Here is a 57,671-nt window from a genome sequence, read left to right on the forward strand (position 1 = left end):
ACCGACTCCTGGCGCGCCTCCGGCACCCCCCTGCTCTTCGACGGCTCCGGCAACAAGAAAGCCGCCTACACCTCGGTCCTCAACGCCCTCAACGCCGCGAGCCCGACCGGCCCCACCACGACCACGACGACCAACCCGACCGGTCCGACCACGACCACCCCGCAGAACCCCGGCGGCTGCACCGCGACCTACTCCGAGGGCCAGAAGTGGAGCGACCGCTTCAACGGCCAGGTCACCGTCTCGGGCACCGACAACTGGGTCGTCACGGTCACCGTGAGCTCGCCCCAGCGGATCATCGCCACCTGGAACACCAGTCCCACCTGGGAAACGGCCAACGTCATGACCGCGCGCCCCAACGGCAACGGCAACACGTTCGGCTTCACCATCCAGCACGGCGGCAACTGGAGCTGGCCCAGCCTCACCTGCCGGGTCGGCTGACCCGCCGCGGGAGGGCCTGATCACCACAGGCCCTCCCGCACCCACCCTCACGACACCAAGCCGCCGCCCCGCAGTGGAAGGAGCAATGCCTTGCTCAGGAACGATTCCCGTGCGCCGCGGTCAGCCGCGCTGGTGGCCGCCGTGGCGCTCGTCGCGACGACCGGCGGCTTGATCGGAGCGCAGTCCGCGTCGGCCGCCACCGGTTGCCGGGTCGACTACTCGGTCGGCTCGCAGTGGCCGGGTGGCTTCACCGCCACCGTGGCCGTGACGAACCTCGGCGACCCGGTGAACGGGTGGCGGCTGTCGTGGGCGTTCCCCGGTGACGAGCGGATCACGCAGTCGTGGAACGGCACGCACACCCAGTCCGGCGCGCAGGTCACCGCCGCCAACGCGGCGTGGAACGGCGGCATCGCCACCGGCGCGACGGTGTCGTTCGGCTTCAACGCCACGTCCGGCTCCCGGCCGACGTCGCCGGCGGCGTTCACCCTCAACGGCACCGTGTGCACCGGCTCGACCACGACAACCACCACCACGTCTACGACTACGACTACGACCACAACCACGACGCCTCAGCCGAGCCGACCCATGATCGAGAACAACTTCTCCGTCACCAGGGAAGGCGCCTACGGCGACCGCCGCTTCACGGTGTTCCGCCCGTCGAACCCCGAGGCGGTCGGCCGCCCGCTCCCCGTGCTGGCCTTCGGGAACGGCGCGTGCGCGCACACGGACAACAGCGAGGTCACGCGGATCCTGACGTTCGTCGCGTCGAAGGGGTTCGTCGTGGTGGACACCGGCTCGGTCGACGGCTCGCCCAACGGCGTGCCCAGCGGGTCGCCCATCCCCTCCCTGCTGACGGACGCCATCACGTGGGCCGAGCGGGAGCAGGGCCGCTCCGGAGCGCCACTGCGCGGACGGCTCGACCTGACCGGGGTCGCCACGGCCGGCCACTCGTGCGGCGGCCTGGAAGCCATGGTCGCCGCCCAGGACCGCCGCGTGTCCGGTGTCGTGTCGTTGAACAGCGGGTTCTTCGCCGACGGCTCCTTCGGCTACCCGCGCTCCGAGGTCGGCAAGCTGCACACGCCCGCCCTGTTCATGGACGGCGGCTCCTCCGACATCGCCTACGCCAACAACCAGGCCACCTACGACCTGGCCACCGTCCCCGCCGTGCTGGCCCGCCACCCGCAGGCCGGGCACACCGGGTTCATCACCGGCAGCCAGCTGACCGACGGCATGACGACGGTGGTGCAGTTCCTGGACATGGTGCTCAACGACAACGAGACCGCCCGCGCCTACATCCTCAGCCCGTCCGGGCTCGCCGCCAAGGCTCCCTGGGTGGTGACCACGAAGAACTTCTGATCGCCGCACGAGGGGTGCGGTCCGGTCGGCCGCGTCGCAGGTGACGCGGCCGACCGGACCGGCGCGATCAGAAGCCCGCCACCCACGATGGTCACGTCGGCGTCCACGCGCTCTGCCGCACTCGGTGCACGGCGTGCGGCGGGTCGTGGTCAACGCTGGAGCGCGGCAAGGGTGAACTGCTCCGGGTAGGGCGAGAGCTCCACGGCCCGCGCGGCGGTGATCGTCCCGGCCGCCACCGCCCGGCACAGCTCGGCGACCCGGGACAGCTCCGCGCGCTGGGCCCGGACGAAGTCGCGGTCCACCGGGTCGCCGTGACCGGGCACGACGATCGGCGCGTCGAGCGACAGGATGCCGTCCAGCGCGGCCGGCCAGCCCTGGGGGTGTGCGTCGCCGAACTGCGGCGGTGCGCCGTGCTCCACGAGGTCCCCCGCGTACACCACTCCGGCGTCGGGGACGTGCGCCACCAGGTCGTGGTCGGAGTGCGCCGGTCCGAAGTGGACCAACTCGACCCGGCGCCCGCCGAGGTCGACTTCGGCGCGTGCGTCGACCAGCCGGTCCGGCAGCACCAGTCGCACGGCGGCGATGCGATCCGCGACCTCGACCTCGCCCCGTTCCCGGTAGTGCCGCTCCCACTTCTCGCGCTGCCGCGCCCCGGTGGCGACCAGGTCGGCGTGGCACCGCCGGTGCGCCCACACCTCGCACGGGCGGAAGACCTCGGTGCCGAAGCTGTGGTCGAAGTGGGAGTGCGTCAGCACCACGTGCCACGGCAACGGGGTCACCTCGCGGACCGCCCGAGCCAGTTCCGCGCCCTGACCCGCGTCACCCCCGGTGTCGACCACCAGGCACCGCTCGTCACCCACCACGAGCCCGACCGACAGGTCGAGCTCCTCGTACCGCCGCACCAGCACACCGTCGGCGACCTCGATCCACAACGCCACGGGCGGATCCAACCACGCGACCGAGGCTCCGCCGAATTTACAACGTTGGAAACTGCCGCCGGGGCTGCTACGTTCGGCAGTGGTCCGCTGTCGCGCGAACGGTCGGGGGTGAACGCGCCCCGGTCGCCGCACCCGCTCCGCCCTGCCCGGAAGAGGTGGTCATGACCGGCGCCCGTGAGCCCGACGACCTGGTCGGGGAGCTGCACTCGGACGGCATCGTCGCGTTGCGCGGCGCGTTCGCGCCCGACTGGGCCGATCGCCTCCGCGAGGACGTCGAGGTGTTGTTCCGGGAAGCGCTCGAACGCCCGGACGGCGCGATCGGGCGCGGGCCGAACCGCTACTACGTCGAGATCCACCCCGAGCGGATCAGGGGGTTCCTCGACCTGGTGACCCACCCGTGGGTGGTCGGCCTCGCGCGGGCCGTGCTGGGACCGGACTACCAGGTCGTGGAGACCGGTTTCGACGTGCCGCTGCCCGGCGCGGTCGCCCAGCCGTGGCACCGGGACTTCCCCGCCCCCGACGAGACCGTGCGGGACCGTCGCCTCACCTCGCTGGCGGTCAACGTCACGACGGTCGACACGACCCCCGAGATGGGGCCGTTCGAGATCGCGCCCGGCACGCAGTGGGACGACGGCGCCGACTTCGAGCACGGGATGTTCCCGCCGAAGTCGCACTACCCGCGCTACGAGGGTCTGGCCCAGCGGAAGATGCCCCGGCGGGGCGACATCTCCGCCCGTTCCGCGTTGACGATCCACCGCGGCACGCCCAACCGGTCGGCCACGGCACGGCCCGTGCTGGTCCTCGGCCTGGCCGCGGCGGGCGTCGGGAACGACCGCAACGACCTGGTGGTCAGCCGCGCCTTCCACGAGCGGTTGCCCGAAGAGGTCCGCGCGCACCTCGGGTGCCGGGTCGTCGACCGGCTCGAACCGCTGGTGCAGAAGCACACGATCGAGGGCCTCGTGATGGGTGCGGCCGACTAGCCACCGGCTCCCGTGCCCAGGTGGCAGGTCGGCCTCCCCGCGCACCAGCCGCGTCCCCGCGCACCAGTCGCCTCCCCGCGCACCGGCCGCCTCCCTGCACCGCCGGTCCGCGACTGCCTCCTCGGGCGCGATCACGGCGGCCCCAGGCGCCTCACCCCATCCCTGCGACCCGGAGTTGCCACGATGACCGCACTTCCGATCAAGCTCGCCACCACCGCCCTGACCGCGCTGCTCACAGGCGCCCTCACCACGGTCGCACCCGCGGCCGCCGCGGCCCCCGCGCCGGACCACCCGACCGCCGTGGCCGGCAACCCGTTCGCCGACGGCTGGTACGCCGACCCGGACACGATCGTCCACGGCGACACCTACTGGGTGTACCCCACGACGTCGAAGCCCTACGCCGAGCAGACCTACCTCGACGCGTTCTCCTCCACCGACCTCGTGCGCTGGACGAAGCACCGCAACGTGCTGACCACCGCCGACGTCTCCTGGGCCGAGTACGCGCTGTGGGCGCCGGCGCCGATCACCCGCAACGGCCGGTACTACCTGTACTTCGCCGCCAACGACATCCAGGGCGACTCGGCGCTGGGCGGCATCGGGGTGGCCGTCGCCGACCACCCGGCGGGTCCCTACCGCGACGCGATCGGCCGGCCGCTGATCGGGAAGTTCCACCACGGAGCGCAGCCCATCGACCAGGACGTCTTCATCGACGACGACGGTCAGGCCTACCTGTACTACGGGGGTTGGGGTCACGCCAACGTCGTGAAGCTCAACCCCGACATGGTCAGCCTCGGCACGTTCGCCGACGGCAGCACCTACAAGGAGATCACGCCGGCGGGTTACGTCGAGGGTCCGCAGATGTTCAAGCGAGCCGGGAAGTACTACCTGATGTGGTCCGAAGGCGGGTGGACCGGTCCGGACTACTCGGTGTCCTACGCGATCGCCGACTCGCCCACCGGCCCGTTCACCAGGCTGGACAAGGTGCTCGCCCAGGATCCCGCGGTCGCGCGCGGCTCGGGCCACAACTCGGTGGTGAACGTGCCCGGCACCGACATCTGGTACATCGTCTACCACCGCCGACCGCTGAGCGAGACCGACGGCAACCACCGCCAGCTCGCCTACGACCGCATGCACTTCAACGCCGACGGCACGATCCGGCGCGTGACGATGAAGGTCCAGGACAACTTCGCCGACGACAACTCCTACGGCTGGAAGACCTACGGCGGCTCGTGGACCGTCCCGGGTGGACGGTTGCGGGCGGCCGGCTCCGCCGGCGGCAAGGCGTTGCTGGACACGAACTTCGGCGACTTCACCCAGGACACCGACGTGACGATCACGTCCGGCGGTGGTGACGCCGGGCTGGTGTTCCGGGCGAGCAGGCCGGCGGTCGGCGTCGACGGCTACGCCGGCTACTACGCGGGCATCTCCCCCGCCGGGCGGGTCGTGCTGGGCCGGGCCGACAACTCGTGGACCCCGCTGGGCGCCGCGCCGCTGGCGGTGAGCGTCGGCTCCACCCACCGCCTGCGGGTCACCGCGGTCGGCACGTCGATCAAGGTGTACGTCGACGACCTGGCCACGCCGAAGATCAGCGTCACGGACGCGACGTTCGCCTCCGGCGGCAACGGCGTGCGGGTGTTCAACGCGGCGGCCGACTTCGACAACGTCGTGGTCGGCCCGGCCGTGGGCGGGGAGGTCAACCTCGCGCGAGGTCGCCCGGCCACCGGCTCGACCCCGTGCGCGCCGGGCGAAGGGCCGGAGAAGGCGGTCAACGGCACCGTGACGGGCGGGAACAGCGACAAGTTCTGCTCGTCGGTGTCCGGCGCGTGGCTGGGCGTGGACCTCGGCGCCACCCGGTCGATCTCCCGGTTCGAGGTCGCGCACGCCCAGGCGGGCGGTGAGGACGCCGGTCTCAACACCAAGGCGTTCGGCCTCTCGGTGTCCGACGACGGCACGACGTGGCGGAAGGTGGTCGACGTGACGAACAACGGCGCGGCTACCACGGTCCACCGCGTCAGCGGGGTGTCGGGTCGCCACGTCCGGCTCGACGTCGGCGTTCCCACGAACACCGGCGAGATCGCCACCCGCATCTACGAGCTGCGCGTCTTCGGCTGAGCCCGTGCACCCGGCGGCGAGTGGTCCGCCCGCCCGCGAGGATCCGCGGGCGGGCGGACCCGGTCACTCCTGCCTGGTCCGGCGTTTGCGGCTCAGGAACGCGAGCGCCGCGCCCGTGCCGAGGACCAGGACACCGATGAGGACCACCCACGGCAGGCCGGCGGAGACACCGGTGTCGGCCAGCGAACCCCCGGGCGGGGTGGTCGTGGTCGGGGCCGGGGTCGTCGGCGGCACGGTGGTCGTCGGCGGCGTCGTGGTCGGATCGGGCTGGGGGATGTGCACGCCCGCGTCGATGGTGTGGTCGACTTCTCCGGGGTTGGCCGGCGCCGTGACGGGCGCGTAGCCGTTGCACAGCTGCCCGGTGGTCGGCGGCACCACGTTGGAGTCGTGCACCCGGTCGTCACCGGTCAGCCCGGTGGTGAACCGCAGGTCGGTGGCGGGCGGCTGTCCGGGGACCGTGTCGGTGTCCGCGGTGCACACGTTGAACTGCACCGTGTACTCCGCGCCAGGCGTGAGCTCGTAGGCCGCGCCGACACCGCCGAAGTAGTACTCGCCGGCCGCGTCGGTCCTCGTCGTGGCGACCTGCCTGCCGTCGGCGTCGAGCAGGTTGATCGTCGCGTCCGGCAGCCGCACGTCCGCCGGGTCCTGGACGCCGTTGCGGTCGCCGTCGAACCACACCAGGTTGCCGATCTGGATCGGCGCGTTCGCCGCCTGGTAGGCGATGGCGCCGAGCCCTCCGGCCTTGCCGAACCCGTGACTCGGGTTTCGACCGACGAACTCGTAGGCGTTGTCCGTAGGGCTGTTGCCGGGCCCTTCACCGGTCGTGACGTCGTAGTAGCCGGTCCCGGCCGTAGCGACGTTGACCGTCGGGTCCATCTGCGTGCTGATGACCCATTGCTGCTGCGGGATGTAGGCGACCGAGCCCAGCGCGGACTCCTGGTGCGCCGCGGGGCGTCGGAAGTAGTCGCCCGGGAAGTACTCGACCACGTCGCCCGCCTGGCCGGCGGTGTTGTCGCCGGTCGCGTGGTTCGGGCAGGTCCCGGTGCCCTCCCAGGAGTACCCGCCGGCGGGGTTGACGCAGGCCATGTTGATGTCGCCACCGGCGAAGCCGCGTTCCGTGGTGGTCCGGCCCGGACGCGGGTCCAGCGCGTCCCAGCCCACCACGTCCATGAACCGGTCGCGGAAGCCGAGGATCATCGACCCGTCACGCGCGAACGCCAGGCTCGCCAACTGCGGCTGCGGGTCGATCATCGTGCCGCCACCGCCCACGTCGTGCTCGTCCCACGTCGCCAGGTCGCTGCGCCACGGGTTCCAGCGGTCGGTCTGGCCGGGAGCCGACCGGCCGCTGAGGACCTCGCCGCGCTTGAAGCCGAGCGGCTGGGTCAGCACCGCGGTGAACCCCGTGCCGTCGTAGGTGTAGACGACGGCCTTCAGGTCCGCGCGGTTCTGCGTGCTCTGCGCGCTGCACACGCCACCGACGTACAGGGTGGCGTCGTGCGCGGCGACGCTGAACGGGCGCCAGTCGCCGGGCGCCGCGCAGCCCGGGTCCGGGATCGGCACCGTGGCCGCGGGCGCCGAGGCGGTGGCCCCGGTGGCGTCGAAGCCGACCAGGCTGCGGGTCAGCAGGTTCACCGCGTACAGCGTGGAGCCGTCCTCCGACAGGGCCAGGCCGCCGATGCCCTCCTTGCCGGGCACGTCGGTGAACCCACCGTCCTTGATCATGTTCCCGGTGTCGTGGGGCGTCAGCGCGGCGCCCGGCACCTTCGCGAACAGGGTCGGCGCGCCGCCGCCGTCGACCGGCACGGTGTAGATCGCGTCGCCGCCCTCCGGCCCGTACGCGGCGTGCCGCCGGGCGAACGCGCCCTGGAACAGCCGACGCCGGTCCTTGTCGTAGGCGAGTCCGTACGTCGTGCCCACCTGGGCTTGGGTGGCCAGCGTGGTCGGGCAGCCGACGTCCTCGGGGCACGTGCCGCGGGCGTCCCGCCCGAACGCCACCAGGGCCCTGGTGTCCTGGCCGTTGGCACTGGCCTGGATCGGCACGAAGTACCGGGTGTCCGGCAGGGTGAAGTGGGCGGGGTTCCAGACGCCGGTGATCACCGAGTCGTCCTTGCCGCCCGACACGTCCACGAACGTGGTGAAGCTGTCGAAGTGGTTGGTCGCCGTCGAGGCCGGGGCCGCCCTCAGGTACTCCCGGTAGGGCTCGGGAACGGTGACGTCGACGCGGTAGTGGCCGCCGCTCAGCACGTCGGACGGCGGCACCACGACCTTGCCGGTCGCGTCCGTGACACCGTCGACGCGGTGGCCCTCGCGGTCGGAGACGACGACGGCCATGCCTTGCTGCGGCACGTCCATCGTCGTGTTGATCACACCGGTGCCGAAGAAGTCCCTCAACACCTGGACGGTCAGCGTGCCGTCCGCCGGCGACGCGGCAGCCGTCCCGGTGGTCGCCCCCGTGATGCCGCTGCTCGCCAGCAGCAGGCCGGCGAGTCCCACCCGCGCCAGTCCGCCCCCACGCGTCCGGGTTCGCCGGCGCGTCCTCGTCCCTCTGTGTAAGTCGTCATGCACCGTGCACAGCCAACCAGAATCCCGTCTCCCCCTACGCCATACGTTCGGGTGAATCGTCGTGGTGGAGCAACGCACTGTTAGTGTTCCGCCGCGTGCGGAGCATGCGAGCCCAGCAACGCCTTCCGCGGTGGTCGCGGCCGCGTTGGTCGGTCGTCGTCATCGGCGTCGTGGCGGTGGTGGCGGCCGGGGTGACCGCGTTCCTGATCGTCGATCCGGGTTCCGAGCCGACCGGTCCGCGTGCGTTGACCTCGGACGAGGTGAACCGGCTGGCGATCGCGCGGTTCCGCAACTTCGAGGCGGGAGGCCGCGCGGTGACGATCACCGTGCCGACCACCGCCGGCGGGCTGGTCATCACCGGCTCCATCGACTACCGGGCGAAGCTCGGTTACGGCGTGGTGCGCGGCGCCGGGCGCGACACGTCCAGCGACGGGCTCATCCAGTGGAACCCCACCGCGGTGTTCGTCCACCCGATGGCGAACGCCCCGGCGGAGGCGCCGGCCTCGCCGCCCGGGTCGGGCTGGCACCGCCGTCCGCTGCAGACGTCCGGCAGCTCGTTGGACAGCTCGCTGCTCATCGCGCTCAACCTCGGCAGCGACCGGCCGGACAACGCCGCGCTGCTGCCGCAGAACGGCGCGGCCTGGGTTGGTCAGGACCGAGTGGGCGAGCACCAAGTGGACGTCATGTCCGGACCGAGCGCCCGCGCCAAGCCCGACACCGCGGGCAACGTCCGCTACTGGGTCGACCAGGACGGCACCATGCACCGGGTCCAGGCCGACGTGGCGTCCGAACCGCAGCCGGTGGTCATCGACTTCGACACCCGGCCGTACGTCCCGGTCCAGCCCGCGCCCGGCGTCACCGCGACGCCGTAGCCACCCTGCCGGAAACCGCGGGGGTGCCTCGGATTCGCCCACTTCCGCGCGCGGTGCCGACTCGGTGAGCGCGTCGTGCTCCGCACTGCCGATCGGCCCGGCGGTCGGCGTGCCAATGTGTGTCCGATGTGGACACACGGCGGCCGTGCGCGACCTCACGGCCGACTCGGCGGAACGCGTCTCTCAACGCGAGCCGAACCAGTGGCGGGTGGAAGTCGTGGACTCAGGCCGATCCCGGGAACCCGGCCGGTCACCCCGATCCGATCACCCGTCCGCCGGGCGGGGTGACGCGATGGACGAGCGGTCGCGCCTGGGCATGGGGACGCGGTGGACGCCGGGCAGCTGTGAGCGGCGTTCGGTGAGGAGGACCTCGACGGCCTTCGCGCCCAGCTCGTAGCGCGGCAGGGCGACGGTGGTCAGCGTGGGGCGCAGCCAGCCGGCGAGGGGGTGGTCGTCGAAGGAGACGACGGAGACGTCGGCCGGCACGGCGAGACCGGCGTCGGCCAGGGCTTGGTAGGCCCCGAACGCGAGCCGGTCGTCGAAGCAGATCAGGGCGCCGGGACGTGCGCTTGCCAGCAGGTCCCCGGTGGCGGCGAAGCCGTGCTCCGGCAGCCACGACCGGCACGGCCACGCGCCGGCGATCTCCACGCCCGCCGCGTCGAGCACCTCGCGGATGCCGGTGAGGCGCTCGGCCGCGGTGACCGAGCCGGGTGGCACGCCGTCCGGGTCGACGCCCGTGCCGACGAGGTGGATGCCGTCGCGGTGCCCGGCGTCGAGCAGCGCGCGTGCGGCGGTCCGGCCCGCTTCGACCTCGTCGGGCACGACGACGGACAACGGGGACGGCCGGTCGGGCAGGACGTTGAGCAGCACGGCGCGACCGGCCTCGATCCGGTCGGGCACGCAGACCTGCCTGGTCTGCGTCGACGCGTACACGATCCCATCGACCTTGCGGTCGAGCATCGCCCCGATCAGGCCCTGCTCCGCCGTCCGGTCGCCGTCGGTCTCGCCGACGATCAGCAGCGCGCCGTGCTCGCGTGCCGCGTCGAAGGCGCCCCGGATCATGTCCCCGGCCAGCTCGGACGTGGCCACCGCGTCGGAGATGAACCCGATCGTGTGGGTCCAGTCGGTGCGGGGTCCGACGGACGACCTCTTGCGGCGGTAGCCCACGGCGTTCGCGGCCTGCCGCACGCGCAGCTCGGCCTCCGCGGAGATGCGCAGGTCACGACCTCGACCGGACAGCACGAGCGAGACCGTCGTGACCGAGACGCCGGCCGCCTTGGCCACGTCGGCCAGCGTGACCTGTCGTCGGTTCACCGGGTTCTCCCGCAGCCGAGGTCCCGAAGGGCCTGTTCCGACACCGCTGTGCCGTCGAGGCGCGCGTCAGGGGAACCGCGACTGGTGGCGCGGCCCGCGGTGGATGTGCGCTTCCGTCGAAGACGACATGTGCTGCTCCTGGACTGCGTTGTCCCGGCGTGGTGCTCGGCGCTCCTCGCTGGAGTGAATGTTTCGGTTCACTCAACTGAAGTTTCGGGCAATGTAGCGCCGCTGTCGTGCCCGCGTCAACGCGGCGACAGGGTGAGAATGTGAGCGTTCACCGATGCTCAGAGCGCGGTGAGGCGGAACAGCGTTGTGAACGTGCACATGGAGGACGGCGGGATCACCGGCGAGGGGCGGCGGTGCTGGCGCGGACGACGAGCTCGGTGGCGAGGACCAGCCGGTGCTGCGGCAGCGGCCTGCCCTGCGCCAGGTCGATCAGCATGCCGGTGGCGGTGGCGGCCATGTCGCCCAGGGGCTGCCGGATGGTGGTCAGCGCGGGGATCATCCACTGGGCGGGCGGCAGGTCGTCGAAGCCCACCACGCTCAGGTCGTCGGGGATGCGCAGGCCCGCCTCGTAGACGGCCTGGTAGACCCCGTGCGCCTCGCCGTCGTTGCCGGTGACCACCGCGGTCGGCGGATCGGGCAGGCGCAGCAGCTGCCGGGTGTGCTCGAGGCCGTCCTCGATCTGGAAGTGGCCCTCGCGGACCAGCTCCGGGTCCACCGGCACGCCGGCGGAGTCCATGGCCGCGCGGTAGCCGTCGAGCCTCGCCCGACCCGACAGCATCCGGGTGGCGCCGGTGATCACCGCGATGCGCCGGTGCCCCAGCTCCAGCAGGTGCCGGGTCGCCGCCAGGCCGCCGCTCCAGTTGTCCGCGCCCACCGACGGCACGCCGTGCGCGGGTTCGCCGGTCGGGTCGACCAGCACCACCGGGATGTCGCGGCTGCGCAGCTGCTCGTGCTGCGCGGGCGCGGGGCCGGAGAAGACGGCGACGACGCCGGTCGGCCGCCGGGCCAGCACGCTGTCGACCCAGCTCCGGTCGGGGACGTGCCTGCCCTGGAGCTGGCTCAGGGAGATCGTCAGCCCGTGTTCGGCGGCGACGCGGTCGACGCCCTTGACCACCTCGACGGGGTACGTGCCGGCCAGCTCGTGGAACAGCACCTCGACCAGCGGCGCCTTGCTGACCTTCTTCTGCCGCCGGTAGCCCTGCTCGCGGAGCAGGCCCTCCACCAGGGCGCGGGTGTCCGCGGCGACCTCGACGTGCCCGTTGACCACCTTGGACACCGTCGCCGCCGACACACCCGCCAACTCGGCGATCCGCGCGATGGTGACGCCGGCGTTGCCCACGGCGCCGGAGGCCGGGTCACGGGTGGTGGCCATGGCGGGAGTCTAACGGCCGGGCCACTTGTCACCCGGCGCCGCCGCCTGCCGGCGTGGGCCCGGTCGCCCCGAAAGTCCAGGTCTTCGGACCGACTGATCAGGTCGCGGACTGGCCTGGGCACCGCGCGTTCAGAGCGGGTGCGACCACCGCGGCACAGGGCCGGTCCGGATCAGGACTCCCTCTCCAGGCGGATCGACCGCACCTCCGGCAGCAGGAGGATCGCCGCGCTGCTGAAGACCTGCCAGCCCGCGGCGGCGAGCAGCAGGGCGCCCGTGCCCACGACCTCGGACACCGGGCCCACCAGGGCGAGGCCTACGGGACCGAGCGCGTACGCACCGAGCAGCTCGTAAGCGCTGACCCGCGACAACACCCCTTGCGGCACCAGCCGCTGTTCCGTGGTGCGCCACAACGCGTTGAACGCGCTCGCGCTGAAGCCGACGGCGAACGCGGCGGCCACGACCAGCGGCAGCGGGGCGCGCAGGGCGAGCGGGACCAGCAGGCCGACCCAGGCCAGCTGGACGAACGCGATGACCAGGAGGGTGCGGCGGACGTGCAGGCGCAGCAGGAGCACGCTCGCCAGGACGGCTCCCGCACCTTGCGCCGCGGCGATCGCACCCCAGGCCGACGCGCCGCCGAGGTCGCCGCGCGCGATCACGGGCCCCAGCACCAGGAACGGGGACACCACGAACAGGTTCCACAGCGCCAACTGCAGCACGCCGACCCACAGCCAGCGGCGGGAGCGGAACTCCGTCCAGCCCTCGCGCAGGTCGGTGAGCAGCCGCCGGCGCGCGACGCCGGTGCGCGGCGCCACCCGCACGCCGGCCAGGAACAACGCGCTCACCAGGTAGCTCGCCCCGTCGATCACCAGCACGACCCCCGAGCCGCCCACCGCCACCAGCAGGCCCGCGACGGCCGGACCGGCCACGTCCGGGACCGACTTGGCCAGGCCCAGGAACGAGTTGGCGCGCTGGAGCTGGTCCCCGGTCACGAGATCGGCGGGCATGGCGGCGAGCGCGGGCTGGTAGAACGCGGCCGCCCCGCCGCGCACGGCGGCCAGCAGGGCCATCGACCACAGCTGGGCCGTGCCGGTGAAGACCAGCGCCGCGAACACGAACTGCGCGGTGGCGGACACGAGGTCGGCACCCACCATGACCGCCCGGCGCGGCACCCGGTCCGCCAGCACGCCGCCCGCGACCAGGAACACGATCGTCGACACGACGCCCGACGCGAACACCAAGCCGAGGTCGGTCGCCGACGCCCCGCTGTCCAGCACGGCGAACGTCATGGCCACCGGCGCCATCGAGGAGCCGATCAGCGAGGTGGCGTAGCCCAGGAAGAAGCGCCGGAAACGCCGGTCCACCAGCAGGTCGCCCGCGTCGCGCCACTGCCCCCGGCGGCGACCGGTGGCCGTCCGGGGTTCGCCGTCCTGCCCGTCTCCGGCCCGTGCGGAGAGATCTTCCACAGCCACGCGTTCCAACATAGAGCCATCGGGCGACCACGGGTCGCCATCGCACCCGGTCGCTGTCCCGCCGGCGGGCGGCAGCGGTCTGTCCACAATGGACGGAGCACCGGCTAGCGCACCGGCTTGCGCGCCTCGATCAGGAACCGGCGTGAGCGCGCGACGAACGGGCCGTCGGTCCGGATCCGCTCGTGCAGCGCCTCCAGGCGGTCGCGGTACTTCTCGACGGTGAAGTCGGGGACGAACCAGATGACCTTGCGCAGGAAGTAGACCATCGCGCCGACGTCGAAGAACTCCATCACCAGTTCGGCGGTCCGCAGGTCGACCACCTCCAGGCCGGCCTCCTCCGCCGCGGCCCTCGCCAGTTCCGGCTCGCGGTCGCCGCGCCCCAACGGCTGCGGGCCCAGGAAGAAGTCGTAGACCTCGTGGCCGCTGTCCGGGCCGACCTGCTGGGAGAAGTACGTGCCGCCGGGCGTCAGGACGCGGGCGATCTCGCCCCAGTGGACCGTCACCGGGTGTCGGCTGGTGACCAGGTCGAACGTGCCGTCGGCGAACGGCAGCGGCGGCCGGTCCTCGTCGGCGACCACGACGACTCCCTTGTCCCGCAGGTTCTCCTGCGCCCGCGCGATGTTGGGCGGCCAGGACTCGGTCGCGACCATGGCCTTGGCCGCGCGCTGCGGCACCCCGGCCAGCACCTCGCCGCCGCCGGTCTGGACGTCCAGGCTCATCGACGCGCGGCCGACCCGTTCGCCCATCAGCTTCTGGTAACCCCAGGGCGGGCGCTCCTCGGTGGCCCGGCCGTGCAGCCAGGAGAAGTCCCAGCCGGTGACGTCGACCGCCTCGGCCTCGGCGATCAGCGCGTCGAAACCCCTGTCCACAACCGCCTCCCGCACGTGAGGGTACCTCACCACCGCCGTCGTCCCGGCCGGTCGCGGCTGCCTCGCCCGGCCGGTCGGAGTCCTCCTAAGGCGACTCGTCCACCAGGTCGGCGTGGTGGGCGATGATCGCGACCTCGACGCGGTTGCGGACGCCGAGGTGCCTGAACAGGGTGCTCGCGTAGGCCTTGACCGTGCCCTCCACCACGTGCAGCCGCGCGGCGATCTCGGCGTTGGACAGGCCCGCGCCGATGAGGCCCAGCACGGCCCGCTCGCGTTGGGTCAGCCCCGCGATGCGGTTCCTGGCTTCGGCGGCCCTGGTGGCGCGTGAACCCGGGCGGGTGGTGCTGAAGGCGCTGATCACGCGTTTGGTCACGCTCGGGGACAGGTAGGCCCCGCCCGCTCGCACCGCGCGCACCGCGGCCCGCAGCTCACCCGGGTGGCCGGTCTTGAGCAGGAAGCCGCTCGCGCCCGCTTCGAGCGCCTGGGCGATGTAGTGGTCGTCGGAGAACGTGGTCAGCACCAGCACACCGGTGTCGGGCGCGACCGCCGCGATCTCGCGGGTGGCCGAGATCCCGTCCGACCCGGGCATCCGGATGTCCATCAGCACGACGTCCGGCCGCCGCGCGCGGACCACCTCGACCGCTTCCCGGCCGTCGCTCGCCTCGCCGACCACCTCCACGCCCGGGTCGCCGTCCAGGATGGCGCGGACACCGGCCCGGATCAGCGCCTCGTCGTCGACCAGCACGATCCTGATCACCTCGGACCGCCCTCCAGCGCTCACTCGCCCTCCCTCTCCCCCGTGCGCACGAGCACGTCCTTGCCCACCAACAGGTCGTCGCGGAAGCACAGGCGGTACACGTCGAACGCCTCCGGGACGAACCCCGCGTCCGACCGGTAGTACTCGCAGGTGGAGCCCGGTGGTCGTGGCGGTTCGGGACCGAAGCCGCGTTCGGGCACCTGCCGATCCGGGATCACGTCCGCGGTGGTCGACCGCGCGGCGCCCAACACCAGTCGCTGGAACGAGTCCGGCCACAGCACCGAGTTGAACGTGTCGTAGGCGTAGACGCCCATCAGGACGACCACCAGACCCGCACCGAGCGCCACGGGCGTGAGCACCGCCGCCACCAGTCGCCTGCGGACGCCGTCCCGCGCGCGGTCGAACTCGGCGGTCACGGTGGAGTCCTCGTCCGGCGAGGCGTCGAGCGCGCGCTGTGCCCCGGGAAGCCGCACCACCACTCGGTAGCCGCCCCCGTGCGGACCGGCGCGCAACGTGCCGCCGGCGAGCCTGACCCGTTCCCGCAGGCCGGGCAGACCGCGGCCACCACGTGCGGGCGCGGGCGGCACGGGCCCGGCGGGCGGGCCGTTGGTCACCACGACGCGGGTCTCGTCGTCCGACCCGTGCAGCCGCACGGACACCTCGGCGCCCGGCGCGTGCTTGGTCGCGTTCGTGATCGCCTCCTGCACGGTCCGGTACGCGGCCCGGTACCGCAGGGGCTCCAGGTCCTCGACGTCACCGTCCACGGCCAGGTCGACGGCGACGCCCGCCGCCGCGGCACGCGCCACCAGGTCGCCGATGCGCTCGCCGCCGGGGGTCGTCGACGCCGGGTCGTCCTCGTCGCGCAGCAGGTCGATGATGTCGCGCAGCTGCTCGGCGGCCACCGCGATGCTCTCGCGCACCGCGGTGGCCGTGGCCCGGTGCCGCTCGTCCAGGTCGGCGGCGACCTCCAGCGAACCCGCCGTGAGCGCGGCCAGGCTGAGCTGGTGGCCCAACGAGTCGTGCATGTCGTGCGCGATGCGCGCCCGTTCGCGCAACCGCGCCTGCTCGGCCACGAATCGCTGCCGCTCCGCCAACCGCGCCGCCCGCTCCCAGCCCGACTCGACCAGCCGCACCTGCTGCCGCCGGTAGCGGCCGACCAGCCAGGGGAACACGCCGAACACGACCAGCCCGCCGACCCTGACCAACCAGGTGTACACGTCGGCCGACAGGGACAGCACCACCGCCGAGCCGAGCACGGCCACGACGGGGAACACCGCCACGGCCGCCCGCCCGGCGGGCAGCCCGCGCCCGGCCAGGTAACCCGTCACCGCCACGGCGGCCAGGTACCGCCACTCGACCGCCGCCGCCACCGTCGCGACCACCAGCGCCACGAGCGGCAGCCGCCTGGCGAGCGGGACCACCAGCGCGGTGGCCACGGCCCCGATCACCGACGTCGGCCCGTCGAGGTCGACCAGGAACGGGCTCGCCGACACCAGCCACCGGCCGGTGTCGGCCAGGAACCGGCGGACGGTGACGGGAACCGCCGGCAGGGGCGTGACGATCGTCCGCGGCACCGATTCCCTCACGGGCCCCAGGTTACGCACCGGCTCGCCGTCCACAGTCGACCCCGGCGGAGGTCGGGGTCGACCGCGAGGCGATCGGTCAGAGCGGGATGTAGACGCCGAAGTCGCGGCTCGCGGTGCGGAAGTCCTGGAAGCCGATCCGCGCGCCCGCCGCCCTCGTCACGGTGCCCTTGGCGATGACGCCGCCCGACGACGAGGGGCCGTACACGGGTCCGCCGCTGTCGCCGGCCCGCGCGGACGGCTGGCCGTTCATCTGCTCGCCCTCCACCAGGTCCTCGCGGTCGGCGTAGAAGAACAGCACCTTGATGTTGCACACGGGCGCGCCGGTCACGCGCGCGCTGGTGACGCCGGACTGGCACAGGTACTCGCCGGTGTAGACGTCGCCCCAGCCGCGGACGACCTCGGTGGAGTTGCTGTCGCCACCGCCGACGTACTGCTGGTTCACCACGTTGCCGGTGGGGACCAGCATGATGTCGTGGTCGCCGTGCTTCGCCCCCGCCGTGCCGATGTACTCGCCGGTGGGGTCGGTGACGCGCACGCCGGGGTTGCCGCAGTGGCCCGCGGTGAGCAGGAACCGCGCGTTGTCGCCGTTGCGGACGGAGAACCCGGACGTGCACGCGGCGTTGCCGAGCACGATGGTCGCACCGCCCTTCCACGGCGGGGCGTCGTTCTGCCGGGACACCGGCGCCAGCGGCTCCTCGACCACGGTCCGCACCGGCACGTCGACGTCCACGGCGCGGGTCGCGAACTCCGACGTCGCGCCCAGGACGAGGCCGCTGCCGTCGGCGGGTAGCTTGATCGCGTGCACGCCGGGTCCGCGCTGCGCCCGCACGACCTTGGCGGCCTCGCGCAGTTCGGCCTCGGAGTGGCGGGCGGCCTGGAAGGTCACCGGCGCCTCGCCCCGGGACGCGGCGTCGCGCACGGCGGCGGGCACGTCGCCCTTCCACCACAGCGCGACGTGGTCGTCTTCCAGGATCAGCCCGGCGAAGCCGGCGTGCCCGCCGCGCCGCACCTCCGCCTGGATCGTGTCGGCGGTGCGCACCAGCGGCTGCTGGGCGAGCATGCGGTCCCAGTCGGTGACCGGTCCGGCGCTGGCGGGGGTGGTGATCAGCGCGGCGGACGTGACGGCCGCGGCGGCCATGGCGGTGATCGTGCGTGCTGTCCTCACGAGCGGAACTCCTCTGCGTGACAGGGACGGACAGCGGCGGCGTCCGACCAGATTATGGTCTGGACCAAACCGTTGTCACTGACACGATCGGACAAGAACGCACGGAGTCGAACAGGCCGGTCGATCGAGGCGCGAGCCGTCCCGAACGGGTCCGGTAACGTGGTCGGACACTCGCTTCGGCACGTCGGACGGGGAGCTGCGGGGTGCGACAGGACGACCGGCCGGTGACCTCCAACCAGGTAGGCGGGAACGTCCTCGGGCCGAGCGTGCAGGCCGGGGTGATCGCGGGCGACGTCCACATCCACCTGGGCGCGCCCCCGGCCGCGGCGCCGGACGAGCTGCCCGTCGGCGTGCTGTCCCTGATGCGGGCCCAGGTGAGGGCTGCGCACGAGCTGCCGTACCGGCTTCCCGGTGCGCGGCGGCCGTCGTTGGCGACGGTGTACGTGCGGCAGGACTTGAGCACCGGCGCGGAGGAGGCGCACGCCGAGGCGTCCCGGCCCACCCCGATCCTGGACGGCCACGGTCGGCTCGTCGAGGTGCCCCGTCCGCCGACGCCCCGGGTGGCCGTGCGGCCTCCGGCGCGGGGCGTGGCGGAGGCGCTGGACGGTGACGAGCACCTGCTGATCACGGGTGGCGCGGGTCAGGGCAAGTCGACGTTGTCGCTGCGGTTGGCGGCGGACCTGGCGGCCGGGTGGTGCGGCGAGCCCGGTGGTGTGCCGATGAGCGAGCCGGTGGTGCCGCTGCGGCTGACCGCCCGGGAGTTGGCGGCACGGCTGGACCTGCCGTTCTCGCGGGCGTTGGCGGACAGCGCGCAGGCCGAGTACGGGGCGCTGTTACGCGGTCCGATCACGGCGGACGTGCTGGGCGACCGGGTGGCGGGCCGGCGGTGGCTGCTGCTGGTGGACGCGTTGGACGAGGTCGCGGTGGCGGCGGACCGGGACCGGCTGGCGTCGGTGCTGGCGGCGTGGGCGTCCGGTGGGCCGTACCGGATCGTGGTGACCACGCGGCCGGTGGAGGGTGCGGCGTTGGCTCCGCTGCACCGGATCGGGGCGGCGCGCTACGAGCTGCTGCCGTTCGACGGCGAGGCGCTGCGGTCGTTCGCGCACAACTGGTTCGCCGAGGAGGGCGACGAGACCGCGGACCGGTTCCTGCGCCAGATCCGCGAGGCGCACCTGGACGAGCTGGTCCGCGTGCCGCTGCTGGCGACCATCGCCGCGATCGTGTTCGCCCGGCAGGGCGACCGACCGCTGCCCGACAACCAGTACGAGCTGTACGAGGCGTACCTGGCGTTCCTGCGGTCGGCGCGCACGTCGACCGGCCCGTTCGAGCCCTTCCGCGAGGACCTGCTGGAACACCTCGGGCGCACGCGTTCGGAGACCGACACCTCGCTGGTGTCCGCGGCCCGGTCGTGGGTGGTCGACCACGTGCCGCCGACCTCGCTGCCCCTCGACTGGCCCGAGGTGCTCACGACGTTCCTGGTCTCGGTGGGCCCGTTGGTGATCCGGGGCGACGACCTGCGGTTCCTGCACCACAGCTTCGCCGAGCACCTGGCCGCGACCTCGTTGGCCCGCGAGTTCCCCGAGCGGTTCACGCCCGAGCACGACGGGTTCGTGCGGACCGTCCACGCGGCCAGGCCGAAGGAACGCGGCCGGTTCGCCCGTTCGGTGCTCCTGCACTACACCCGCCTGCGGCCGACCGAGGCCGACCCGCTGGTCCGGTGGCTGCACGACGCCGACGCCGAGAACCACCTGCTGGCGGCCCGCCTGCTCGCCAAGCGGGTGCCGGCGAGCCGGGCGGTGGTGGACGCGTTCCTGGGCACGGTGTGGGGCTGGGCGATGACCACCCAGCACCCCGGCTCCGACATCCTCGCCCAGGCCGGCCGTGCCACCCACCACCCCGGCCTGGCGGACTGGCTGGTCGCGCTCATGCGCACCGCCACCGCGCCCGCCGACTCCCGGACCGAGGCGGCGTCCGCGCTGGCGACCCGGCTGCGCGGCGGGCACGAGGCCGAAGCGATCGGCTACCTGACCGCGTTGGTGGACGACCCGTCGGCGGCGGTGTCCGAGCGCCTGGCGGCCGGTGAGGCGTTGGCCGAGTGCGGCTCGGGCGAGCGCGAGGCGTCCGCGCGCGGCCTGCGGGCGGTGCTGGCCAACCCGTTGGCGTCCGGTTACGCATGTCGCACGGCGGCGGTCGTGCTGGCCGCGTTCGGGCCGGACGACCGGGCGTTCGCGGTCGCGGCGCTGACCGGGTTGACGACCGGCGACGAGACCCCGGCGGACGACCTGGTGGAAGCCGCGACGGGTTTGATCGAGATCGACGCGGAGTTCTACGAGCACGGCGCCGAGGTGTTCCGGTCCGTGCTGCGCGACCCGGCCGACAGCGTGACCGGACGCCGTGACGCCGCACTGGGTCTGGCCTCACTCGGCCCGGACCCGGCCGCCGAGGCCGCGGCAGCGCTGACCGCGCTGATCACCGATCGACGCCGTTCACCGGGCGACCGGGCGCGGATGGCTCGGACGCTCGGCGAACTCGGACCACAGCACCGCAGCGCCGCGGCCGGCCACCTGGCGGCGATGCTGGACGAACCCGGTCTCGAACCCGCTTTCCGGACGCAGTGCGCCGCCGGGCTGGGCGAGTTCGGGCCGGAGGCCGCCGGGACCGCGGTCACGCACCTGCGGCGGGTGATCGCGGACGGCCGCGCGACGCCGAACCACGCCCTGTGGGCCGCCAAGGAACTGGCCGATCTCGACCCGGAGCACCGCCCGGAGGCCGCGGGCGAGCTGTGGCGGGTGGCCGACGACCCCGACTGCACCGGTCTGGACCGCGCCATCGCGCTGTCGCACCTCGCGGACCTCGGCGAACCACACCGGGCGAAGGCGGTGGCGCGGCTGCGGGAACGACTCGCCGATCCGAGCCTGGCGCCGCAAGACCGGTGCGCCACCGCCGAACGGCTCGTGCGAGCGGGACCGCAGTTCCACGACGAGACCAAGGTCGCCCTGCTCGCACTCACCCGGACGCGGTCCGACAGAGGGGTGGCGCTGCGGGCGTGGCGCGCCCTGCTCGACCTCGACACGACGTGCCGCGACGAGGCGCTGGACGCCTTGCTCGACGCCGCCCGGTCCGTGGACGACCAAGCGACCGGCCTCTTCGACGGCGCCCAGACGTATGCGACATCGGACGAGGACCACCACCGGATCGCGCGAGCGCTGCTGTCCGTGCTGACCTCCGCGCGGTACGGCTATCGGGCCCGGTTCTCCGCTGTCACGGGCTTGACCCGGCTCGGCCGACCGTTCCACTCCGCCGTTGCCGAGGGCCTGTGCGACCTGGTGCGCTCGACCACCGTCGCGGAGTTCGACTTCCCCTACGCGGCCACGCTATGCGTGGAGCTCGGTCTTCGCCACCGGACCGCGCTGGCCGGCGCGCTGAGGGAGGTGCTGTCCCGGGAAACCCGCTCCGCGGCCGGCGTCCTGCGCGTGGTGCAGGCCCTCGACCGGCTTGGCTTCGGCCCTGAGGACGACGTCGTGACCTCCCTTCGGTCCGTCGTCTTCGGCGGTCCCGTCGAGGGAAAGGTTCGTGACGACGCCGCCGTCATGCTGGGCCGGGTCGCCCCTGACGATCAGGCGCGCATCGTCGCCGAGATGCTGCTGGCGCGAGAGACCGCCCCGAAGCTCGTCCGCGCCGGGTTCGAGATCCTGCCCCGACTCCAGGCGACGACAGGGGACCGCGATGCCGACGGGCACGTGCGCAAAGTCGCCGCGGCCGTGGTGCACGACCTGGTGCCGACCGATCGGACCCTGGCCTTGGACGTGATCAGGCGCCGGGCGGACGACGGGTTCCTAGGTGTCGGCTGGCGCCGTGACGCGTACCTGACACTGGTCGAATGCGCGGCCGAAACGACGGAGAGGGTGGTGGCGTTCCACCTGGACGTGATCTCTTCGGACGAGGAGACGTCCTCTCGACGGCAGTCCGTCGCATGCTGGCTCACCACGCTCGATCGCCGGTTCACCCCACCCGTTCTCGCTTTCCTGCGCAGGTGCGGCGACGACCCGGCCGCGACTGTGGACGAACGCGCCTCGGCCGCGAAGTGGCTGGTACTGATCAAGCCGTCAGCAGGTGAAGAGGTCACCCACCTCGTCGAGTCGCTCATCCGGCGGTCCAGGGTCGGAGACGGGGCGCAGCGCCTGTTGACCCGACTGCCCAGGAAGGAGCGGACCGCGCTGGAACGCGTGCTGCTCGCCGACCGTTCGCTGCCCGTGGCCGAACGCGTGCCCGTCGCCGACTTCTGGGACGACCTGCCGCTGGCCGCCGAGGCTGAGGCCGAGGTGCGCGACGCGCTCACCGCGCCCGAGACGTCGCCCCGGGAGCGGGTCGCGGCGGCGGTGGCGTTGGCCGGGTTGTCGACCGGGTTGGTGCCGGAGGCCGTCCAGGCGTTGGAGGCCATGGCGTCGCCGCGCGCGCGGGAGGCGTTGGCCCGGTTGACGCCCGCATCCTGGCGTCGGGTGCTGGACGAGGCGCTGAGCACGGTGGCCGACGTCGCGCTCTCGACCCGGGAACGCGTGCGGGCGGCTCGCCTCGTCGTCGAGATCACCACGCGGCTGCCGGAACCCGTGGCGGAGTTCCTGCGCTCGGTGATCCGCGACCCGCGCACGTCGGACCGGGACCGGCTGGAGTTCCGGTACGCGTTGCGGCTGCACGACGGCCTCGATCCCGTGCGCGCCATGCGGGACGACACCGGGCTGCCCCACGCGATCCGGCTGCAAGCGGCCGTCGAGCTGATCCCCTTCGACGTGGACGACCGCGCGGCCGCCGCCCGGGTCTGGCACGCGATCGCGACCGATCCGGCAGCACAGCCGGCGCTGCGGCGGCTGGCCGGCTACCGACTGGCGCAACTCGGGACCACAGGACGAGAACGCGCCACCGAGGTGCTGCGGTCGCTCATGGCCGACGAGACCGTGCCGACGACCGTGCGGATCAAGTCGGCGCACACGCTGATCGAGGAAGCACCCGCGGCGAGACGGGCGGCGATGACGACCTTGCGCGGACTGTCCGAAACGCCGAACCCGCTGCTGCGCCGGAGAGCCTTGATGGCGATCGGGCTGCTGGAACCCGTCGAAGCGGCACTGGAGCTGGTCGCCATGGCACGCGACGACGGGGTCACGCCGGTGGCACGAGTGCGGTGCGCGGAAGCGGCGGTCGGGTTGTCGCCGGACGTCCGGGAGAAGGCGGCGGTGGCCGTGCGGGTGGTGGTGTCGGACGAGTCCCTGCCCCGGCACGTGCGCCGGCACGCGGCCGCGAACCTCGCCCGGTGGAGCGAGCTGTGCCGGGAAGAGGCCCGGGCCGTCCTCGCGAGGTAGCCTCGGTGGTCGGCACGGTGAACGGAGTGGGGACGATGAGCGGAGACCAGGAACCGGTGATCGACGCCGAGATCGTGGAGCACGAGGCGGCCCCGGTAGTGGTGCCGCCCGCCGACTACACCGAGGACGGCGTGCCCACCTTCGAGCACGTGCGGGACCGGATCGAGAACCGCGTCGCCACCGGCATCGGCGCGGAGGAACTCGCCGAGGCCACCCCGGAGGCCAAGGCGGTCGAGGACCGGTTCGAGGCGCGGCGGCAGGCCGGTATCGACAAGCTCGAAGAAATCCGCCGTTCGATGCGAGGCGACGCCTAGCTCTGCCGATCGGATATAGAGAACATATAGCGCGACAACCGGTTGCCGGACCGGAATTCCCTAGGGTGCTCAGGGTTCGTTCACGACACTGACGGATCCTGGGGGATCTCCCATGAATCGTGTTCTACGCCGGGCGGCCACCCTCGCCACCGGCGCGGTCCTGGTCACCGCTGCGGTGGTCACCCCTGCCGCGGCCGTGCCGTCGCGGGCCGGGCTCCAAGCGGCGCTGGACGGCGCGGTCGCCGTCGGTTCGCCCGGCGCCCTCGCCGGCGTCCTCGACGAGGGCGGGCAGTGGTACGGCCACAGTGGAGTCGGCAACCTCGCCGACCGCGGCGCGCCCAGGCCGCGCGGGCAGTTCAGGGCGGGCAGCGTCACCAAGACCGTGGTCGCCACCGCCGTGCTGCAGCTGGTCGGCGAAGGTCGGGTCGGGCTCGACGACCGGATCCAGGACCGACTGCCCGGCCTGCTGCCCTACACCGAACCGATCACCGTGCGCCACCTGCTCCAGCACACCAGCGGCATCCCGTTCACCGAGCGGTGGGCCGGTCTGCCGGAGATCGACACGACCCGGTGGCAGCACCAGTCACCGGACGAGACGATCCGGAAGGGGACCGCGGGCAAGCCGTTGTCCTTCCCGCCCGGCCAGGGCGTGGAGTACTCCAACACCAACTACGCGGTGCTGGGCAAGCTCGTGGAGGAGGTCACCGGCCGGTCGCTGCACGCCGAGTTGCAACGGCGCGTGCTGGACCGGGCGGGCATGCGGGACAGCTACCTCCCCTACCGCCACCCCCACGTCGACCGGCCGGCCGCGCGCGGCTACGAGTGGCTGCACGGCCCCGGCGCCGCGCCGACCGACGTCACCGACTACGAGATGTCCCGGTTCTGGGGCTCGGGCAACCTGGTGTCCACGGTCGACGACCTGAACCGGCTCTTCCGCGCCCTGCTCGCCGGCGGGCTCGTGCCGGCGGCGCAGGCGGCCGAGATGCGCGAGACCGTGCCGAGCGGGATCCCGGGGCTGGAGTTCGGGCTCGGCCTGATGCGGATCCCGCTGCCGCCGGGCTGCGCCGCGCCGGAGATCTGGGGCTTCAACGGCTCCGTGCCCGGCTACCACACGTGGACGATGCACTCCCCCGACGCCGGGCGGCAGCTCTCCGTCGTCGTCACCACGAACCTGACCTCGATCCCGGCCCAGGACGCGGCGCTGCAGGCGGTGTTCGCCGAGTTCTGCGGAGCCGGTCAGCAGGTCACGTCGCGCGCGGGCGCGGTGGCGAGCAGGTAGGAGTCCGCGGCGGCCCGGGTGCACGCGTTGGCGTGGTAGACGCCGTGGCCCGGGCCGTCGAACGTGACCAGGTGCGAGCCTCTCGCCTGCCGGTGCACGGCCTGCGCCCACCGGTACGGCGTGGCCACGTCGTAGCGGCTGGTCAGCAGGAGAAGCGGCGGCGCCCGGTCGACGTCGAGGCGGTGCGGCGGGTTGGTCGGGCGGTCGGTGAACCCGACGCACGTGGCCGCTTCCTGGTGGCCGAGGAACGTGCCGCGCAGCGTGGGCGCCGCGCGCAGTTCGGCCTCCCGCAACGCCCGGTACTCGGCGAAGTCCGCGAACCGCAGCGCGAAGTCCTGGCACACCACGGCGTAGCGCAGGGAGTCGTAGTTCGGCTCGAACGACATCCGCGGGCCGCCGACGTCCGCGATGAGCGACGCCAGGCCCTCCCACGCCCCGTCCCGGAGGTCGGAGAACGCGCCCTGGATCAGCCCGGCCCGGCCCCAGCCGATCTCGTCGGCCCGGTCCAGCGCCCGTTCCCAGGCCGCGTGGACGTCCTGGCCGTGCAACGCGCACGTGGCGTTCTCGGCGCACCACGCGACGAACACGCCGAACGCCTCCTCCACGGCCCGCGCCCGGTCCAGCAGCAACCGGGGCAGGTCGGCGCTGTGGTCGATCACGCCGTCCAGCACCATCGAGCGCACCCGCGGGCCGAACAGCTCCGCGTACTGCTGGCCGAGCAGCGTGCCGTAGGAGATGCCGTAGAAGCTGATCCGCCGCTCGCCCAACGCCCTGCGCACCGCGTCGAGGTCCCGCGCCGAACGGGCCGTGTCCACGTGGTCGAACACCGGGTGGCGGGCGCGGCACTCGTCGCGCACCGCGCGGTTGTGCGCGGCCAGCGCGGCGAACGCGGCCTCGTCCGCCGGGTCGTCGCCGGGGTTGCCCGCCATCAGGTCGGCCGAGCAGCGGATGGCCGAGCTGCCGTTCGTGCCGAGCTGGTCGAAGCCCACGACGTCGAACCTGGCCCGCACCTCGGCGCTCAAGTAGGGGGCGCGGGCGAACTCCGCGCCGGACCCGCCGGGACCGCCCGCGTCCACGAACACCACGCCGATCCGGCGGGCCGGGTCGGTGGCGCGGACCCGGGACACGGCCAGGTCCGTGCGCGGGCCGCGCGGGTCGGCCCAGTCCAGCGGAACGGACACCGTGCCGCAGTCGGCCGCGGGCTGGTCCGGGCAGGGCCGCCAGGCGATCGCCGCCGCACCGGCCTCCGGTGCGACCACCAGCAGGCTCGCGGCCAGCGCGGTGACGAGCAACGTCCGCATGAGTCCCCCAACCGTGAACGCAGGCGTGCAGTCTCGCGAGGCCGTCTCGCCGGGCGCAACCCCTGTCCGCGCCGCCCGCGCGTCCGCCCGGAATTCACATCTCTGTCCGTCGATCGCGCAAATGCACGCCGCCGGTTCACGAGTATGACCGACGGGAGCCGATTCTGTTCACAAGCGTGACCGGCCCGCATTTCCGCCGCAGCCCCGTTGACCTGCCGTTGGGAACCTCCTAGCATCCGAGGGAAAGCGATTTCCCGTCCTACGGCGCAATGAAGCACCAGGGGGGCATCGTGTCTTCCACTGCGTCGGAATCGGTATTCCCTACGCCACGGAGACGTATTATGCGCGTGAAACCCATGATTTCCTGCGTCGGCCTGTTAGCCGGCGTGCTGGTCGCGGCGGCGTCGTCCACCGCGCAGGCCGCGCCCACGCGGTACGAGGCGGAGAGCTCACCGGCGGTCTGCTCCGGCTCCATCGACACCGACTGGACCGGGTACACCGGCAGCGGCTTCTGCAACGGCGCCAACTCCACCAGCGGCTACCTCCAGTTCACCGTCACCGCCGCGGCGGCGGGCACGGCGGCGGTGGGCGTCCGGTTCGCCAACGGGACCACCACGGCCCGGCCCGCCACCCTGCTCGTGAACGGGTCGACGGTCCAGTCGCCGTCGTTCGAGGGCACCGGCGCCTGGTCGACGTGGGCCACGAAGACGGTCAGCGTGCCGCTGAACGCGGGCAGCAACACGATCCGGCTGAACCCGACCAGCTCCAGCGGCCTGCCCAACGTCGACCACCTCGACGTCGAGACCGGCGGCGACCCGCAGCCGCAGCCACCCGGCGGGCTCGTCGGCTGGGCCGCGCAGGCCGGCGGCACCACCGGTGGCGCGGGCGGTTCCACGGTCACCGTGAGCACGTTCGCCGACTTCCGCACGCAGGCGCAGTCCTCGGGCGCCAAGACCATCCTGGTCAACGGCATGCTCAGCGGCACGGGCACCGTCGAGATCAGCGCGAACAAGACGATCCGGGGCGTCGGCTCGAGTTCGGGCATCTCCGGGACCACCCTCAACATCGAGGACCTGAGCCCGGCCAACGTGATCATCCAGAACCTGAACATCCGCGGCAAGGTCGGCGGCGACGCGATCCAGATCGAGAGCGCCACGCACATCTGGATCGACCACAACACCATGTCCAGCACCATCGAGGACGACCCCGACTACTACGACGGGATGCTGGACATCACCCACGCCGCGGACTACATCACCGTGTCGTGGAACGTCATCCGCAACCACTGGAAGACCTCGCTCGTCGGCCACTCCGACGGCAACGGCGGCGAGGACCGCGGCCACCTGCGGGTCACCTACCACCACAACTGGTTCGACCGCACCTTCGAGCGCAGCCCGCGGGTGCGGTTCGGCGAGACGGTCCACGTGTTCAACAACTACTACACCAACGTCAACAACAACTCCGCCTCGTACGCCATCGCCTCGCTCATGGACGCCGGCCTCCTCGTGGAGGGCAACGTCTTCGAGAACGTGCAGCAGGCGTGCTGGTCGGCGAGCGGTTACGCGGACTCCGACCCCGGGCGCCTGGTCGCCCGCGACAACTCCCTGACCAACTCCGGCCCGTGCGAGGTCAACGGCACGGTGGCCGCCATCCCGTACCGCTACACCGCCGACGCCGTCGGCACGGTGAAGTCCTCCGTCACGGCGGGCTCCGGCGCGGGCAAGCTCTGACCCCCACGTCCGCTCACGGCGGCGACCGGCACCGACCGGTCGCCGCCGTTCGACGGCCGGCGCGGTCACAGGTGTCACCCTGGACCGCGTGGGGGACGTGCGGAGGTCGATCGCGGTGCGGGCTGGTCGCCTTGGTCGCGGCCGGGTGCGGCGAACGTTCGGAGGCCGACTACTACGCGAGGTACCGGGGCAGGCCCAGGGCTCAACGGCTCTCGATCAGTACTGGTAGCACGTGTCCGTGGCCGGCTTCGGGAACTTCATGCGGTCCCTGGTGTTCGGGCCGTAGATGCCGTCGTCGGCGGTGCCGATGGCCCTCTGGACGGCTTTCAGCGCGGCTTCGGTGCGCGGCCCGAAGCTGCCGTCGTTGGACAGGTCCCCCACCTTCTCGTCCGAGTAGGGCCACGCCAGGTCGAGGTCGGGGTAGCACCGACTCATCATCGACTGGAACCGGGACACCACCGACGTGTTCGCCGCGTAGTCGCGACCGATCGTGCACGTGGTGCTGCCCTTGACCGTCGGCACCATGAGCGTGCGACCCGACCGCACGACCTCGGACGTCGTGGTGCACAGCGCCGCCACCGCCGCGGACGCCGGAGCGGCCGACACGACCACGACCGCACCCAGCGCGGCGGCGACCAGCCCGGCCGCCCCGTAACGCAGACCCCTTGCTCTCATGGCACGAGCGTACGAACGCGGGAGCGGCCGCGGTGTCCGGTGAACACCCGACGCCGCGCCACCGCTCTCCCGGCACGCCCTGGAAGGTCGGTGTCAGGCGATCGGGCGAACGGCAGGTTCATGCCTCCCCGGCCGGGTACACGCCTCGCGGCACGCACTCTGGTGACGCCACCCCCGAGGAGAGGACCCGACGATCATGGCCGCCGACCGAGTGCCCGAGCACCTCGCGGACGCCGTGGAGCTCCGCACCGCGGACCCCGGCCGGGACGCGGCCGCGTGGCGGACCTACCAGCGCGGCCTGTCCGAGGTGTACTCCGGCATCGGCGCGGCCGACCTGGTCCCGGGGCCGGAGGTGCCCGCGGACGTGACGGCGGTCGTGCTGGCCGCCGCGGCCGACGAGGTCGTCGGCGGCATCCTGCTGCGCGCCCGCACGGTGATCCCGGCGGAGACCGGGTCGCCGCACCTCGCCGCCGCCATCGCCGAACGCGGGCCGGAGGGCGTGAACGAGATCGGCGGGTGCTGGATCCGGCCGGGGCACCAGGGCACGGGGGTCGGCACCGCGCTCGCCGGAGCGGCGCTGCGGGCGGCCGGGGCGGGCAGTGGTCGGTGGACGGTCACGTTGGCCAACCAGTTCAGCGTCGGCGTGGGCGTTCGGGTCGGGTTCGTGCCGGACGAGCGGTTCCGCGACCTGCCCTTCCCCGACGGCCGGTTCCGCAGCACGCTCTGCTGGTTCGACCACCGCGGTGCGGGGCGATGACGGCGACGTCGTGGCGCCCCGACGTCTTCGACCCGGCCGACGCCGAGGACCGTCGACGGCTCGACGGGCTCATCGCGTCCGGGCGGGTGTGGGAGACCAGCGACACCCTGCGGGCTCAGCTGCGCGACCTGGCGGAGGCCCGTCGGCCGGGCGACCGCGCCGCCGACGTGGCCGAGGTCCTGGCCGGCACGCCGCTGTCCGAGTACGGCCGGTGGGTCCACTACCCGTGGTCGGGGCGGCTCGTGCGGCTGCTGCCGCCCGCGGAGTTCCGCGAGCTGCGCCTGGACCGCAACCGGCCCAAGCTCGCACCGCACGAGCTGGCGCGACTCGCCGAGTTCACCGTGGGCGTCGTCGGCCTGTCCGTGGGCAACGCCATCGCGCTCACCCTCGCGCTCGAAGGCGCCGTGGGGCACCTGCGGCTCGCCGACCACGACACGCTCGACCTGTCCAACCTGAACCGGGTCCGGGCGGGCGTGCACGACATCGGGCGGGCGAAGACCGTGCTCGCCGCGCGGCAGATCGCCGAGTTCGACCCGTACCTCGGGCTGTCCGTGATGGACGGCATCGGTCCGGAGAACGTCGAGGAGTTCCTGCTCGGCGGACCGGACCTGGGGCCGCCGCTCGACGCGGTGGTCGAGGAGTGCGACTCGCTGAGCGTGAAGTTCCTGGTGCGCCAACGGGCGCGCGCGCACGGCCTGCCGGTGCTGATGGAGACCAGCGACCGGGGGATGCTCGACGTGGAGCGCTTCGACCTCGAACCGGCGCGCCCGCTGTTCCACGGGCTCACCGGGGACACCGGTGACACCGCGGACCTCGCCGACGCCGGTGGCGAGGCGGCCGTCGTCCTGCGCCTGGTCGACGGTCAGCGGATCTCGGCGAACCTGGCGGCGTCCTTCGTGGAGCTGGGGTCGACGGTCACCGCCTGGCCGCAGTTGGCCTCCGACGTGACGCTGGGCGGCGCGAGCATGACCGCGGCGATCCGCAACCTGGCCCTCGGCGAGGCGATGCCGTCCGGCCGCCGGTACCTGGACCTCGACACCGCCGTCCGCGAGCCCGTGACCGACGTGACGGCGCGGTCCGCCGAACCGGAAGCGCACCCGCGCACCGAATCGGTGCGCACGCCCGTGCCGGACCTGGTGCGGCACCTGGTGGAGCACGCGGTCCTCGCGCCGTCGGCCGGGAACGCCCAGCCGTGGCACTTCTACTGGGCCGACGACCGGCTCTGGGTGGCGCACGACCGCGACCGGGGCCGCAACCTCATGGACCCGCACTCCCGCACGGCGCTCCTGGCCCTGGGCGCGGCGGTGGAGAACGTGGTCATCGCCGCCGCGGACCGCGGCCTCGACACCGTCGTCGAACCGTTCCCGTTCGGCGACGTCGTCGCCGCGATCACCACCCGGCCCGGCGCGTCGGCCCCGGACGGCCTGCTGACCGCGTTGCGGCACCGCCGCACGCACCGCGCCCCCGGAACGCGGTCACCCCTGACCGCGGCCGAAGTCGCCTCGCTCACGGCCGCCGCGACGCACCACGGCGCACGGCTGGACCTGTGCCGTCGTCCGGCCGACCTGGAGGAGCTCGGCCGGATCATCGGCGCGTGCGACCGGATCCGGTTCCTGAACCCCCACCTCCACGCGGAGCTGTTCGGCGAACTGCGGTTCGGGCCCGACGAGGCCCGCGACGGGATCGACGTCGCCACGCTGGCGTTGCCGGCCGGGGCCGAGGAGGTCCTCCGGCTCGTCGCCCGACCGGAGGTCGCCGCCCGCCTCCGGCAGCTCGGCGGTGGCGACCGCCTCGCGCAAGCCGCGCGGGACGCGGTGGCCGGCGCGTCCGCGGTGGCACTGCTGTCGGTCCCCGACGACACCCCGGAGTGCTGGCTCGCGGGTGGCCGCGCGATGCAGCGGACCTGGCTGCGTGCCGAGCAACTCGGCCTCGGACCGCACCCGATGACCACCGCGATCTACCTGTTCGACCTGCTGGGCGGCCCGGCGGCGACGATCCTCGACGCCGCCGAGACCGCCGAGCTGCACGAGTTGCGCACCCGTTTCCACCGGGTGGCCCCGAAACCGGACGGCCCGCTGACCCTGCTCTCCCGCCTCACCCGCACCACCGGCCCGGCCACGCCGTCGCGGCGCCTGCCGGTCGACTCGGTGCTCACCGCGGGAGCACCACCGGGCCACCCGGCGGCCTGAGGGCCCGGTCGGCTCAGGACAGCGGCGTGAGGATGGCCTTGAGGTCACGCCGGCCGGCCAGGCCCAGCTTCCGATAGACGCGGGACAGGTGGAACTCGACCGTGCGCACGGTCAGGTACTGCTCCTCGGCGATCTGGCGGTTGCTGCGGCCGGTCCGGGCCAGTTCGCCGATCTTGCGCTCCTGCCTGGTGAGCCCGCCGGCGCGGTCCAGGGCGGTCATCCTGGCCAGCGCCTCCTCCGCCCGCGCGGACCACATCGCGTAACCCCGGCGGCGGGCGGTGTCCCGCACCGCTTCCAGCGTCTTGCGCGCCTCGCCGTGCAGCTCGCGCGTGCCCAGCGCGAGCGCGAGGTCGTACCGGGCGTGCAGCGAGTCGCCGACCGCGTCCGTGCCGTCCAGGACCGCGACCACCTCGCGCAGGGACGCGGGTTCGCCTCCCGCGACCAGCGCCGCGGCGTGCGAGGCCAGGCCGACCGAACGCGGGGTGCGCCAGCGGCGGGCCGCCGCCATCTCCTTCGACACCAAAGCCTGCGCCAGGTCGGTGCGGCCGATCGCGTTCGCGCACACCGCCGCCCGCGACCGCCACGGGGCCACGGCCGGGTTCGTCACGCCCCACGCGGTCAGGTCGCGCCCGCAGTCCAGGAAGTCCTCCAGCGCCCGGTCGTACTGCCCGAGCGCGAACCGCAGCGCGCCCCGCGCCATGAACAGCTCCGCGCGGTCCTGCACGCCCGCCAGCGGGCCGCTGAACCCGTGCTCCAGCAGCAGGTCGTGCGCGCGGTTCAGCTCGCCGAGGTCGACCAGCGCGGACACCAGCCACGCCACGGCCACGCTGCGGATCTGCCGGCACACGTCGCGCCGCAGCGACCCGGCGAGCACCTTGGCCGCGCCGCCGGGATCGCCGCCCAACCACATCAGCCGGGCCACCAGCAGCGCCACCACGCCACGCGCCTCGCCGAAGTCGATGACGTCCGGGCTGCGCATCGCGCGGACGCTGAGGTCCATCGCGGTGTCCAGCTCGTCGGCGTAGGCCAGCACCAGGATCCCGCACCAGAACGCCCCGGTCTCGCGCCCGCCGGGCAGCGCCAGCAGCTGCTCGGCGGTGGCGACCGTCCCGACCCGGTCCACGCCCCGGTTGGCCAGCTGCACGGCCCGCGCGGCGAGCCGCTGCTCCTCCGGCACGCCCGCCGCGTCCAACCCGGCGCAGTGCGCGTCGTCCGGCGCCGGTCCGCCCGGCACGTACACCAGGCCGCCCAGCTGGGGGCCGCGCACCCCGGCCGGGCCGCTGGCGAGCAGGTCGATCACCTCCCGCACCACCTGGTCGGCCTCACCCCACCGCCCGCGCTCCACCAGCTCGGCCCTGGTCCGCCGCACCCCCTCCAGGGTCAGCCCGTCCGGGCCGAGGTTCTCGGGCAGCCGCCACTCCACCGGGACGCGACGACCCGTGCCGGTGGACCGATCGACGTCGTGCTCCACACACACCCCCAAGATCCGCGTGCCCGCGCACGACGGCGACGGGCACGGCGTTGTCGTTTCGCCTCTGCGATCCCGTCGGCGTGCGGCGGCGCCACCGAGGGGAAGCGTGCACCACGAGGGGTGTGAGCGCGCCGCGGCGCCCGCCGGTCGGTGGCCTCGCCACCCGTGACCGCCGCGGTCGACAGCGCTCCCCCGCCCCAGCCGTGGGATTCGCGGTCCGCGACGCTGCGGGCCGATGCGTGCTCAGACCTGTGCGCTCAGATCGGGCGGAACGTCAACAACGTGACGCGCCCGGCGCCCGGTTCTCCGACCGGCGCGAAACCCGCTTCTGCCCCCAGTCGGGTCCAGTCCCCCCAACCCCTTTCGCGGCCACCCAGAATAGCCATCATCTCGATATCCGAAAGCTTACCGAGGTCAGGTACACCTGAACGGGTGAGAAGGTGGTTCACAATCCACAACCGAGCGTCACGATCGTCGCCGATGGCCTCCCTGACCCGGGCCAGCACGCGCACCGCGTCCAGGTCGTCCCAATTCTGCAGCGAGCGCTTGATCAGATAGGCGTCGAACCCCCGCGGCACCTTCTCGAAGAAATCGGTCGCGATCGCCTCGGCCCGGTCCGTGACGCCGCGGCGGGCGAATTCGTCGGCCGCGCCGGCGATCGCGAGCGGGTGGTCGCACACCGCGCCCGTCACGCCGGGGTGGCGGCGCAGCAACTCGGCCAGGAAGCTGCCGCGACCGCCGCCGACGTCGGCGATCCGGAGGTGCCGGCGCGAGCGCAGGTCGTCGAACAGCTCGAAGGTCTCGGGGCCGTCGTTGCGCACCATGGCCCGGTCGAACAGGTCCGAGGCCGCGGGATCGCCGCGCAGGTGCTGGTAGAACGGCTCGCCGAACAGGTGGTCGAACGCCGGTTCGCCGGTCCGCACCGCGTGCGCCACGTCCTCGTAGGGCCGCCACATCATCGGGTCGGTGAGGAACAGCAGCACGTCCCGGAAACCGCCGGGCCCGCCGGTGCGCAGGCCGTCGGAGGCGGGTGTGAGCGAGAACCGGCCCGCGCCGTCCTCGGCCAGCACGCCCGCGGTCGCGGCGGCGGCGAGCACGCGGCGCAGGCGTGACGCGTCCACGCCCGCCAACGCGGCCAGTTCCGCCGCCGTGCCGGGGCCGTCGGCCAGCAGGTCCGGTACGCCGAGCTCGACCAGGGCGCGGATCGTGCCGATCGACCACTTCACCGCCGCGAGGTGGAACACCAGTTGGCGAGCGTCGCCGCGGGCCGCGGCGGGCAGCACGGGCGCGGTGCCGTCGTCGGCCGCGAATTGTGCGCCGTCCATCACCGGACTCCTGTCATGTCGTCGATCGACCTCAACCACACCCGTCCCCGCACCGTCACGACACCGCCGCCACGAACCCGCCGTCCACCCGCAACACCGATCCGGTCACGTAGTCCGCCTGCCGGCTCGCCAGGTAGCCGACGGCCGCGGCCACCTCCTCGGGCGTGCCGTAGCGGCCGACGTCGTTGGCCACCCACTCCGCCGCCGCGCGCCGTTCGATCTCCGGCAGCTCCGTGCCCCAGCCGCGCTCCGGGCCCACGCGCGCCAGCCAGTCGCGCATGTACTCGACCATGATCGGCCCCGGTGACACGACGTTCGACGTCACGCCGGTGCCCTTCAGCTCGCGGGCCAGCGACACCGCGAGGTTGTGCCGGGCCGCGAGCGCCGCCGAGTACTGCGGCTGCATCGCGATCGGCTGGGTGGCCAGGCCGCCGCCGACCTGGATCACGCGACCCCACCCGCGTTCCCGCATGGCGGGCACGAACGCGCGGATCATCCGCACCGCGGACACCACGTTCACCTGGTAGGCGGCGGCCCACAGGTCCGGCTCCGCGTCGAACCACGGCACGAGGTCCGTGCCGCCCGCGTTGTTGACCAGGATGTCGACCGGTCCGCCCGCGCCCGCCGCGCGGACCACTCCGGCCGCGCCCTCGTCGGTCGCCAGGTCGCCCAGCGCGAGGTCCACCCGGTGGCCGTGGCCGCGCACCTTCTCCGCGACCACCTCCAGCTTGTCCCGGTCGCGGCCGTGGACCACGACGTCCGCGCCCTCGGCGGCCAGCACGTCGGCCACCGCCGCGCCGATGCCGGAACTCGACCCCGTCACCAGCGCCCGTTTGCCGGTCAGCCCCAAATCCACGAATACTCCTCGTGACCTTTATTCACCGACGACCCCTGGACGAGTGATCCTCGATTACCCGTCCAGGGGTCGTTTCCGCAGTTATCCGTCGACGCGCGCCAACAGCTCGTCGGTCAACTCGGCGAGCCGTGCCGCGTCCTTCGGCGAGAACAGCCCGGTGCGCACGCTCATCTGGCTGTAGAGGTTGAACGCGGTGAGCGGTTCGGCCGGCGGGTCGTCCAGCAGCCGCACGATCGGCGGCACGACCGCGGTGGCCGGTTTCGCCACCGCCTTCTGCTGCTCGATGTACATCGCGGTCGGCGGGTCGAACTCGCCCACGAAACCGGTCGACGTGGTGCCGGGGTGGAACAGGACGTAGCGCACCGGCCCGTCGCCGTGCCGCTCGGCGAAGGTCACGCCGAGCAGGTCGTCCAGCCGCCCGGTCATGAACATGGCGTTGACGCCGTCGTAGCGGCGGGTGCTCTGCAGGTCGTCCCACGCCACCGGGGTGTCGTGGCCGGGGCCCGCCACGTTGACGATCACCGGCCGCTCGGTCTTCTCCAGCGCGGGTCGCAGCCCGTAGCTGAACAGCAGCCTGCTCAGGTAGAACAGGGCGAAGTTGTCCTCGAAGCCCTCCGCCGTCTCCCGCCGGTACGTGCGGAAGAAGCGCGCGCACAGCACCAGGCCGTCGATGGCGGGGTTCGCGTCCAGGATCTCGTCGACGACGCGCCGGTTGGTCGACACCAGGCTCAGGTCGGCCCGGACGAACTCCAGGGAGCCGGGGGCGCGTTCCGCCTCACCGGCCAGCGCTTCGCCCTTGCGGGGGTTCGTGCCGAGCGCGACGACGTGGTCCCCCCGGGTGAACAGCGCCCGCGCCACGGCCGCGCCGATGCCGTCGGTGGCGCCCGTGATCACGAATGTCCTCTTCAAACCGTGCTCCCTGGATCTCGTTTATCGTTGAACTGGTGTGATGCGCGCTCAACGCATCGCCTCGATGACCCGGGAGAACGACATCATCTCGGGTTCGAGGACGCTGAAGTAGGAGATGCCGAATCGCTTGCGCGCCTCGTGCAGTTGCTCCACGCATTCTTCGGGTGTGCCGACCAGGATTGACGGCAACTCGACGAGCTGGTCGGCCGTGAGGTCCAGATCATTCTGCCACACATCGGCGATCACGCGTTCGGAGCCGGGCAGCAATACGCGGTGAACGGGAATGTTGAGTTCGACGTCGTGCACGCGGTCGCCGAGGTGCGCGTGCACGAATTCCACGCGATCGGCCAACTCGCCGACGGAGCCCAGCTTGAGGCCCTCGCCGTCGCGGACGCGGGTGGTCCCGGTGAACGCGATGACGTCGGCGCGTTCGGCGGCCAGCCGCAGCACCCGGTCGCCGCGACCGGCGACCATGACGGGCGCCGAGGCCGACTCCTTGAGCCGGTCGACCGTGCGCTCCAGGTGCGCGACCCGTTCGGCGGCGGGCGTCCAGGGCAACCCCGCCGCGTCGAACTGGCCGCGCTCGTAGCCCGCGCCGAGGCCGACCTCGACCCGGCCACCCGAGTAGCGGTCGATCGTCTCGACGTCGCGGGCGAGCACGGCCGGTTCGTAGAACGTCGTGTTCAGCACGAGCGTCCCGACGCGGACGCGTTCGGTGGCCTCGGCGACGAGCAGCAGGGTCGGCAGCGGCGCGGGCATCCCGAGGTGGTCGGACACCTGCACCACGTCGTAGCCCAACTGCTCGGCGAGCCTGGCCCTGGCGACCCACTCGGACCGCTCGACGGGCGTGAAGAGGCCGACGCCGAAGCGGAACGGCCGGTCGTGCACGGTGGTCACGCGCTCCCCCTTCAGTACGGGCGCGCGGCCCGCGCCGCGCGCAGTGCCGAGCCCCACCAGGCGAGCCGGTCGAGCATCACCTTCGCCGCCGCCTCGCTGCCCGCCGCGTCGCGCGGCGCGCCGTCGACGAAGAGGTCCCACACGTTGGTGAAGCTGACGGACTCGCGGACGGTCGTGGCGTGCAGCTCGGCGAACACGTGCCGCAGGTGCTCGACCGCGCGCAGGCCCGCGCCCGCGCCGCCGTAGGACACGAACCCGACCGGCTTCGCGTTCCACTCGGCGTTGAACCAGTCGATCGCGTTCTTCAGCGCGGCGGGCGGCGCGTGGTTGTACTCGGGCGTGACGACGACGAACGCGTCGGCGGCGGCGAGCTTGGCCGACAGCGCGTCGCGCACCCTCGCGGTGCCCGCGTCCGGTTGCCTGCCCGGTTCGGGCAGGACGAGCGGCAGCGGGTAGTCGAGCAGGTCGAGCAGCTCGACCCGGAAGTCCGGGTGGGTGCGGGCGACGCCCTCGAACCACCGCGCGGCGGTCGGCGCGAACCGGCCGTCGCGGACGCTGCCCACGACGACGAGGAGGGTGAGCGGTTCTGCGGTCATGACGGGACCTTTCCTGTCGTGGTCGTGCGGAGGCCGGTGAGGGCGACGGCGGCGCCGACCACCGCCGCCGCGGTGACCAGCGCCATCGCCGCACGGGGTCCGCCGGTGGCGAGCAGCAGCGCGACCAGCGGCAGCGACACGACCGAGCCGAGCTGCACGAACGTCTGGTAGACCGGCACGGCGGCGGCACGTCGGTCGGCCGGCACGGTCGCGGTGGCCTGGAGGTTCAGCGCGACGAACGACAGCACGAACCCGGCTTCGACCAGCAGCAGCACCGGCAGCACGGCGGTCGCGTACGGCTCCGGGTCCGGCCGCGCGAGGTAGAGGGCGTTGCCCGCGGCCGAGCACAGCGCGCCCGCCGCGATCAGCCTGGCCGTGCCGAACCGGCGCACGAGCCGCGCTCCGTGCGGCGCGGCGAGGACCAGCGGCAGGCTGGCGGGCAGCAGGGCGAGCGCGAGCCGCCACGGCGGGAGGTGCGCGAGCTGCGTGGTGACCAGCAGCAACAGCCCGATGTACGTGCCGTTCAGGACGGCCGCGCCGAACCCGGCGCGCAGCAGCGAGCCGTCACGCAGGACCGTTCTGTCGAGTGGCGGCGGCGGCGCGGCGGGCGCGCGGGGAATCACCCCGAGCCCGGCGGCGAACAGCACCAGCGCGACCGGCGCGGGGAACAGGAACGTCCAGTGCCAGTCGTTCGCGCTGAGCACGCCGGACAGCAGCAGGCCCGAGGTGAACCCCGCCGCGCCGAAGAGCGAGTAGACCGAGACGGCGCGCCGCCGTGCCGGGCCGTCGAACACCGAGACGATGATCGCCAGCCCGGCGGGCGCGGTGAGCGCGGCGCAGAAGCCCTTGACCACGCGGGTCGCGACGAGCACGCCCAGCGAGTCGGTGAGGCCCGCGACCACGGACGCCACCGCGAACAGCAGCATCGCGCCCAGGTAGAGCTCCTTGCGCCCGAGGCGGGCGGCCAGGTGGGGACCGGGCACGAGCAGCAGCGCGAACCCGAGCGCGAAGCCGCTCATCACCCACTGCGCGTCCGGGGTCGTGATGGCGAACCCGGCGCTGAGGGGAGTCAGCGCCGGGAGCACCACGGCGACCTCAAGGGCGTCGAGCAGCATGTTGCCCGAGAGGACGAACAGCAGCGCCCACGCCTTGCGGTCCCACTCGCCGCCCTCACGCACGGGCGGGCGCCTTGTCCAGCAGCGGCGCCAGCTCGCGACTGGCCAGCTCCAGGTGCCGGACCACCAGGTCGTCGGGCATCGCGCCGACGCTGGCCCAGAAGATCAGGTGCTCGACCGGCAGCCCTTCGGCGCGTCGGAGGATGCGTGCGGCGGCCTCGTCGGGGGTCATGATCTCCAGCGCGCCCCACGGGCCGTCCTCGCGGCGGTCGCGGAAGTCGCTCGGCTCGATCAGCGGCGGTGGCGGCGCGTCCGTGCCCTCGACCGAGAGCTGCCGGTAGCTGTTCATCTGGTGCGCGAGGTGCGGCGCGACCCTGGCCCAGGCCGCGTCCGGGTCGTCGGCGAGCAGCACGGGCAGCAGGTCGGACATCCGGGCCGACGCCGGGTCGTGGCCGCCTTCGACCAGCCCGTCGCGGTAGTGCGGGAGGATGTCGCGCGAGATGTGCAGCAGCCCGAGGCCGAGCCGGCCCGCGATGCGCGCGCCGCGCGGGCCGTAGAAGCCGCCCCACATGGGCACGGGGTCCTGGATCGGCAGCGGCGTGACGCCGCCTTCGCGCCACAGCCGCTGGACTTCGCGGATGACGCGTTCGGTCTCGGTGAACCGGCGGCCGTGGTCGGCGCCGACCAGCTCGAACTCGGGCACGCGGTAGCCGGCGCCCATGCCGAGCTCCAGCCGCCCGCCGCTGATGAGGTCCACGACGGCCGCTTCCTCGGCCAGGTGCGCGGGTTGGCGCAGTGCGGGCAGGGTGACGGCGGTGCCGATGCGGACGTCGCGGGTGCGCGCCGCCGCGGCGGCGGCGAACGTCAGCGGCTGGGGCAGGTAGCCGTCGGGGAACAGGTGGTGCTCGGTGAACCACACGCCGTTCGCGCCGAGCCGGTCGGCCTCCTCGCACAGCTCCAGGCTGCGCGCGTAGTGGTCCGCCCAGGGCCGTTGCCACTGCGCGGGGTTGCGCAGGTCGAAGAGAAAGCCGACGTCCATACCGGTCTCCTTGAAGTCAGTTCCGCCAGGTGCGCGCGCCCGCGAAGCCCGCGACGCGCTCAGGCCTGCGCCACCGGGCCGCCCGCCGTGGCACCTCTTCCTCCACGACCGCCACCGCTGCCGCCCGCAGCCGCAGGACCGCCGCCAACGCCGCCAACTCCACCGGGTCGGGATCGCCCTTCTCCACGCGCAGCAGAAGTTCGGGCCGCAGGTCTTGGCCACCCACCACCGGATGCGGGTCGCGGTCGCTTGCCACCGCCGACCGCGGGTCCCGGTCGCCCACCGCCGCCAACCGCCGGTCCCGGGCCGTCATTGCGGTGGGTTGCCGTGCTTGCGGCGCGGCAGGTCGGCGTCTTTGGTCTCCAGCATCGCGAACGTGCGGATCAGCACCTCGCGCGTCCGGCGCGGGTCGATCACGTCGTCCACCAGGCCGCGCTCGGCCGCGTAGAACGGGTGCACCAGTTCGCCGCGGTACTGGTCGATCTTCTCCTGCCTGGTGCGCGCGGGATCCGCGGAGGCGGCTATCTCGCGCCGGAACACGACGTCCGCCGCCGCCTCCGCCCCCATCACCGCGATCTCGTTGGTGGGCCAGGCGTACGAGACGTCCGCGCCGATCGACCGCGAGTCCATCACGATGTACGCGCCGCCATACGCCTTGCGCAGCACCACGGACACCCGGGGCACGGTCGCGTTGCAGTACGCGTACAGCAGCTTCGCGCCACGCCGGATGATGCCGTCGTGCTCCTGGTCGACCCCCGGCAGGAAGCCGGGCACGTCCACCAGCGTGAGCAGCGGGATGTTGAACGAGTCGCAGAACTGGACGAACCGCGCGCCCTTCTCGCTCGCGCGGATGTCCAGCACCCCGGCGAGCGCGGCCGGCTGGCTGGCCACGATCCCGACCAGCTGCCCGTCCAACCGGGCGAACGTGCACACCAGGTTCGGCGCCCACAGCGCGTGCACCTCGAAGTGGTGCCCGTCGTCGACGACCTCCTCGATCACGTCGCGCACGTCGTAGGACCGCGCGCCGTCCACGGGCACCAGGTCGAGCAGCGCGTCGCCGCGCCGGTCCACCGGGTCGTCACCGCGCACCACGGGCGGCAGCTCGCGGTTGTTGGCGGGCAGCATGGACAGCAGCAGCCGGACGTCGGCCAGGCAGCTCTCCTCGTCGTCGTAGACGAAGTGCGCCACCCCGGACGTCCCGCCGTGCACCTCCGCGCCGCCCAACCCCTCCATCGTGATCTCTTCGCCGGTCACGGTGCGGACCACGTCCGGCCCGGTGATGAACATCTGCGAGACACCGCGCACCATGAAGGCGAAGTCGGTCAACGCGGGCGAGTACGCGGCGCCTCCGGCGCACGGCCCGAGCATCACGCTGATCTGCGGGATCACGCCGGACGCGCGCACGTTGCGCTGGAAGATCCCGCCGTAGCCGGCGAGCGCGGACACGCCCTCCTGGATGCGCGCCCCCGCGCCGTCGTTCAACGACACCAGCGGCGCACCGGCCGCGATGGCCAGGTCCATCACCTTGTGGATCTTCTGCGCGTGCGCCTCGCCCAGCGCGCCGCCGAACGCGCGGAAGTCGTGCGCGTACACGAACACCCGCCGGCCGTCGACGCTCCCCCAGCCGGCCACCACGCCGTCTCCGTGCGGGCGCTTGGCCTCCAGGCCGAACCCGGTGGCGCGGTGCCTGCGCAGCGGCTCCACCTCGGTGAAGCTGCCCTTGTCCAGCAACAGCTCGATGCGCTCGTGCGCGGTCAGCTTGCCCTTGGCGTGCTGCCGCTCGGTGGCACGCGGGTCCTCGCCGGCCCTGGTCAGCTCCTTCAACGCGGCCAACTCGTCGATCCGGGCGACGTGGGTCTCCGGTTCGCGGACTGTCGTCATGCTTCCCCCCGATCTCAACCCAGCAGGGTGCCGCCGCTGGTGTCGATGAACGCGCCGGTGATCCAGCGCGCGTCCTCGGTCGCCAGGAACGCCACCACGTTCGCGACGTCGTCGGCCTTCGCGACCTGCTTGAACGCCGACAGCTGCGACATCGCCTCGACGGCCTCCGGGATGTCGAACACGGGGCTGCCGTTGTCGGTGATGCCCGGCGCGACGGAGTTCACCGTGATGCCGCGCGGCGCGAGGTGGCGCGCCATGTGCAGCGACAGCTGCTCGATCGCGCCCTTGCTCATCGAGTACGCCACCTGCTCGGGGTTGGCGACCCTGGTGACGCCGGACGAGATGTTGATGATCCGCCCGCCGTCGGCCAGCGACTCCGACGCGCGCTGCACGATGAAGAACGGCGCCTTGGCGTTGACCGCCATCAGCCGGTCGAAGTCCTCCGGCGTCACGTCCTCGGGCGCGAGGCCCGCCGCGGTCTGCGCCGCCGCGTTGTTCACCACGATGTCCAACGTGGTGGCGCCGGTGCGCTCGCGCAGCCCCCGCTCCAGGCCGAGGAACAGCTCGTGCACGTCGCCGGGCACGCCCAGCTCCGCCCGCACGGCGAACGCCCGGCCGCCGTCCTTCTCGATGAGCGCCACGGTCTCGGCCGCGGCCTCGTCGTTGCTCGCGTAGTGGACGGCGACCAGCGCGCCCTCCTCGGCCAGCCGCCGCGCGGTGGCCCGGCCGATGCCCCGGCTGGCGCCCGTGACCAGCGCGGTCTTGCCTTCGAGCTTGCCCATGGTGGTCCTCTCCTGAGGTGTGTGCTGTGGTGCGGGCGCCGTGCCGAGGCCGCTGACCATCCCGGCGAGGTGCGCCTGCACGGCGTCGAAGCGCATGAGCTCGCCGAAGACCTCGCGCAGCGGCTCCACCTCCGGCCCGCCGAGCAGCAGCAGCGCCTGCGCCTGGATGTTGGTCAGCGTCCGGGCGCCCGCGGCGTGCCGGACGGCGTCGTAGTGCTCCAGCTGGCCGTCGTCGTCGCCCGCGAGCCGCGCCGACAGCCGTTGCCCGAGCTCGGCGGCGTCCTGGAGGCCGAGGTTGAGCGCCTGGCCACCCACCGGCATCTGCCGGTGGGCCGCGTCGCCCGCGAGCAGCACCCGGCCCCGGCGGTAGGTCGCGGCCTGCCGGCTGGTGTTGCCGAACGCGTTGAGCCACGTGGGCCGCCCGCCGCCGATGTCCTCGCCGGTGACCTCCGCCCACGCCCGGACGACCTCGGCGAACGCGGGCGGACCCGACCGCGCCGCGGGCGTGGAGCCGAACACGTGCACCATGACGCGGGTGCTGCCGTCGGGCCAGCGGTGGGCGGTGGCCAGGCCGTTCGGGTGCCGCTCGAACCGCCGGTCCGGGAGGTCGACGCCCTCGACGTCGGCCCGCAGCATCTCCAGCGTGGCGTCCCGGCCGGGGAAGTCGAACCCGGCGAGGACGCGCACGGTGCTCTCCTCGCCGTCGCAGCCGACCAGGTACGCGGCGGTGATCCGGTCGGCACCGGCCACCGCGACGACGTGGTCCTCCCGCTCGACGAGGTCGGTCAGCTCCCGGCCGCGCAGCACCCGCGCGCCCAGTCGGACCGCCCGCTCACCCAGCACCCGCTCCAGCCCGGCCTGCGGGCACTTCCACTGCCCGGCGAAGCGGTGACCCGGGTCGGCCGCCGTGAGGTCGAGCCGGAGTCCGCCGAAGTGGCCGGGTCCGCCCGGCGGCAGCCCGCCGAGCGCCTCCAGCACGCCCCGCTCGGCCAGCACGTCCACGGTGCGGGCGTGCAGGGTCGAGGCTCGGGACTCGGTGGTGGGCTCGGTCAGCCGCTCCAGCACGGTGACCCGCGCGCCGCTCGCGCACAGGTCGCCCGCGAGCAGCAGGCCGACCGGGCCCGCCCCGACCACGACGACGTCGGTGTCCATCGCCTCAGCGCCGCTGTTCCGCGTAGGCCTTGGCGTGGCCGAGCGTCGCCCGGCTGTTGTTGCCCAGCGCGTCGCGGAGGAACGTCCTCGCCTCGGCCACGCCCGCGTCCGGTCCGAGGACCTTGGCGATGGTGTCCGGGTTGATGATCACGGTGTGCTGGGACGACGCGGTGGTGACGCCGTGCTCGTCCTCCTCGAACGTCCAGTAGCCGGTGTGCAGGGTCATCAGCGCGGGCAGGGTGGTCTGCTTGTAGGCGATCTTGTGGTGCGGGAAGCAGACCCGGACCGACTCGGTGGTGTGCGCGGAGCCGTCCTTGGTGAGCGTCTCCATCCGCAGCACCTGCAAGCCGGGCGTGTCCTCGGTCAACGTCACCGACGCCACGTGCGGCAGGCGCTCGGTCCACCGGCCCGCGTCGTTGACGAAGTCGTACACGTCCTTGGCCGCGCCGTCGATCGTGACCGAGTCCACGAAGGACATCGTCAGCTCCGCGGTCCTGGTGGCCAGCTCGACGTTCGCCTTCAACGACGGCAGCTCGGCCTTGCTGTTGCGGTCGACCGCCTGGTCGATCCACTCCAGCCCTTCCGGGTCGTCGTCGATCGCGCGGTAGGTGTGCAGCAGCCGCAGCCGCGTCTGCTCGCCCTGCGGCTCGATGACCCAGGTGCCGCTCATCTCCGCGACCGGCGGCGACGACACCTCCTGGGCGAAGGTGATGCGCAGGTTGTCCGGGTCGAGCTCGCGGCGCGAGGTCCAGTTCTTCGGCTCGCCGTTGGCCGTGGCCCAGATCCGGATGCGCTCGCGGTTGCCCTCGCGCTCCACGCAGTCCACGTACACCGACGGCGGGAACAGCCGCGGCCAGTTCTCCACCTCGGCGAGCATGCGGTAGACGTCCGCGGGCGGCGCCTGCACGGTGATCTCGTGCTCGACCTCGCGGACCGGGAAGCCGGTCATGGGTGTCCTCCTCGGTCGGTGCTGCTCAGAAGTTGCCCAGGCCGCCGCAGACGTTGAGCGCCTGCGCGGTGATCGAGGCGGCCGTGTCGGAGGCCAGGTAGCCGACGAGGCCCGCCACCTCCTCGGGCGTGGAGTACCGGCCGAGCGGGATCTTGGCGGTGAACTTCTCCATGATCGCCTCTTCGGTGGTGCTGTACGCCGCCGCGTAGCCTTGCCGGACCCGTTGCGCCATCGGGGTTTCCACGTACCCGGGGCACACCGCGTTGACCGTGATGCCGGTCGGCGCGAGCTCGTTGCCCAGGGCCTTGGTGAAGCCGACGACGCCGTGCTTGGACGCCGAGTACGGCGCGCCGAGCACCACGCCCTGCTTGCCCGCGGTGGAGGCGATGTTGATGATCCGGCCGCGGTCCTTGCCGCGCATGCCACCGGTGTTGAGCACCTCGCGGGTGACCAGGAAGACGCTGGTGAGGTTGGTGGCGATGACGTCGAGCCACAGGTCGTCCTCGATGTCGGCGGTCACGCCGCCGCCGCTGCGGCCCGCGTTGTTCACCAGCACGTCGATCGGGCCGTAGCGGTCGACGGCGGCCCGCACGACGTGGCGGATGTCGTCCTTCTCGCGCACGTCGCCGGTCGTGCCGTCCACGTCGAGGCCCTCGTCCTGGAGGTCCTTGACGGTGCGCAGCAGCGCTTCCTCGCCGCGGGCGCACAGGAAGACCCGGTGGCCCTGCTCGGCGAGCAGCCGCGCGGTCGCCAGGCCGATGCCGCTCGTCGCGCCGGTGACCAGCGCGACCTTTCCGTTGTCCGTCATGGGTTTTCCTTCGTGCTCAGACCGCTTGGGCGGCGAGGTGGGAGTTGACGAGGTCGACCAGGGCGGCGGGCGTGCGCGCGTCGGCCAGGGCGTCCTCGTCGAGGGAGATGCCGTACTCGCGCTCGATGCGACCGCCGGTCTCCAGCAGCGCCAGCGACTCGTAGCCCAGCTCCTCGAAGTCGCTCTCGGCGATGTCGCCGTCGAGGTCGACGGCCTCGTCCGTGCCGGCGCCTTCGCGGAGGATGCGCTTGAGGTCGTCGATGGTGAACTTCACGGACATGGTGGTTCCTCTCGGCAGTCTCAGGTCGGTTCGGGCGCGCGGACGACGACCGCGGAGTTGAACCCGCCGTGCCCGCGCGCGATCACCAGCGCGGCCTTCAGGTCCGCGCGGCGCGGCGCGCCGGTCACCAGGTCCAGCTCGTAGCGCTCGGACGGGCGGGTGTTGACCGTCGGCGGGATCACGCCGTCGCGCAGGGAGAGCAGCGCGGCGGCCAGGTCCAGCGGCGCGGCGCCGGAGTACAGCCGACCCGTCCCGGTCTTCGGCGCGGTCACGGGCACGCCGCGCGGGCCGAAGACCTTCGTGACGGCCTCCGCCTCGGCCCGGTCCAGCTCGGGCACGGCCGCGGCGTCGGCGAACACCACGCCGATCTCGTCGGCCACGGCGCCCGCGTCGGCCAGCGCGCGTTGGATCGCCTTCTGCAACGTCGGCGCACGGTCGCTGCCCGGCGGCGGGTCCATGGTGGACGCGTGGCCGGCGATCTCGCCGTAGACGTGCGCGCCGCGGGCGGTGGCGTGCTGCTGGTCCTCCAGCACCAGCAGCGCGCCGCCCTCGCCCGGCACGTGCCCGGCGGCGTCCTCGTCGAACGGCAGGTAGGCGCGCCGCGGGTCGTCGTGCTCGCTGAGCCGGCCGCTGGTGAGCTGCGCGACCCAGCCCCACGGGCAGATCGACGCGTCGACCGCGCCCGCCAGCACCACCGACGTGCCGTTGCGGATCTGGCGGCGGGCCTGCGCGACCGCGTCCAGGCCGCCCGCCTGGTCGCTCACCACCACGCTGCTCGGGCCGCGCAGCCCGTTGCGGATGGAGATCTGGCCGCTGTTCACCGCGTAGAACCAGGCGAACGACTGGTAGGCGCTGACGTACTGGCCGCCCTTGCTCCACAGCGCCCGCAGCTCGTTCTGGCCGAACTCGAAGCCGCCGGAGTGGCTGGCGGTGATCACGCCGATGTCGTAGTCGGCCAGTTCGGACGGCACGAGCCGCGCGTCGGCGAACGCCCAGTCGGCCGCCACCAGCGCGAGCCTGGTCATCCGGTCGGTCTGCGGCAGCAGCCTGCCCGGCAGGTGCTCCTCGGCGACGAAGTCGCGGATCTCGCCCGCGAGCCGGGCGGGGTAGCTCGACGGGTCGAACCGGGAGATCCGGTCCAGCGCGCCGGCGCCGGCCAGGGTGTTGGCCCAGTAGGCGTCCACCCCGAGCCCGGTCGGCGCGGCCACGCCGAGGCCCGTGACGACGACGCTCACGACCGCACCCGCCCCGGGTCGGTGAGCACCACGGCGCTCTGGAAGCCGCCGAAGCCGCTGCCCACGGACAGCACCGCGTCGGTCCTCCAGTCCCGGGCCACCAGCGGCACGTAGTCCAGGTCGCACTCCGGGTCCGGGTCGTGCAGGTTCGCCGTCGGCGGCACCACGTCGTGCTGCATGGCCAGCACCGAGGCGGCGACCTCGATCGAGCCGATCGCGCCCAGCGAGTGGCCGACCATGGACTTGATCGAGCTGACCGGCACCCGGTAGGCGTGCTCGCCCAGGCTCCGCTTGAACGCCGCCGTCTCGTGCCGGTCGTTCTGCCTGGTGCCCGAACCGTGGGCGTTGACGTAGTCGATGTCCTCCGGGTTGAGCCGCGCCTGCGCCAGCGCGACCCGGATCGCCTCGGCCATCTCCCGGCCGTCCGGCTTCAGGCCCGTCATGTGGAAGGCGTTGGACCGGGTCGCGTACCCGGCGACCTCGGCGTACACCTTCGCCCCGCGGGCGAGGGCGCTCTCCAGCTCCTCCAGCACGAACACCGCCGCGCCCTCGCCGAGCACGAACCCGTTGCGGCTCGCGTCGAACGGCCGCGAGGCGTGCTCGGGGTCGTCGTTGCGCGGCGTGGTGGCCTTGATGGCGTCGAAGCAGGCCACGGTGATCGGCGAGATCGGCGCGTCGGTGGCGCCCGCGACCATCACGTCCGCCGAACCCTCGCGGATCACGTCGGTGGCGTAGCCGATCGCGTCCAGGCCCGACGTGCAGCCGGTCGAGACGACCGTGCTCGGACCCTCCGCGCCGACCGCCCAGGCGACCTCCGTCGCGAACGAGCTGGGCGCGAGGTAGTTGTACAGGTGCGGCACGGCGTAGCGGTGGTCGACCAGCTCCAGCCGACCGCCGTCGCTGACCGTCCGGTACTCCTGGTCCAGCCCCATCGTCGCGCCGACCGCGCTGCCGATGGTCACGCCGACCCGGCCGGGGTCGACCGAGGAGAACTCCAGCCCGCTGTCCTCCACGGCCTGGCGGGCGGTGACGACGGCGAACTGCGCGGCCCGGTCCATGCGCCGGACCTCCTGCGGCCCGAGGCCGTGCAGCTCGGCGTCGAAGTCGACCTCGGCCGCCACCTGGGAGCGGAACGGCGACGGGTCGAAGAACGAGATGCGGCGGGTGGCGGTGCGGCCCGCGGTGAGCAGGTCCCAGAAGTTCTTCACGCCCGGTGTGCCGGGGGCGGTGACGCCGACCCCGGTGATCACCACTCGACGGTTGGTCACGGTGTGCTCCAGTGGTAGAACCGGCTCGCCATCGCGTCCGCGGGCGAGCGCCACGTCTTCGGGTCGTAGGCCTCGATGAACGGCTTCAGGTCGTCGCTGATCCGGACGAAGCGCGGGTCGCCCTTGGCTTCCTCGATGCGCTCGCCGCCGTGGTCGTCGTCGAAGTCCTGGAGGTGGAAGTACAGGCCGCGGTAGTGGAAGAGCTGGCGCCGGCGGGTGCCCATGCGGCCCGGCATGTCGCTCTCGTCGAACTCCCGGAACAGCGCGGCGACGTCGCCCGCGGATCCCGGGTCCATCCGGGCCACGATCAAGGTGCTGTGCATCGGTCCTCCTCCTGGTCAGCCGGCCGGTCCGAACCAGCGGTCCAAGGCCGTCGGCAGGTCGTGGTGACTGCCCGGCGCGGCCCAGGCCACGTGGCCGTCGGGCCGGACGAGGACCGCCGTGGTCCCGCCGGGGAGGTCGTCGGCCGCGGTCGCGGTGACGACGTCGATCCGGTCGGCCCAGGGAGCCGCCCGTCGGCGCAGGACGGCGTTGTCCGCGAGGTCGAGCAGGACGCCCCGGCCCCGGCGCAGCAGCTCCGCGCCGCTCGTCCGGTGGTGGCCGCGGGCCAGGTCGAGGTGGGGCAACCGCAGGCCCAGCAACGGGTTCTCGCCGCCGCCGACGTCGTAGCGGATGTCCAGGCCGCTCACCCGGGCCGCGAGGTGGCGTTGCACCTCCGGGTAGCGCAGCAGCTCGGCGAACACCTCCCGCAGCGGCGCGACCTCCGCGCCGCCGAGGATGAACGTGCTCTGCGCACGGGTGTTCACCAGCAGTTGGCGGCCGACCTCGTGCCGCTCGGCGTGGTAGGTGTCCAGCAGGGACGGCGGCGCCGTGCCGTTGACGACGGCGGCCAGCTTCCAGCCCAGGTTCACCGCGTCCTGGACGCCGGTGTTCATGCCCTGGCCGCCGGCCGGCAGGTGCACGTGGGCGGCGTCGCCCGCGAGCAGCACGCGGCCGCGGCGGTACTCGGTGACCTGGCGGGCCGCGTCGCCGAACGCGCTCACCCAGACCGGCTCGGCCTGCGATATGTCGGTGTCGGTGAGCCGCTTCCAGACCTCCGCGACCTCGGCGAACGCCGGCGGTCCGGTGCGGCGGCGCGGCGGGGTGCCGCGCTCGCCCACGATGACCCTCGTGGTCCCGTCGGGCAGGCGCGCGGTCATCACCATGCCGCCGGGCACCTGCTCGCCGATCATCCGCGGCTCGATGTCGATGCCGCGCAGGTCGGCCATCAGCAGCTCGGTGGTGGCGTCCGTGCCGGGGAAGTCGAACCCGGCCAGCTTGCGCACCGTGCTGCGACCGCCGTCGCACCCGACGAGGTAGCGGGCGCGCACCGTCTCCGAGGTGCCGCGGACGTGCGCGGTGACGCCGTCGGCGTCCTCCTCGAACCCGACGAACTCCGTGCCGCGCCGGACGTCCGCGCCCAGTTGGCGCACCCAGCCCTCCAGCACGGCCTCGGTGCGGTGCTGCGGCACGGTCTTCGCCGACTCGCGCGCCGCGCCGAGCACGCCGAGGTCCAGCGGTATGCCGCCGAAGTGCCCGAACGTGCCCGTCTCGATCCCGCCGAACCGCGGCAGCAGGCCGCGCTGGTCGAACACCTCCATCGTGCGGATGGTGAACCCGATGCCCCGCGACTCGCCGGTGCGCTCGGGCAGCCGTTCGAGCACGACCACGTCGACGCCCGCCAACCGCAGCTCGCCAGCCAGCATGAGACCCGCGGGTCCCGCGCCCACGACAACGACCGATGGGTACACAGTCCCCTCCTCGGGGGTGGAAGGCTTCATTCGGAGAGCCGGCAGACGACCGCGCCGGCGGCGATCGCGTCGCCCGGCTTCGCGGTGAGGCCGCGCACGACGCCCGCCCGGTGGGCGAGCAGCGGTTGCTCCATCTTCATCGCCTCGACGACCAGGACCAGGTCGCCCGCGGCGACCCACCCGCCCTCCTCGACGGCGACCTTCACGGCGGTGCCCTGCATGGGCGACACCAGTTCGTCGCCCGTCGCGGCGGCCTTGCGCGCCGCCGCCCGCGGTTTGCGCACCGCCGTGGCGACGGGTCCGCGCGCGGCGGGCGCCGGCGACGGCAACGACACCTCCAGCCGACGGCCGCCCACCTCGACCACCACCGTCTCGCGCGGTGCGGCGGCCGGTTCCTCGTGCGGCTCGCCGTCGTAGGGCGGCACGCGGTTGTCGAACTCGGTCTCGATCCACCGGGTGTGCACCGCGAACGGCTCGCCCGCGAACGCCGGGTCGTCCACCACCGCGCGGTGGAACGGCAGCGTGGTCGGCACGCCGTCGACCTGGAACTCGGCCAGCGCGCGGGCCGCCCGGCGCAGCGCCTGCCCGCGCGTCGCGCCGGTGACGACCAGCTTGGCCAGCAGCGAGTCCCACGCGGGCCGCACGACCGTGCCGCTCTCCACGCCGGAGTCCAGCCGCACGCCCGGCCCCGAGGGCGGCGCGAACCGCGTCACCGTGCCCGGCGCGGGCAGGAAGCCCCGACCGGGGTCCTCGCTGTTGAGCCGGAACTCCAGCGAGTGCCCGCGCGGCACGGGGTCCACGTCGTCCAGCCGCTCGCCGCGGGCGACCCGGAACATCTCCCGCACCAGGTCGACGCCCGTGACCTCCTCCGTCACCGGGTGCTCGACCTGGAGCCTCGTGTTGACCTCCAGGAACGAGATCGTCCCGTCGCGGGCGACCAGGAACTCGCACGTGCCCGCGCCGACGTACCCGACGTGCGCCAGGATCGCCTTGGACGCCCGGTACAGCTCGGCGTTCTGCTCCGGGGTGAGGAACGGCGCGGGCGCTTCCTCGACCAGCTTCTGGTGGCGGCGCTGCAACGAGCAGTCCCGGGTGGAGACGACCACGACGGTGCCGTGCCGGTCGGCCAGGCACTGCGTCTCCACGTGCCGCGGCCGGTCCAGGTAGCGCTCCACGAAGCACTCACCGCGCCCGAACGCGGTGGTGGCCTCGCGCACCGCCGACTCGAACAGCTCGGGGATCTCCTCCCTGGTCCGGGCCACCTTCAGGCCGCGGCCGCCACCGCCGAACGCCGCCTTGATCGCGATCGGCAGCCCGTGCTCGTCGGCGAACGCGACCGCCTCCCCGGGCCCGTCGACCGGCGCGGGCGTGCCCGCCACCAGCGGCGCGCCCACCTCGCGGGCGATGCGCCGGGCCTGGACCTTGTCGCCGAGCGCGCGGATCGCGTCGGGCGAGGGCCCGATCCAGGTCAACCCGGCGTCCAGGACGGCCTGCGCGAACCCGGCGTTCTCGGACAGGAAGCCGTAGCCGGGGTGCACGGCGTCCGCGCCGGACTCCCGTGCGGCGGCGAGCACCTTGTCGATGTCGAGGTAGCTCGTCGCCGGGGTGTCGCCGCCCAGCGCGAACGCCTCGTCGGCCAGGCGCACGTGCGGCGCGTCCCGGTCGGGCTCGGCGTACACCGCCACGCATTCCAGTCCTTCGTCGCGGCACGCGCGGGCGACGCGCACCGCGATCTCGCCGCGATTGGCGATCAGCACTTTTCGCACGGTAGGACCCCCATCCCCGTTTTCCCACACGACCGTGCTCCGGGCAGGTTCGACCGCCCCGGAAACAATTCCGGGGAAAATCGACCTGAACGGTCAGAGCGAGCCGTTGTCCCGCATGTTCTCGGCGATCCGCCGCAGCACGTCGTTGGCCGCGAGGAACTCCTCCTGCGTGATGCCGCGCAACTGCTCGTCGGCGTGCGCGTTGACCAGCACCTCGGCCCTCGCGTGCGCCGCGGCGCCCGCCTCGGTCAGGGTGATCGCGTCGCCGTCCAACTCGGCCCAGCCGCGCGCGACGAAATCCTCGACGACCGGCCGGTAGGACTGTTCGCGGTCCGCCACGAGGAACGGCGCGAACGCCTCGTCGATCGCCGGCACGGTGCCGACCCCGATGGTGATGGCGTGCAGCACCTGCCACTGCCGCCGGTCGATCCCCACGTCCCGCAACGCGGTCGTGGTCGCGGCGTCGAACGCCTGGTGCAGCAGGAGCAGCCAGTAGCCGATGCGCTTGGTGGTGTTCTGCTGGAGCATGGACCCTCCCCCTCGGGCGACTGCGGTCAGCGGCCGTGGCCGCGGTCGTGCGGGATCACCCAGTACGGCGTGAGGGTGATCCGGTCGAACAGCCAGCGGCCGTCCACCAGGGCGTACGAGTCGGTGAACTTGCCCGCTACCAGGTACGCCTCGCGGTCGAAGACGACCTTCTCCTCGAAGAAGCACACGCCGCTCGCCCGGTCGCCCCGGACCTCCACGTCGTGCCCGTGCACGAACTGCTTGACCAGCACCCCGGACGCGACCGGGTTGTCCGCGTCGATCCGGGCGGGCAGTCCCGCGAAGTACTCCGCGATGGCGGCGCGGCCGTCGGCCCGACCGACCTCGCCGTAGTCGAGGTGCGCGTCCTCGGTGAACAGCTCGCCGACGCTCCCCCACGCGCCGTCGTTGATCAACCGGGGCAGGCGGTTGCGCAGCTCGTGCAGCGCCCGCGCCTGCTCCAACTCGTCGACGCGCGCGGCGAGCGCTTTCACCTGCGCCGCCAGATCGGCTTCTTCGGCCATGGCTCGCGTTAACCCTTCGTCACATTCGCGATGAGTTGCGCCGGTCCCGATCCACGACTTATCGGAATTGTCGGTGTGGGACACGCTCATTCACACGGGATCGATGCTGGCACGGCCGCTTCGACGCCGACAAGGGTTGCGACCGGATACTACGGTCGACCCGCAAACTCGCGACCGACAATTTGTGACCCACGTCACCGCCCCGCGTCGCCTAATGGGACGCGGGGCGGACGGGGTAGTGCCTCAGGCGTAGTGCTCCAGTGCCGCGCGCAGCTCGTCGCGGCCGGTCACGCCGAGTTTTTCGTAGGTGTTGGAAAGGTGGAACTCGACCGTGCGCAGCGCCAGGAACAGTTTCGTCGCGATCTCTTTGTTCGAGTATCCTGCGACCACCAGTTCGGCGATGCGCGCCTGCTGCCGGGTCAACGCCGGCCTGCGCGGCGGCGCGGCGACGGCGGCCAGCGCGCGCTCGGCCAGCTGCGCCCGCTGCGGGTTGCCGGTCTGCCGGGCCAGCCGGTACGCGCACTGCAACCGCTGCCGGGCGCCCACCACGTCGCCGCGCGCGGCCAGCCGGATGCCGAGCTCGTAGTGCGACCGCGCCAGCTCCGGCCACGCCTGCGCCAGCTCCAGCAGCTGCCCGGCCTCGCTGAGGCGCTCGACCTCCTGGCCGTCGGCGTCCACGACGGCCAGGGCGCACAACGCGCGCCCGACCGTGCGGGACTCGCCCCACAGCACGGCGGCCTCGTACTCCTGCCGCGCCAGGGCGACGGCGAGCTGGTCCCGCCCGGCCGAGAACGCCGCCAGCGCCGCCTCGCTGCGCCACGGCGTCACCGCCGGGTTGGCCACGCCGCGCGCGATCAGCTCCCGCCCGCAGCCCAGGTACTGGGCCACCGCCAGACCGGGCCGCCCGTCCGCCATCGCCATCGCGCCGCGTGCGGCGAGCAGCACCGGGCGGCACGCGACGCCGGCGTCCAGCGCCTCGTCCAGCCGGTGCTCCCGGGCCAGCGCGCGGGCGCCTGCCGCGTCGCCGCACTCGGCCAGCAGCTCCACCGCCCAGCCGGCGGCGACCAGTCGGGTCTCGAGCTGCGTGTCGGCCGACATCAGCCGGCCGAGCAGCGCGTGCGCGCGCTCCACGTCGCCGAACAGCCGGGCGATGCGCGCCTGGAGCAGCGCCACCACGCCGGAGACCTCCGGCCGGTCGGCGTTGAGCAGGCTGTGCGCGTCGGCGGTGACCAGTTCACCGCCGTAGATCAACGTCGACAGCGCCCGTGCGACGCAGACCTCGCGGCTGCGACAGGCCTCGTCCTCCAACGCCTCTTCGGCGCACCGGATCGCGCCGACCCAGTCGCGCCCGACCACCAGCAGGCGCAGCGCGCGGTCGGCCGCGCACGGCGACCCCGTGGCCGCGTCGACGTGCTCGACGGGCACGACCTCTCCTCGCCCCAACGGCAGGAACGCCTCGAACAGCGGAGCGTCCCTGCTCTGCCGAGACCACGACCGATCTGCCGAATGCCCCATCCCGGCCCCCTCGTGAACGTCCCCACAGCGCCGCCCTCACCCTGACGGCCCACCCACCGAAACCGGTCACGCTCGGTCAGAACACCTGTAACCCACGGTAGAACCATCCGATTCCAATATCCAGCGGGACAGGCCCCGGGGCACGCCCGTGATCACACCGGTCCTGTGAACACGAGCACCCTTCGCCTGCCGAACGGAGGCACGCGGCGCGGCGGCCGGAGGACGGCGGCGGGCTCCGTCAGGCGGTCGGGTTCGGGTGGAACTCCACGTAGGTCCGGATGGTGTCCACGGCGGAGATGCCGTAGATCTCCTCCACCGCGTTCGCCGCCGCGTGGCAGGTGCGGAAGCGCTGGAACGGGGTCAGGCCGAGCCGGTTGATCTGGAGGTACGTGCAGTTGAGCAGGAACCGGTAGCGGAGGAAGTCCGGGTTGCGGAACACGGCCTCGCGGTAGGCCCGGTTGCCGAACATCAGCGCGTGCATCGGGGCCCGCGGCCGGGCGGCGGGCGGTTCGGCCGGTATCGGCGGGAAGACCAGGTCCTGCGCGATCAGCGGCTCGACGCGCCGGCCGTAGTCGTGGCACCGGGCGGCCCACCGGCGGGCGTACGGGGTGCGGTTCGCACCGCCCTCCAGGGTGGCGAGCACGGCCCGCGTGCGGGCGACCAGGGTCTCGCGGTGCGCCTCGTAGTGCGCGTCGAACGCCGCGCGGACGGCGTCCGGGTCGGCGCACGAGTGCAGGAACCCCTCGGCGTGGGAGCGGTAGGACGCGAAGCCCGCCGTGACGGGCGGGCACGCGGTCACCGTGGTGGCCAGCATCAGCTCCAGCGCGATCAGCTCCTTGGCGTCGGCGCCGGCGCGGACCTGGTCGAGCATCCGGAACAGCAGGTTCGTGTTCTCGGAGGCGAAGGAGGCCATCAGCTCGCCGGTCTCCGCGCTGCGGATCACGTGCGGCCTGGTGTCGTAGGGCTGCTCGTGGATGGAGTTGTCGGGGAACCACGGCACCAGCGGCCCGTGCTCCTTCTCGCGCCGGGCCAGGAGCCGGTGCTGGGCCAGGTCGTGCGCCAGGTCGGGCTCGGTCGTGGACGGGTGCGCGGCCAGGTACTCGCCGACCACGGCCTCGATGCGCGGCCGGACCACGCGCGCCCACGTGTCCGGGTCGGTCTTGGCGAACAGGCGCAGGTGCGGGCCCTGGCGCCAGTGCCGGGCGAGGTAGAGGCCGGCCACGCGGGAGCGCAGGTGCTGGAAGACGGGGCGGACCGCGTCGAGGATGAGCCGGTCCTTGTCCGGGTCGTAGTAGTAGACGTGCAGGCTGTGCCACGTGGTGCGGGTGTCCGGGCGGGAGGGTTCGGCGTCGACGGTCACAGCGGTGCCACCTCGTCGTGGTGATCGGGGAGTTCGGACAGCGTTCGGGCGGTGAGGGAGGCCAGTCGCGCCTCCGTGGCCGCCGAGAGGCCGAGGCGGTTGCACAGCAGGTGCGCGCAGCGCAGGACCACGTACGGGACCACCGCGTCGTCGGGTCGCAGCGCCCGCGCCAGGCCGGCGAACGGCGACAGCGCGTCCACTGGCGCGAAGTCGCCCCGCGCCCGCAGCCCGGTCAGGGTCGCGTGCAGGACCCGGATCGACCGCCACCACGCCCCGAGGACGTCGGCGCGCGCGAGGTCGGCGGGGTCGGAGGACGCGTGCTCCCACAGCCGCCGGGTCTGCTCGCGCAGGTCGTCACGGCGGTCCGCGTGGTGGCGCGGTGACGGCAGCCGGGTCCGCACCGCGGCGAAGCGGGAGGCGGCCCTTTCCAGGTCGGGTTCGCACACCGCGAGGGCGAGCGTGAGCATGGCCAGCGCCGCGCCCGCCCGCCGCTCGGGAGGTGCGGCCAGGAGGTGGACGGCGATGCGGCTGGAGTCGGCGAAGTGCCGTTCGACGGCGCGCAACGCCCGGCCCTCGCCGTACGCGTGGTGCTCGGGCTCGTAGGCGATGAACTCCACGGTGTCGACCGCCCGCAGCCGCCGGTCCCACTTGGCCAGGCGCTCGCCCTCGGCGCGGCGGCGGGCGACGGCCTCGTAGTCGCCCTGGGACCAGGCGTCCGGGGGCGACGGGTGGTCGGCCAGGTGCCGTGCGCACGACCGCACCACCGCCGACCGGATGCCGGCCGCCGGGGCCCTGGCGAGCAGGCGCAGGCGCACGTGCGGTCCGCCCTCCCAGTAGCGGAGGAAGAACCAGCCGGCGACCTGACCGGCCCGGGTCAGCTCCTCGCACACCGGGGCCATCGCCCCGGTGACGAGGAGGTCCTGGTCGCCGCGGTGGAAGACGTGCGCGGCGACCCAGTGGCGAACCGGTTCAGCCATGCCGGTCCGTCGTGGAGAGCTCGAAGACGTACTCGGTGACGCGGCGCCCGTGCCCGCCGTGCCGCGGTGCGTCCGCCGGGTCGGGCAGCGCTTCCTCGAAGATCACGTCGGTGTCGGCGCCGCGCGGCAGGGAGGGCAGCAGGAACCAGCTCGCGAAGTCGACGTAGACCGGTTTGCGCGACGCGTCGCGACGGCCGGTCGTGCGGACGAAGCACCGGCGCGGCAGGCCGTGCGCGCCGCGCCAGCGGGCCAGCTCCAGCAGGAAGTCCGCGTCCGACCGGCCCTTCGCCCGGACGGGCACGTGCGCGGCGGGCACCCGCCACCCGGCGCGGACCGCCACGACCCGCCCGACCGCCAGCCGCGGCCTGCGCCGGACGCCGTCGACCGGGGCGCGCCAGCCGACGTCGTCCCAGGCCGGGTTGGGCGCGAACGCCGTCTGCGGCTCGCCGAACACCGCCACCAGGAACCGCAACGCCGGCGGCAGCGCGCGTTCCACGAGCATGCCCAGGGCGAGCGGGCGCACCTCGCGGCCACCGTCGTCGCACAGCAGCAGCCGGCCGCTCGTCGGGTCCTGCCGGACCCACAGGTCGGTCAGCGGACGTCCGCCCGGCTCGCCGCCGGGGTAGTCGATGACGTGCGGCACCGCCGCCGCGCGTTGGTTGAGCTGCGAGCCGAAGGCGGCCCGGCACTCGGCCAGGGCCACGTCCGGGCCGGGCACGGGCGCGCGGGCGGGCGTGACGACGCCGGCGGCGGTGAGCAGGTGCTCGACCCGGGTGATGCCCCAGCCGTAGCCGGTGCGCACGGTGTTGAGCACGAACCCCGGTCCGTCCGGGCCCGGCAGCTCCTGGCCGTAGCAGCACACCGAGCGCGGCGCGCGGACGTGCGCGGGCCAGGACGCGGCGAGCTTCGCGAGCACCTGCGGGTCGACCGACACGGTCTCCCGGACGCCGTCGTCGTCGCCGTACAGGCCCGCGGCGACGGCCCGCCACGACACGGGGGTGGTCCGCGGGCCGGGATCGGCTCGGTACGCCCGGTACAGCCGCAGGAACGGCACCCTGGCCCGCGCGCCGAACGTGGCGCGGAAGAACTCGGCGAGCGCGAGCTTGACGGGCAGCGAGCGGTCCATCACGCCGAGGAAGCCGCGGATGGCCTCCAGGTCCTCGAGCACCGGCCGCCACCGCTCGCGCGAGCAGACGACCACCGGTCGGGGCAGCACCGCGTTCTCCAGCAGCACGGGCCGGTCCGGCGACCAC

General features: G+C 73.3%; 46 protein-coding genes and 1 pseudogene (1 of these 47 running past the window's edge). 11 read left to right on the forward strand and 36 right to left on the reverse strand.

Annotated elements, in window-relative coordinates; genetic code table 11:
* Positions 1–438: pseudogene (locus AB0I91_RS31995) on the forward strand (endo-1,4-beta-xylanase); the annotation flags it as partial.
* A gap of 90 nt (positions 439–528) precedes the next feature.
* Positions 529–1,794, forward strand: coding sequence for a cellulose binding domain-containing protein (locus tag AB0I91_RS32000; protein WP_499640286.1), 1,266 nt, complete (start codon positions 529–531; stop codon positions 1,792–1,794).
* Between the two features lie 149 nt (positions 1,795–1,943).
* Here AB0I91_RS32000 and AB0I91_RS32005 read toward each other — a convergent pair whose 3' ends face one another.
* Complete coding sequence (locus AB0I91_RS32005; protein ID WP_499640288.1) at positions 1,944–2,732, reverse strand: MBL fold metallo-hydrolase; 789 nt, start codon at positions 2,730–2,732, stop codon at positions 1,944–1,946.
* A 161-nt stretch (positions 2,733–2,893) separates the two neighbouring features.
* Here AB0I91_RS32005 and AB0I91_RS32010 point away from each other — a divergent pair, with 161 nt between their 5' ends.
* Together AB0I91_RS32010 and AB0I91_RS32015 are read left to right on the forward strand one after the other, a co-directional pair.
* Positions 2,894–3,712 (forward strand): phytanoyl-CoA dioxygenase family protein, encoded by an 819-nt coding sequence (locus AB0I91_RS32010; RefSeq protein WP_499613810.1) that lies wholly within the window; start codon positions 2,894–2,896, stop codon positions 3,710–3,712.
* 183 nt (positions 3,713–3,895) lie between these two features.
* Positions 3,896–5,824, forward strand: coding sequence for a family 43 glycosylhydrolase (locus AB0I91_RS32015; RefSeq protein ID WP_499640290.1), 1,929 nt, complete (start codon positions 3,896–3,898; stop codon positions 5,822–5,824).
* Positions 5,825–5,887: 63 nt separating this feature from the next.
* Here AB0I91_RS32015 and AB0I91_RS32020 read toward each other — a convergent pair whose 3' ends face one another.
* A complete protein-coding gene (locus AB0I91_RS32020) occupies positions 5,888–8,317 on the reverse strand; it encodes an SdrD B-like domain-containing protein (protein ID WP_499640292.1) in 2,430 nt (809 codons plus the stop codon).
* A gap of 173 nt (positions 8,318–8,490) precedes the next feature.
* Between AB0I91_RS32020 and AB0I91_RS32025 the strand changes: the two genes are divergently transcribed.
* Positions 8,491–9,258 (forward strand): hypothetical protein, encoded by a 768-nt coding sequence (locus tag AB0I91_RS32025; RefSeq protein WP_498781895.1) that lies wholly within the window; start codon positions 8,491–8,493, stop codon positions 9,256–9,258.
* A 264-nt stretch (positions 9,259–9,522) separates the two neighbouring features.
* On the opposite strand, the gene AB0I91_RS32030 is transcribed toward AB0I91_RS32025, so the two are convergent.
* The 7 genes from AB0I91_RS32030 to AB0I91_RS32060 all read right to left on the reverse strand — a co-directional run bounded on the left by AB0I91_RS32030 (position 9,523) and on the right by AB0I91_RS32060 (position 17,799).
* Positions 9,523–10,572, reverse strand: a complete 1,050-nt coding sequence (locus tag AB0I91_RS32030; protein WP_498781883.1) for a LacI family DNA-binding transcriptional regulator — start codon at positions 10,570–10,572, stop codon at positions 9,523–9,525.
* A 343-nt stretch (positions 10,573–10,915) separates the two neighbouring features.
* A complete protein-coding gene (locus tag AB0I91_RS32035; RefSeq protein ID WP_498781881.1) occupies positions 10,916–11,953 on the reverse strand; it encodes a LacI family DNA-binding transcriptional regulator in 1,038 nt (345 codons plus the stop codon).
* 170 nt (positions 11,954–12,123) lie between these two features.
* Complete coding sequence (locus AB0I91_RS32040; RefSeq protein ID WP_498781879.1) at positions 12,124–13,422, reverse strand: MFS transporter; 1,299 nt, start codon at positions 13,420–13,422, stop codon at positions 12,124–12,126.
* A 104-nt stretch (positions 13,423–13,526) separates the two neighbouring features.
* The gene (locus AB0I91_RS32045) at positions 13,527–14,291 is read right to left on the reverse strand and encodes a class I SAM-dependent methyltransferase (protein WP_499640294.1); all 765 of its coding nucleotides are present in this window, start codon (positions 14,289–14,291) and stop codon (positions 13,527–13,529) included.
* 85 nt (positions 14,292–14,376) lie between these two features.
* Complete coding sequence (locus tag AB0I91_RS32050) at positions 14,377–15,048, reverse strand: response regulator (protein ID WP_499640343.1); 672 nt, start codon at positions 15,046–15,048, stop codon at positions 14,377–14,379.
* Between the two features lie 20 nt (positions 15,049–15,068).
* Positions 15,069–16,634 (reverse strand): sensor histidine kinase, encoded by a 1,566-nt coding sequence (locus tag AB0I91_RS32055; protein ID WP_499640296.1) that lies wholly within the window; start codon positions 16,632–16,634, stop codon positions 15,069–15,071.
* 76 nt (positions 16,635–16,710) lie between these two features.
* Entirely contained in the window at positions 16,711–17,799 is a 1,089-nt protein-coding gene (locus AB0I91_RS32060) for a chymotrypsin family serine protease (protein ID WP_499640298.1), read from the reverse strand.
* 203 nt (positions 17,800–18,002) lie between these two features.
* Here AB0I91_RS32060 and AB0I91_RS32065 point away from each other — a divergent pair, with 203 nt between their 5' ends.
* The 3 genes from AB0I91_RS32065 (at position 18,003) to AB0I91_RS32075 (ending at position 24,746) form a co-directional block, all read left to right on the forward strand.
* On the forward strand, positions 18,003–23,153 hold the full coding sequence (locus tag AB0I91_RS32065) for a hypothetical protein (RefSeq protein WP_499640300.1): 5,151 nt from the start codon (positions 18,003–18,005) through the stop codon (positions 23,151–23,153).
* A gap of 35 nt (positions 23,154–23,188) precedes the next feature.
* A complete protein-coding gene (locus AB0I91_RS32070) occupies positions 23,189–23,467 on the forward strand; it encodes a hypothetical protein (protein WP_498781869.1) in 279 nt (92 codons plus the stop codon).
* Between the two features lie 112 nt (positions 23,468–23,579).
* Positions 23,580–24,746 (forward strand): serine hydrolase domain-containing protein, encoded by a 1,167-nt coding sequence (locus tag AB0I91_RS32075; protein ID WP_498781867.1) that lies wholly within the window; start codon positions 23,580–23,582, stop codon positions 24,744–24,746.
* Here AB0I91_RS32075 and AB0I91_RS32080 read toward each other — a convergent pair.
* Complete coding sequence (locus AB0I91_RS32080; RefSeq protein ID WP_499640302.1) at positions 24,704–26,047, reverse strand: alpha/beta hydrolase; 1,344 nt, start codon at positions 26,045–26,047, stop codon at positions 24,704–24,706. The two genes, AB0I91_RS32075 and AB0I91_RS32080, sit on opposite strands and share 43 nt — an antisense overlap.
* A gap of 356 nt (positions 26,048–26,403) precedes the next feature.
* On the opposite strand from AB0I91_RS32080, the gene AB0I91_RS32085 reads away from it, so the two are divergent.
* Positions 26,404–27,777 carry a pectate lyase family protein gene (locus tag AB0I91_RS32085; protein ID WP_498781891.1) on the forward strand — a complete coding sequence of 458 codons (1,374 nt, stop codon included), beginning with the start codon at positions 26,404–26,406 and terminating at the stop codon, positions 27,775–27,777.
* Between the two features lie 216 nt (positions 27,778–27,993).
* Here the strand turns inward: AB0I91_RS32085 and AB0I91_RS32090 are convergent, their stop codons facing one another.
* Positions 27,994–28,452 (reverse strand): peptidoglycan-binding domain-containing protein, encoded by a 459-nt coding sequence (locus tag AB0I91_RS32090; protein ID WP_498781863.1) that lies wholly within the window; start codon positions 28,450–28,452, stop codon positions 27,994–27,996.
* A 196-nt stretch (positions 28,453–28,648) separates the two neighbouring features.
* On the opposite strand from AB0I91_RS32090, the gene AB0I91_RS32095 reads away from it, so the two are divergent.
* Together AB0I91_RS32095 and AB0I91_RS32100 are read left to right on the forward strand one after the other, a co-directional pair.
* Positions 28,649–29,209, forward strand: a complete 561-nt coding sequence (locus AB0I91_RS32095) for a GNAT family N-acetyltransferase (protein WP_498781861.1) — start codon at positions 28,649–28,651, stop codon at positions 29,207–29,209.
* Complete coding sequence (locus tag AB0I91_RS32100) at positions 29,206–31,398, forward strand: Rv1355c family protein (RefSeq protein ID WP_499640304.1); 2,193 nt, start codon at positions 29,206–29,208, stop codon at positions 31,396–31,398. The genes AB0I91_RS32095 and AB0I91_RS32100 overlap by 4 nt, the downstream gene beginning before the upstream one ends.
* Positions 31,399–31,411: 13 nt before the next feature.
* Here AB0I91_RS32100 and AB0I91_RS32105 read toward each other — a convergent pair whose 3' ends face one another.
* The 25 genes from AB0I91_RS32105 to AB0I91_RS32225 form a co-directional block, all read right to left on the reverse strand.
* Positions 31,412–32,869 (reverse strand): LuxR C-terminal-related transcriptional regulator, encoded by a 1,458-nt coding sequence (locus tag AB0I91_RS32105; RefSeq protein WP_498781857.1) that lies wholly within the window; start codon positions 32,867–32,869, stop codon positions 31,412–31,414.
* 257 nt (positions 32,870–33,126) lie between these two features.
* Entirely contained in the window at positions 33,127–34,194 is a 1,068-nt protein-coding gene (locus AB0I91_RS32110; protein WP_498781855.1) for a methyltransferase, read from the reverse strand.
* A gap of 55 nt (positions 34,195–34,249) precedes the next feature.
* On the reverse strand, positions 34,250–35,050 hold the full coding sequence (locus AB0I91_RS32115; RefSeq protein ID WP_499613785.1) for an SDR family NAD(P)-dependent oxidoreductase: 801 nt from the start codon (positions 35,048–35,050) through the stop codon (positions 34,250–34,252).
* A gap of 81 nt (positions 35,051–35,131) precedes the next feature.
* Complete coding sequence (locus AB0I91_RS32120) at positions 35,132–35,959, reverse strand: SDR family NAD(P)-dependent oxidoreductase (RefSeq protein ID WP_499613782.1); 828 nt, start codon at positions 35,957–35,959, stop codon at positions 35,132–35,134.
* Positions 35,960–36,007: 48 nt separating this feature from the next.
* Positions 36,008–36,856 carry a TIGR03621 family F420-dependent LLM class oxidoreductase gene (locus tag AB0I91_RS32125; RefSeq protein WP_498781849.1) on the reverse strand — a complete coding sequence of 283 codons (849 nt, stop codon included), beginning with the start codon at positions 36,854–36,856 and terminating at the stop codon, positions 36,008–36,010.
* A gap of 11 nt (positions 36,857–36,867) precedes the next feature.
* Positions 36,868–37,452 (reverse strand): NADPH-dependent FMN reductase, encoded by a 585-nt coding sequence (locus AB0I91_RS32130; protein WP_499613779.1) that lies wholly within the window; start codon positions 37,450–37,452, stop codon positions 36,868–36,870.
* The gene (locus tag AB0I91_RS32135; protein ID WP_499613776.1) at positions 37,449–38,630 is read right to left on the reverse strand and encodes an MFS transporter; all 1,182 of its coding nucleotides are present in this window, start codon (positions 38,628–38,630) and stop codon (positions 37,449–37,451) included. Before AB0I91_RS32135 ends, AB0I91_RS32130 begins: the two co-directional genes overlap by 4 nt.
* Entirely contained in the window at positions 38,623–39,606 is a 984-nt protein-coding gene (locus AB0I91_RS32140) for an LLM class flavin-dependent oxidoreductase (RefSeq protein WP_499640306.1), read from the reverse strand. The genes AB0I91_RS32135 and AB0I91_RS32140 overlap by 8 nt, the downstream gene beginning before the upstream one ends.
* A 16-nt stretch (positions 39,607–39,622) precedes the next feature.
* Complete coding sequence (locus AB0I91_RS32145) at positions 39,623–39,919, reverse strand: acyl-CoA carboxylase epsilon subunit (protein WP_499640308.1); 297 nt, start codon at positions 39,917–39,919, stop codon at positions 39,623–39,625.
* A complete protein-coding gene (locus AB0I91_RS32150) occupies positions 39,916–41,487 on the reverse strand; it encodes an acyl-CoA carboxylase subunit beta (RefSeq protein WP_498781839.1) in 1,572 nt (523 codons plus the stop codon). The genes AB0I91_RS32145 and AB0I91_RS32150 overlap by 4 nt, the downstream gene beginning before the upstream one ends.
* Before the next feature lie 14 nt (positions 41,488–41,501).
* Positions 41,502–43,421, reverse strand: a complete 1,920-nt coding sequence (locus tag AB0I91_RS32155) for an SDR family oxidoreductase (RefSeq protein WP_498781837.1) — start codon at positions 43,419–43,421, stop codon at positions 41,502–41,504.
* Between the two features lie 4 nt (positions 43,422–43,425).
* Positions 43,426–44,370, reverse strand: a complete 945-nt coding sequence (locus AB0I91_RS32160) for an aromatase/cyclase (protein WP_498781835.1) — start codon at positions 44,368–44,370, stop codon at positions 43,426–43,428.
* A gap of 25 nt (positions 44,371–44,395) precedes the next feature.
* Positions 44,396–45,178, reverse strand: coding sequence for a 3-oxoacyl-ACP reductase FabG (fabG, locus tag AB0I91_RS32165; protein WP_499613764.1), 783 nt, complete (start codon positions 45,176–45,178; stop codon positions 44,396–44,398).
* Between the two features lie 16 nt (positions 45,179–45,194).
* The gene (locus AB0I91_RS32170) at positions 45,195–45,458 is read right to left on the reverse strand and encodes an acyl carrier protein (protein WP_230568304.1); all 264 of its coding nucleotides are present in this window, start codon (positions 45,456–45,458) and stop codon (positions 45,195–45,197) included.
* Between the two features lie 20 nt (positions 45,459–45,478).
* The gene (locus AB0I91_RS32175; protein WP_499613761.1) at positions 45,479–46,693 is read right to left on the reverse strand and encodes a ketosynthase chain-length factor; all 1,215 of its coding nucleotides are present in this window, start codon (positions 46,691–46,693) and stop codon (positions 45,479–45,481) included.
* On the reverse strand, positions 46,690–47,961 hold the full coding sequence (locus AB0I91_RS32180; RefSeq protein ID WP_499613758.1) for a beta-ketoacyl-[acyl-carrier-protein] synthase family protein: 1,272 nt from the start codon (positions 47,959–47,961) through the stop codon (positions 46,690–46,692). Before AB0I91_RS32180 ends, AB0I91_RS32175 begins: the two co-directional genes overlap by 4 nt.
* Positions 47,958–48,284: a TcmI family type II polyketide cyclase gene (locus AB0I91_RS32185; protein WP_498781827.1), complete on the reverse strand. Its 327-nt coding sequence runs from the start codon at positions 48,282–48,284 to the stop codon at positions 47,958–47,960. Before AB0I91_RS32185 ends, AB0I91_RS32180 begins: the two co-directional genes overlap by 4 nt.
* A gap of 15 nt (positions 48,285–48,299) precedes the next feature.
* The gene (locus AB0I91_RS32190) at positions 48,300–49,781 is read right to left on the reverse strand and encodes an FAD-dependent monooxygenase (RefSeq protein WP_499640310.1); all 1,482 of its coding nucleotides are present in this window, start codon (positions 49,779–49,781) and stop codon (positions 48,300–48,302) included.
* A complete protein-coding gene (locus tag AB0I91_RS32195) occupies positions 49,778–51,517 on the reverse strand; it encodes an acetyl/propionyl/methylcrotonyl-CoA carboxylase subunit alpha (RefSeq protein ID WP_499640312.1) in 1,740 nt (579 codons plus the stop codon). Before AB0I91_RS32195 ends, AB0I91_RS32190 begins: the two co-directional genes overlap by 4 nt.
* A 93-nt stretch (positions 51,518–51,610) precedes the next feature.
* Positions 51,611–52,045, reverse strand: coding sequence for a winged helix DNA-binding protein (locus AB0I91_RS32200; protein WP_498781821.1), 435 nt, complete (start codon positions 52,043–52,045; stop codon positions 51,611–51,613).
* A gap of 26 nt (positions 52,046–52,071) precedes the next feature.
* Positions 52,072–52,566: a nuclear transport factor 2 family protein gene (locus tag AB0I91_RS32205; protein WP_498781819.1), complete on the reverse strand. Its 495-nt coding sequence runs from the start codon at positions 52,564–52,566 to the stop codon at positions 52,072–52,074.
* A 243-nt stretch (positions 52,567–52,809) separates the two neighbouring features.
* On the reverse strand, positions 52,810–53,991 hold the full coding sequence (locus AB0I91_RS32210; protein WP_498781817.1) for a helix-turn-helix transcriptional regulator: 1,182 nt from the start codon (positions 53,989–53,991) through the stop codon (positions 52,810–52,812).
* A gap of 328 nt (positions 53,992–54,319) precedes the next feature.
* Entirely contained in the window at positions 54,320–55,441 is a 1,122-nt protein-coding gene (locus AB0I91_RS32215) for a thiopeptide maturation pyridine synthase (protein WP_498781815.1), read from the reverse strand.
* Positions 55,438–56,418 (reverse strand): thiopeptide-type bacteriocin biosynthesis protein, encoded by a 981-nt coding sequence (locus AB0I91_RS32220; protein WP_499640315.1) that lies wholly within the window; start codon positions 56,416–56,418, stop codon positions 55,438–55,440. The genes AB0I91_RS32215 and AB0I91_RS32220 overlap by 4 nt, the downstream gene beginning before the upstream one ends.
* Positions 56,411–57,671, reverse strand: partial view of a lantibiotic dehydratase gene (locus AB0I91_RS32225; protein WP_499640317.1) — the 3' portion only. It continues 1,235 nt past the right edge of the window; only the last 1,261 of its 2,496 coding nucleotides appear in the window; the start codon falls outside the window, past its right edge; its stop codon occupies positions 56,411–56,413. Before AB0I91_RS32225 ends, AB0I91_RS32220 begins: the two co-directional genes overlap by 8 nt.

The sequence above is a fragment of the Actinosynnema sp. NPDC049800 genome (genome assembly GCF_040656635.1).
Classification (GTDB): domain Bacteria; phylum Actinomycetota; class Actinomycetes; order Mycobacteriales; family Pseudonocardiaceae; genus Actinosynnema.

Coding starts and splice junctions, on each gene's coding strand:
- AB0I91_RS32070 (WP_498781869.1), top strand. CDS start 23,189: ATGAGCGGAGACCAGGAACCGGTGATCGACGCCGAGATCGTGGAGCAC.
- AB0I91_RS32170 (WP_230568304.1), bottom strand. CDS start 45,458: ATGTCCGTGAAGTTCACCATCGACGACCTCAAGCGCATCCTCCGCGAA.
- AB0I91_RS32190 (WP_499640310.1), bottom strand. CDS start 49,781: ATGAAGCCTTCCACCCCCGAGGAGGGGACTGTGTACCCATCGGTCGTT.
- AB0I91_RS32140 (WP_499640306.1), bottom strand. CDS start 39,606: ATGGACGTCGGCTTTCTCTTCGACCTGCGCAACCCCGCGCAGTGGCAA.
- AB0I91_RS32205 (WP_498781819.1), bottom strand. CDS start 52,566: ATGGCCGAAGAAGCCGATCTGGCGGCGCAGGTGAAAGCGCTCGCCGCG.
- AB0I91_RS32145 (WP_499640308.1), bottom strand. CDS start 39,919: ATGACGGCCCGGGACCGGCGGTTGGCGGCGGTGGGCGACCGGGACCCG.
- AB0I91_RS32160 (WP_498781835.1), bottom strand. CDS start 44,370: ATGACCGGCTTCCCGGTCCGCGAGGTCGAGCACGAGATCACCGTGCAG.
- AB0I91_RS32085 (WP_498781891.1), top strand. CDS start 26,404: ATGATTTCCTGCGTCGGCCTGTTAGCCGGCGTGCTGGTCGCGGCGGCG.
- AB0I91_RS32080 (WP_499640302.1), bottom strand. CDS start 26,047: ATGCGGACGTTGCTCGTCACCGCGCTGGCCGCGAGCCTGCTGGTGGTC.
- AB0I91_RS32095 (WP_498781861.1), top strand. CDS start 28,649: ATGGCCGCCGACCGAGTGCCCGAGCACCTCGCGGACGCCGTGGAGCTC.
- AB0I91_RS32075 (WP_498781867.1), top strand. CDS start 23,580: ATGAATCGTGTTCTACGCCGGGCGGCCACCCTCGCCACCGGCGCGGTC.
- AB0I91_RS32155 (WP_498781837.1), bottom strand. CDS start 43,421: ATGGACACCGACGTCGTCGTGGTCGGGGCGGGCCCGGTCGGCCTGCTG.
- AB0I91_RS32015 (WP_499640290.1), top strand. CDS start 3,896: ATGACCGCACTTCCGATCAAGCTCGCCACCACCGCCCTGACCGCGCTG.
- AB0I91_RS32200 (WP_498781821.1), bottom strand. CDS start 52,045: ATGCTCCAGCAGAACACCACCAAGCGCATCGGCTACTGGCTGCTCCTG.
- AB0I91_RS32130 (WP_499613779.1), bottom strand. CDS start 37,452: ATGACCGCAGAACCGCTCACCCTCCTCGTCGTCGTGGGCAGCGTCCGC.
- AB0I91_RS32220 (WP_499640315.1), bottom strand. CDS start 56,418: ATGGCTGAACCGGTTCGCCACTGGGTCGCCGCGCACGTCTTCCACCGC.
- AB0I91_RS32185 (WP_498781827.1), bottom strand. CDS start 48,284: ATGCACAGCACCTTGATCGTGGCCCGGATGGACCCGGGATCCGCGGGC.
- AB0I91_RS32035 (WP_498781881.1), bottom strand. CDS start 11,953: ATGGCCACCACCCGTGACCCGGCCTCCGGCGCCGTGGGCAACGCCGGC.
- AB0I91_RS32150 (WP_498781839.1), bottom strand. CDS start 41,487: ATGACGACAGTCCGCGAACCGGAGACCCACGTCGCCCGGATCGACGAG.
- AB0I91_RS32090 (WP_498781863.1), bottom strand. CDS start 28,452: ATGAGAGCAAGGGGTCTGCGTTACGGGGCGGCCGGGCTGGTCGCCGCC.
- AB0I91_RS32110 (WP_498781855.1), bottom strand. CDS start 34,194: ATGGACGGCGCACAATTCGCGGCCGACGACGGCACCGCGCCCGTGCTG.
- AB0I91_RS32100 (WP_499640304.1), top strand. CDS start 29,206: ATGACGGCGACGTCGTGGCGCCCCGACGTCTTCGACCCGGCCGACGCC.
- fabG (WP_499613764.1), bottom strand. CDS start 45,178: ATGACGGACAACGGAAAGGTCGCGCTGGTCACCGGCGCGACGAGCGGC.
- AB0I91_RS32025 (WP_498781895.1), top strand. CDS start 8,491: ATGCGAGCCCAGCAACGCCTTCCGCGGTGGTCGCGGCCGCGTTGGTCG.
- AB0I91_RS32010 (WP_499613810.1), top strand. CDS start 2,894: ATGACCGGCGCCCGTGAGCCCGACGACCTGGTCGGGGAGCTGCACTCG.